The organism is Acinetobacter genomosp. 33YU, assembly GCF_001990725.1.
Classification (GTDB): domain Bacteria; phylum Pseudomonadota; class Gammaproteobacteria; order Pseudomonadales; family Moraxellaceae; genus Acinetobacter; species Acinetobacter seifertii.
In genome coordinates, this window is record NZ_LFZQ01000005.1 from 1 (window position 1) to 57,671 (window position 57,671).

The 57,671-nt window shown below is 38.7% G+C and carries 45 protein-coding genes and 2 pseudogenes (1 of these 47 running past the window's edge); 21 read left to right on the forward strand and 26 right to left on the reverse strand.

Going from position 1 to position 57,671, the window contains the following annotated elements:
• Window positions 1-262: 262 nt before the first annotated feature.
• Window positions 263-4,768 (reverse strand): translocation/assembly module TamB domain-containing protein, encoded by a 4,506-nt coding sequence (locus AC056_RS04680; protein WP_077162872.1) that lies wholly within the window; start codon window positions 4,766-4,768, stop codon window positions 263-265.
• Between the two features lie 26 nt (window positions 4,769-4,794).
• A pseudogene (locus AC056_RS04685) lies at window positions 4,795-7,248 on the reverse strand (autotransporter assembly complex protein TamA); the annotation flags it as partial.
• A gap of 435 nt (window positions 7,249-7,683) precedes the next feature.
• On the opposite strand from AC056_RS04685, the gene AC056_RS04690 reads away from it, so the two are divergent.
• Both AC056_RS04690 and coq7 read left to right on the forward strand, forming a co-directional pair.
• On the forward strand, window positions 7,684-9,006 hold the full coding sequence (locus tag AC056_RS04690) for an MFS transporter (protein ID WP_077162873.1): 1,323 nt from the start codon (window positions 7,684-7,686) through the stop codon (window positions 9,004-9,006).
• A 3-nt stretch (window positions 9,007-9,009) separates the two neighbouring features.
• On the forward strand, window positions 9,010-9,645 hold the full coding sequence (gene coq7, locus AC056_RS04695; RefSeq protein ID WP_077162874.1) for a 2-polyprenyl-3-methyl-6-methoxy-1,4-benzoquinone monooxygenase: 636 nt from the start codon (window positions 9,010-9,012) through the stop codon (window positions 9,643-9,645).
• A 46-nt stretch (window positions 9,646-9,691) separates the two neighbouring features.
• On the opposite strand, the gene AC056_RS04700 is transcribed toward coq7, so the two are convergent.
• The gene (locus AC056_RS04700) at window positions 9,692-10,240 is read right to left on the reverse strand and encodes a DUF2799 domain-containing protein (RefSeq protein ID WP_077162875.1); all 549 of its coding nucleotides are present in this window, start codon (window positions 10,238-10,240) and stop codon (window positions 9,692-9,694) included.
• 408 nt (window positions 10,241-10,648) lie between these two features.
• Here AC056_RS04700 and AC056_RS04705 point away from each other — a divergent pair, with 408 nt between their 5' ends.
• Window positions 10,649-12,073, forward strand: coding sequence for a glutamine synthetase family protein (locus tag AC056_RS04705; protein ID WP_077162876.1), 1,425 nt, complete (start codon window positions 10,649-10,651; stop codon window positions 12,071-12,073).
• A gap of 78 nt (window positions 12,074-12,151) precedes the next feature.
• On the opposite strand, the gene AC056_RS04710 is transcribed toward AC056_RS04705, so the two are convergent.
• The 9 genes from AC056_RS04710 to AC056_RS04750 all read right to left on the reverse strand — a co-directional run bounded on the left by AC056_RS04710 (window position 12,152) and on the right by AC056_RS04750 (window position 23,131).
• Entirely contained in the window at window positions 12,152-12,868 is a 717-nt protein-coding gene (locus tag AC056_RS04710) for a response regulator (protein ID WP_004886519.1), read from the reverse strand.
• Window positions 12,869-12,879: 11 nt separating this feature from the next.
• On the reverse strand, window positions 12,880-15,534 hold the full coding sequence (locus AC056_RS04715) for a sensor histidine kinase (protein WP_077162877.1): 2,655 nt from the start codon (window positions 15,532-15,534) through the stop codon (window positions 12,880-12,882).
• A 38-nt stretch (window positions 15,535-15,572) separates the two neighbouring features.
• Window positions 15,573-16,178, reverse strand: coding sequence for a potassium-transporting ATPase subunit KdpC (gene kdpC, locus AC056_RS04720; RefSeq protein WP_077162878.1), 606 nt, complete (start codon window positions 16,176-16,178; stop codon window positions 15,573-15,575).
• A gap of 13 nt (window positions 16,179-16,191) precedes the next feature.
• The gene (gene kdpB / locus AC056_RS04725) at window positions 16,192-18,231 is read right to left on the reverse strand and encodes a potassium-transporting ATPase subunit KdpB (protein WP_081410796.1); all 2,040 of its coding nucleotides are present in this window, start codon (window positions 18,229-18,231) and stop codon (window positions 16,192-16,194) included.
• An 8-nt stretch (window positions 18,232-18,239) separates the two neighbouring features.
• Window positions 18,240-19,949: a potassium-transporting ATPase subunit KdpA gene (gene kdpA / locus AC056_RS04730; RefSeq protein WP_077162880.1), complete on the reverse strand. Its 1,710-nt coding sequence runs from the start codon at window positions 19,947-19,949 to the stop codon at window positions 18,240-18,242.
• Window positions 19,950-20,207: 258 nt separating this feature from the next.
• Window positions 20,208-20,645 (reverse strand): 2-amino-4-hydroxy-6-hydroxymethyldihydropteridine diphosphokinase, encoded by a 438-nt coding sequence (locus AC056_RS04735; protein ID WP_077162881.1) that lies wholly within the window; start codon window positions 20,643-20,645, stop codon window positions 20,208-20,210.
• Window positions 20,602-20,982: a dihydroneopterin aldolase gene (gene folB, locus AC056_RS04740; RefSeq protein WP_004700874.1), complete on the reverse strand. Its 381-nt coding sequence runs from the start codon at window positions 20,980-20,982 to the stop codon at window positions 20,602-20,604. Before folB ends, AC056_RS04735 begins: the two co-directional genes overlap by 44 nt.
• A gap of 15 nt (window positions 20,983-20,997) precedes the next feature.
• Window positions 20,998-22,296 carry an ABC1 kinase family protein gene (locus tag AC056_RS04745; protein WP_004700873.1) on the reverse strand — a complete coding sequence of 433 codons (1,299 nt, stop codon included), beginning with the start codon at window positions 22,294-22,296 and terminating at the stop codon, window positions 20,998-21,000.
• A 58-nt stretch (window positions 22,297-22,354) separates the two neighbouring features.
• Window positions 22,355-23,131 (reverse strand): HesA/MoeB/ThiF family protein, encoded by a 777-nt coding sequence (locus AC056_RS04750; protein WP_077162882.1) that lies wholly within the window; start codon window positions 23,129-23,131, stop codon window positions 22,355-22,357.
• 172 nt (window positions 23,132-23,303) lie between these two features.
• Here AC056_RS04750 and AC056_RS04755 point away from each other — a divergent pair, with 172 nt between their 5' ends.
• On the forward strand, window positions 23,304-23,882 hold the full coding sequence (locus AC056_RS04755; RefSeq protein ID WP_077162883.1) for a flavin reductase family protein: 579 nt from the start codon (window positions 23,304-23,306) through the stop codon (window positions 23,880-23,882).
• A 45-nt stretch (window positions 23,883-23,927) separates the two neighbouring features.
• On the opposite strand, the pseudogene AC056_RS04760 reads toward AC056_RS04755, so the two are convergent.
• From AC056_RS04760 to AC056_RS04770, 3 genes and pseudogenes are all read right to left on the reverse strand, one after another.
• Window positions 23,928-25,571: pseudogene (locus tag AC056_RS04760) on the reverse strand (AMP-binding protein).
• Window positions 25,572-25,791: 220 nt separating this feature from the next.
• A complete protein-coding gene (locus tag AC056_RS04765) occupies window positions 25,792-26,928 on the reverse strand; it encodes an acyl-CoA dehydrogenase family protein (protein WP_077162884.1) in 1,137 nt (378 codons plus the stop codon).
• A gap of 18 nt (window positions 26,929-26,946) precedes the next feature.
• The gene (locus AC056_RS04770; protein WP_077162885.1) at window positions 26,947-27,717 is read right to left on the reverse strand and encodes a 3-hydroxyacyl-CoA dehydrogenase; all 771 of its coding nucleotides are present in this window, start codon (window positions 27,715-27,717) and stop codon (window positions 26,947-26,949) included.
• Window positions 27,718-27,882: 165 nt separating this feature from the next.
• Between AC056_RS04770 and AC056_RS04775 the strand changes: the two genes are divergently transcribed.
• Complete coding sequence (locus tag AC056_RS04775; protein WP_077162886.1) at window positions 27,883-28,908, forward strand: AraC family transcriptional regulator; 1,026 nt, start codon at window positions 27,883-27,885, stop codon at window positions 28,906-28,908.
• A 16-nt stretch (window positions 28,909-28,924) separates the two neighbouring features.
• On the opposite strand, the gene prmC is transcribed toward AC056_RS04775, so the two are convergent.
• Entirely contained in the window at window positions 28,925-29,737 is an 813-nt protein-coding gene (prmC, locus tag AC056_RS04780; protein ID WP_077162887.1) for a peptide chain release factor N(5)-glutamine methyltransferase, read from the reverse strand.
• Complete coding sequence (prfA, locus tag AC056_RS04785; RefSeq protein WP_004700863.1) at window positions 29,737-30,825, reverse strand: peptide chain release factor 1; 1,089 nt, start codon at window positions 30,823-30,825, stop codon at window positions 29,737-29,739. The genes prmC and prfA overlap by 1 nt, the downstream gene beginning before the upstream one ends.
• Before the next feature lie 398 nt (window positions 30,826-31,223).
• On the opposite strand from prfA, the gene AC056_RS04790 reads away from it, so the two are divergent.
• The 4 genes from AC056_RS04790 (at window position 31,224) to AC056_RS04810 (ending at window position 34,228) form a co-directional block, all read left to right on the forward strand.
• Window positions 31,224-31,634 (forward strand): hypothetical protein, encoded by a 411-nt coding sequence (locus AC056_RS04790; RefSeq protein WP_077162888.1) that lies wholly within the window; start codon window positions 31,224-31,226, stop codon window positions 31,632-31,634.
• Between the two features lie 236 nt (window positions 31,635-31,870).
• Window positions 31,871-32,377, forward strand: coding sequence for a hypothetical protein (locus tag AC056_RS04800; RefSeq protein ID WP_077162889.1), 507 nt, complete (start codon window positions 31,871-31,873; stop codon window positions 32,375-32,377).
• A 134-nt stretch (window positions 32,378-32,511) separates the two neighbouring features.
• A complete protein-coding gene (locus tag AC056_RS04805) occupies window positions 32,512-33,516 on the forward strand; it encodes an LLM class flavin-dependent oxidoreductase (protein ID WP_077162890.1) in 1,005 nt (334 codons plus the stop codon).
• A 148-nt stretch (window positions 33,517-33,664) separates the two neighbouring features.
• On the forward strand, window positions 33,665-34,228 hold the full coding sequence (locus AC056_RS04810; RefSeq protein ID WP_077162891.1) for a flavoprotein: 564 nt from the start codon (window positions 33,665-33,667) through the stop codon (window positions 34,226-34,228).
• 40 nt (window positions 34,229-34,268) lie between these two features.
• Here the strand turns inward: AC056_RS04810 and pgaD are convergent, their stop codons facing one another.
• The 5 genes from pgaD to AC056_RS04835 form a co-directional block, all read right to left on the reverse strand.
• Window positions 34,269-34,733, reverse strand: a complete 465-nt coding sequence (gene pgaD, locus AC056_RS04815; protein ID WP_077162892.1) for a poly-beta-1,6-N-acetyl-D-glucosamine biosynthesis protein PgaD — start codon at window positions 34,731-34,733, stop codon at window positions 34,269-34,271.
• On the reverse strand, window positions 34,730-35,977 hold the full coding sequence (pgaC, locus tag AC056_RS04820) for a poly-beta-1,6-N-acetyl-D-glucosamine synthase (protein ID WP_077162893.1): 1,248 nt from the start codon (window positions 35,975-35,977) through the stop codon (window positions 34,730-34,732). The genes pgaD and pgaC overlap by 4 nt, the downstream gene beginning before the upstream one ends.
• Window positions 35,977-37,806: a poly-beta-1,6-N-acetyl-D-glucosamine N-deacetylase PgaB gene (gene pgaB / locus AC056_RS04825; RefSeq protein WP_077162894.1), complete on the reverse strand. Its 1,830-nt coding sequence runs from the start codon at window positions 37,804-37,806 to the stop codon at window positions 35,977-35,979. Before pgaB ends, pgaC begins: the two co-directional genes overlap by 1 nt.
• Window positions 37,806-40,244, reverse strand: coding sequence for a poly-beta-1,6 N-acetyl-D-glucosamine export porin PgaA (pgaA, locus tag AC056_RS04830; RefSeq protein WP_077162895.1), 2,439 nt, complete (start codon window positions 40,242-40,244; stop codon window positions 37,806-37,808). The genes pgaB and pgaA overlap by 1 nt, the downstream gene beginning before the upstream one ends.
• Before the next feature lie 387 nt (window positions 40,245-40,631).
• Window positions 40,632-41,468, reverse strand: a complete 837-nt coding sequence (locus tag AC056_RS04835) for a pyruvate, water dikinase regulatory protein (protein WP_004700844.1) — start codon at window positions 41,466-41,468, stop codon at window positions 40,632-40,634.
• A gap of 147 nt (window positions 41,469-41,615) precedes the next feature.
• Here AC056_RS04835 and ppsA point away from each other — a divergent pair, with 147 nt between their 5' ends.
• From ppsA to alr, 12 genes are all read left to right on the forward strand, one after another.
• Window positions 41,616-44,003, forward strand: coding sequence for a phosphoenolpyruvate synthase (gene ppsA / locus AC056_RS04840; protein ID WP_171262120.1), 2,388 nt, complete (start codon window positions 41,616-41,618; stop codon window positions 44,001-44,003).
• Between the two features lie 64 nt (window positions 44,004-44,067).
• Window positions 44,068-44,823 (forward strand): RDD family protein, encoded by a 756-nt coding sequence (locus tag AC056_RS04845; RefSeq protein ID WP_019458342.1) that lies wholly within the window; start codon window positions 44,068-44,070, stop codon window positions 44,821-44,823.
• 316 nt (window positions 44,824-45,139) lie between these two features.
• Complete coding sequence (gene cyoA, locus AC056_RS04850; protein ID WP_004700839.1) at window positions 45,140-46,192, forward strand: ubiquinol oxidase subunit II; 1,053 nt, start codon at window positions 45,140-45,142, stop codon at window positions 46,190-46,192.
• Window positions 46,193-46,195: 3 nt separating this feature from the next.
• Window positions 46,196-48,187, forward strand: a complete 1,992-nt coding sequence (gene cyoB / locus AC056_RS04855) for a cytochrome o ubiquinol oxidase subunit I (RefSeq protein ID WP_019458343.1) — start codon at window positions 46,196-46,198, stop codon at window positions 48,185-48,187.
• 4 nt (window positions 48,188-48,191) lie between these two features.
• Entirely contained in the window at window positions 48,192-48,812 is a 621-nt protein-coding gene (gene cyoC / locus AC056_RS04860) for a cytochrome o ubiquinol oxidase subunit III (RefSeq protein ID WP_002049203.1), read from the forward strand.
• Window positions 48,812-49,141, forward strand: coding sequence for a cytochrome o ubiquinol oxidase subunit IV (locus tag AC056_RS04865; protein ID WP_000094534.1), 330 nt, complete (start codon window positions 48,812-48,814; stop codon window positions 49,139-49,141). The genes cyoC and AC056_RS04865 overlap by 1 nt, the downstream gene beginning before the upstream one ends.
• A 10-nt stretch (window positions 49,142-49,151) precedes the next feature.
• Entirely contained in the window at window positions 49,152-50,030 is an 879-nt protein-coding gene (cyoE, locus tag AC056_RS04870) for a heme o synthase (RefSeq protein WP_039251506.1), read from the forward strand.
• A gap of 186 nt (window positions 50,031-50,216) precedes the next feature.
• Entirely contained in the window at window positions 50,217-50,600 is a 384-nt protein-coding gene (gene rpsF / locus AC056_RS04875; protein WP_004700831.1) for a 30S ribosomal protein S6, read from the forward strand.
• 11 nt (window positions 50,601-50,611) lie between these two features.
• Complete coding sequence (rpsR, locus tag AC056_RS04880) at window positions 50,612-50,839, forward strand: 30S ribosomal protein S18 (protein ID WP_000090661.1); 228 nt, start codon at window positions 50,612-50,614, stop codon at window positions 50,837-50,839.
• Window positions 50,840-50,847: 8 nt separating this feature from the next.
• Window positions 50,848-51,294 carry a 50S ribosomal protein L9 gene (rplI, locus tag AC056_RS04885; protein ID WP_004700828.1) on the forward strand — a complete coding sequence of 149 codons (447 nt, stop codon included), beginning with the start codon at window positions 50,848-50,850 and terminating at the stop codon, window positions 51,292-51,294.
• A gap of 201 nt (window positions 51,295-51,495) precedes the next feature.
• A complete protein-coding gene (gene dnaB / locus AC056_RS04890; RefSeq protein ID WP_004700827.1) occupies window positions 51,496-52,941 on the forward strand; it encodes a replicative DNA helicase in 1,446 nt (481 codons plus the stop codon).
• A 32-nt stretch (window positions 52,942-52,973) separates the two neighbouring features.
• Window positions 52,974-54,044: an alanine racemase gene (alr, locus tag AC056_RS04895; RefSeq protein WP_077162897.1), complete on the forward strand. Its 1,071-nt coding sequence runs from the start codon at window positions 52,974-52,976 to the stop codon at window positions 54,042-54,044.
• Window positions 54,045-54,100: 56 nt separating this feature from the next.
• On the opposite strand, the gene AC056_RS04900 is transcribed toward alr, so the two are convergent.
• The 4 genes in view from AC056_RS04900 to AC056_RS04915 are tightly spaced (at most 22 nt apart) and all read right to left on the reverse strand, a layout consistent with a single transcriptional unit that may run on beyond the window.
• Window positions 54,101-54,835 carry a proteasome-type protease gene (locus AC056_RS04900; RefSeq protein WP_077162898.1) on the reverse strand — a complete coding sequence of 245 codons (735 nt, stop codon included), beginning with the start codon at window positions 54,833-54,835 and terminating at the stop codon, window positions 54,101-54,103.
• 16 nt (window positions 54,836-54,851) lie between these two features.
• Complete coding sequence (locus AC056_RS04905) at window positions 54,852-55,631, reverse strand: transglutaminase family protein (protein ID WP_004700822.1); 780 nt, start codon at window positions 55,629-55,631, stop codon at window positions 54,852-54,854.
• A 2-nt stretch (window positions 55,632-55,633) separates the two neighbouring features.
• Window positions 55,634-56,230 carry an alpha-E domain-containing protein gene (locus tag AC056_RS04910; protein WP_077162899.1) on the reverse strand — a complete coding sequence of 199 codons (597 nt, stop codon included), beginning with the start codon at window positions 56,228-56,230 and terminating at the stop codon, window positions 55,634-55,636.
• 22 nt (window positions 56,231-56,252) lie between these two features.
• Window positions 56,253-57,671 carry the 3' portion of a circularly permuted type 2 ATP-grasp protein gene (locus tag AC056_RS04915; protein WP_049066017.1) on the reverse strand. It continues 138 nt past the right edge of the window, so only the last 1,419 of its 1,557 coding nucleotides appear in the window; its start codon lies beyond the right edge, outside the window; the stop codon is at window positions 56,253-56,255.

Genomic DNA, 57,671 nt, shown 5'->3' on the forward strand with positions numbered 1-57,671 from the left:
TGTGTTCAGCGGACGCTTACGAAAATTCACCTTATTTGTAACTATCAATAAGGCTTTATCGATCTAATTTCATTTAATGATTTTGAAAATTAATTTATAAAACAGCAATTTTTCAAGTGAAGTTTCTTTAACCAGAACCGTGTTTAATATGTGATTACTTCAAAGTAAATTAATGATCTATATGAGAATTATTAATTTTTTTAAAATGGTATAACCTTAATAAAATAAGAGCCCACTTAAAGTGAGCTCTTAATTCATACATTTAGAAACGCCAGTTGTAGAATAAGTCGATCGCTCTTTCTAAAGACTGACTTGCTTCTAAATATAAACGGCGATTCATTTGATAACGTAAGGTAAGTTTATTGACTGGCGTAAATACACCAACACCATAACGAATAAATAAGTCAGGTGTGATATATCCAGTTAAGCTTACCTGAGTATCATCCCCTGTACCTTGGGCATCTAATGCAAGTCCACTTAAGCCAAAAGTACGACCAATTTGATTCGTTAAAGCGCGAGTACCACCTAAGCCCATACTAATACCAGCAGCGGCAATAGTATTGTTTACATCAGATTTAAAACCTTCCGAATTACTTAAACCGCTTGAACCTTCATTAATACGACCCGTTACCAATGCATTCAAGGCTTCTTGTTCAGACAAACCAGCATCATTATAAACTTGAATACTTGGTGATGATGCAGTACCTGTAACACGCACACCAACCATACTGCCCTGAACATTTTTATTCGCATCAATATCTAAAGTCGGGTTTGACAGTGGCCCATTGAAACGAGCAATTGCACGATTTAAATCTAAGCTTTGACCATATGCTTCAATTTTCACTTTTTGACTTACACCAATAGCACCCATCGCGCGCATTGCAGTTTCATAACCACGTTGAGTCAAGTTCAAACGACCAACTAAAGGAATATTACTGTTAAAGCCTTGGAAGATTACTTGGTTACCAATATTCACCGAAATATCAGCACGAATATCCCAAGGTTTAGCTGCACGTAAAATTGCAAGTGGGTCTTGGCCCTGACGGACGATACGCACATCTGAAGATGTATTAATGACAGGTGCCGTTGTTTCAGGCATTGAAATACGTGCACGAGGAACATCTACAGACCCTTTCAAACTTAAACGTTTATCGAAAGGATACATATCAAGTGTCAAATTCGGATTTGCAATTGCTGTAATTAATGGTGCTTGGCGTACCAGTAAGTTATCACCTTTTAAGTTCAACTGTAGACGCGGTGAATCTTTCCAGTCGAAACTGCCTTTAAGTAAACCTACCCCTTGTCCACTGTTAAATGCACCATCAATTGTTGCCATATCCTGACGAATAGATGAATACACTTGTACGTTGGTTAAGTTCACTGGCAGGGAAATCATACTGATCGCCCCGTTTTTCAATCGCATTTCACCCGTAAACTGCGGTTGGGTTAAAGTACCATTTACTTTACCAGCTAAAGCTAACGTACCACTCATTGAGCGTACATCTTGAATAAATGGTTTCAAAACTTTTAATTGCACATCATTAAAGGCCACCTCACCACGCATTGGCATAGAGGGTTGGTATGGATTAATAATGACATTTGCATAGCCAGTACCAATATCAGGTGTTTTCACGTCAACGCGTAACAATAGACCATCTGAAATGCTTTTCGCAATTACACTGAGTTCATCATAAGTCAATGTGGTTGGCGGATCCTGAGGATCTTCCGCAGCTAAGCCTAATTCACCTTTTCGAGTCACTAAACGTGCATCAAGTTTAGGATGTCCACCATTTACCCAAGAAGCTTTCGCATAACCATTGAGTTGACCTGTCATTGCCAACCCTTCTGGCATGAAAGCAGCAAAATCACCTAAATCCAGATTTTGAGTAACAAATGAAATATTACCCTGTGCTTTACTTACACGTACAGGTTGATCAAGACATAACTGACTATTTTTACTCTGCCAACAATGTTGCCCAACAAACAATTCAGAACGTGCTGATGAGAAAATAATAGGTGCATTTTGATTTTGTGCTAAACGAATTCTTCGCGAATCAAAACTTCCTTTTTGAATTTGGCCTAACCAATCATTATTTTGGTTAAAACCACCTGCCAACTGAACATAGAATTTAGAAACATTATTGTTTGCCTGCACTTTTAATAAATGCGCTTTCCGTGTTCCTGTTAAATTAACTTCAGCAGACTGAATTAGACGGCTACCACTACGTAAATTATCTAACTTAGCTGTGAGCTGGGTTGGTGTTGTTTCAGATGTTGGTAGTTCACCCTGTATACGCAGTTTTTTAATGCTCACTAAATTAGTATACGCAAAGTTATCAACTGCAATATTCGCGGTAGCTTTTAGGCGAGGTTGAGATTGGACACTCAAATCCCCATAGGCACGTCCACTCAAGCCAGGATACAACTCATAAAGTGCAGGAGCATTGAGCTTAATTTTTAAATTTTGCGCATTACCTGTTGCTTGTAACTGGTTTTGTGCATAAACCAAAAATAGATTATTCGCTTCAAATTGTTGAGGTAAGAATCCCTTTTGGTTCGAATCCATAAGTATAGATAAATTACCTTTACCTCTCACAGGTTTGTTATTCAAAAATCCTGCAAGATTCAACTGTTGAATATCAATACGCTTTAACTTATCAGACCAAACGCCTTGCGTTTTTACATTTCCTGAAATTTCGCCTTTTACACTTGAAGCAAAATATTGAGGTTTAAAACGTACAAGCGAGCTATTGATATCCCAAGCAATACGATCTTTCAAGTTTACTGAGCCAGTCGCATAGATTTTTCCAGCAACACCATCATGTTGTAACTGGTTAATTCGAATAAACTCTGGAGTACCCGCAATAGAAAACTTTAATAATCCATTCGCCTGATTAAGTGCTTTCAAAGATCCATCATAATTAACTGCAAAACCTTTAAACCCACCACCTGCTTTAACATCATTAAATAATAAAGCAGCTGTACTTTTCCCTGCTAGCGCAACCGTTTCTTGGCTTGCTTGAGCCAATTGACCTTTTAAATCGATTTTTTCAAGTTGAATAATTTGTTGATTTGGCTTTGCAAAACCACTTGCTTTGATTGATCCATTGAGTAGGTTAACAGGTGCTGCTGTATGAATACTCTGCGGATTAAAGTCTTTTGCATTTAATAAGGCATTCCAAGCCAGCTGACGTTTTTCAGTAGGCAATAAAACTTTAGCTTGACCTGTAAGGCTACCTTTTTGAGCAGCAAAACTAAAACTAGGAACATTGAGAATATTATCTTTAACATTCAACGTTGCGAGATATTGTCCTGCTGGTAATAGAGTCTGTTCATGCTGATATACTTTGGTTGCGACTTTAATATCTTGCTGACCATCTCGCAAAGTCAGATCAACTTGTCCACTATCACTGCTTAACCAACCTATATATGGCATAGCACGGTCTATTTTTGACCAAGCCACATTCATAAACATTGGTTGAGGTTTTTTATTCTTTTCAGGTGCTTGGTTTAATTTAAGTTTCCAAGATTCATAACGGTCGAAGTCTACATTCGCTAATACTTCAGTGCCTTTTTCTAAAGAACCAGTGGAAGAAACTGCTGCATCTAAACTTGGTGGTAAGAAGTCCTGAACGACTTGAGGAATCGCTTTATCTTTAGGATTAACATGATCTAAACGACCTTTTATGTCCCAAGTAACATGGTCTTTCCAGCTCACTAACCCTTTAAGGTTAATTGCACCTTTCATGACTTGGCCATTAAAGTCAGTAATATTCAACTGATGTACTAAATCAGTATTCATTAAGGCGTTGTATTGGCCTTCAGGTAAGTTCGCACCTTTTAAATCTGTATCAAGTGCTAAGTTAAGCTTTTGAACATTACCCTCAAATTTAATAACACCATTTTTAGCAAATAATTTTTGATCAACTAGTAAAGGCAAGTGATAATTTTTAAGTGACAAAGCCCCTTGCATTGGAACTTCATGACGAACTGGATGTAAAACAACCCAGCCTGTTAAGAGGTCTGGTGTTGTCGTTGCTACGCCAGCTTGTAATGTATCTAAACTTCCTCGGGCTGCAACTTTTATATTTTGAATATTTAAGCTTTTTAAAGAAGGAATTCTTAAATCTGCTGTCGCATTAAGCGGATATTTCCCACTAAAGTCCATGTTTCCTGTTGCGTTATGTACAGAAAGATAACCCATATCCATGCTTGAGTTTTCAAACTTCAGCTTTGTCTCTGACCACAGCGCATCATTTAAGTGGACATCATGAAAATTTACAACAGAACCCGAATTTTTAATTTCTAAATGATCAACATCTGCCTTATCTATACGTAAAACAAATGGCAGTTTTATAGGTTTAAATCCAAATGGTTTATCTGACGGCGGCGCTTTATTAATAATGATTAAGTTGCGTACATCTGCGTTGCTTAAATGGACTTCTTTTTCTAATAGTAAAGAACGCCATCCTAAGCGAACATCAGCTCTATCTAAAGTAACATCGACTTCTGCCAACTGAACAATAATATTTTTAAGGATAATTCCCCTAAGTAAATTACCCCCTTCATACTCATATTTAATGACTTGTTGAGCTTGTAAAACACGGTCTAATAAAAAACGGCTTCCACGGTCAGTCGACATCATAATAATGATGGAAGCAACAAGTAATAAAAGTATGATTAATATTGTCAGCAAGAAGCTACGCAAAATACGTCGCTTCTTAGGAGAGCTTGGTGCCGAAGTGGGCTGCTGTTCTACTTCCGCCATAAAATAAACCTAATAAAATTTTATTTTTAAAGTTGTGGACCAATAAAGAAATGCAAACGAATTGGATGATTTTCATCAGAAATACCCGAAGCTACATCCAAACGAATTGGGCCAATAGGTGACTTCCAACGAATACCAACACCAACGCTATAAGCTGTCGGGTTACTAAAATTCTTATCGTAAGCATTACCAAAATCAGAAAAAATTGCTGCTCGCCAACCTTCTTTGAATTGATAGTTGTATTCCAGAGAGCCTACCGCTAGAGCTTGTCCACCAATTTTATATCCATCTACTTCCGGAGAAAGACTTTTGTAGTCAAACCCACGAATTGTTTGGTCACCACCTGTAAAGAATCTTAAATTGTAGGGAACTCTATCAAACTCATCGGTAAAAATATAACTAAGATCTGATCGGCCCACAAACTGATGGTCATCATTCTCACCTAAAGAATAAATAAATCTCCAACCAGCTGTTGCAATTGCCATATTGGCATCGGAAAGTAAACTGCTACTTCCTAGTTCTAACTTATAACTTTGTTTAAATGCTTTAGTTGGGTTTAAACGTGTATTACTTGAAGTTTTGGAAGTTTCATAACCAAACAATAACGCTTCTTGCTCTGAAGCGGCAGTTTTAAAAGCATCGGGTAACTCAGAAATATCGACATTTCCTTTTTGAGTTAAACGATCCAGACGATAACGAACTCCAATGGTATGTTGCCAATCACCTAACGGTTTTTTAATAACGCGCTCTCCACCAAACACGGCAGATTCGGTTAATAAACTGACATCAGGCCCAATATTATCTCTAGTCTCACGTTCATAACCACCCACAATGTTAAAGTAGTCATTTAATGGGTGTTTATAAGGAATACTATAACGGCCATCTATGGACTGACGAATTTGAGAAAGCTCAAAGTTCGCGTCAAATGAATGACCATATTCGTTCACAATTGAGCGACGATATTGACTACGTAAGCGAGCTCCCGTATCGGTACCATAACCCACACCAGTTTCCAGACTATTTAATCTGTCTGCATTTAGAGTCACAATTACCGGAATTCTTTTTTCTTCACGTGCTTTAGCTTGTAAACGGTCTTGTTCCGATTCTTGCTCTTCATGATCTGCTGCAGTTTTTAAAGCAGCTGGAGCTGCAGCTAATTGTGCATTTTCAGTCCCAGCAAATTGTTTTTCGTCTACAACATTTTGACTAACCTCTTTAGTAGGTGAGGCTAATTGACGTGCTTTAGCAAGTTGTTGTTGCTCTGGAGAAAGCAGTTTTGATTCATCAATCGTGACATTTTGCTGATCGACCAGTGCTTGTAAATCTGGAGGTAACTCAAGCGGCTTTTCAATTGGATCAGGTTTAATTGAATCGACCAAAGTATAGTTAAAATACCGCGAGTTAGTCAGGTTATTAGCTAAAGCATTTACACGCCAAAATGTATAGTCATCGCCCTCTTTCCAAGGCGCCATACTTTCCAAAATATTTAATTTGATAGGTAATGGTTTTGAAGGATCGCTCATACGAAACTCAACCTTACCAAGCTTGTATCGCTCACCCGTTTCATATTTGAGATTAATATCTGCTTTGTTTTCAGGTTGGCTGACTTTTACATCGTGTAACCGCCAGAATGCATCAAAGTATCCATTATTTGATGCAGCATCTACAATTCGGCTTTTAGTTGTTTCATACAGACCATGGTTAAAAATATCACCTACATCTTGGTCTGGAACTAAACGAATAACTTGGAACTGTGGTTGTTTTGCACCTGCTCCACTAAATTCAATATTTTGTTCATTAATTCGAACAGGTTCATTTGGTGTGACTTTTACGCGTACTCGACTTGCACTTAATTTTTCAAAACGAAATTCGGCATTGTAATAACCTACAGCTTGTGCGGCTTGGCTACTTAAACTTCTAAGCTGTGGTAACGCAGAATTAAAATCTTCAAATGATTCTTGGGTAAATGTAGATAACTTACCTTTGATATTTTTAGCAAGATCATCCGGTGCACCACTAACCTCCGCAGTGATACGTGGAATTTGTTCCATCGGAGTCACACGCGGCGGACGAATTTTATTGATAATACGTTTAAAGAAACCTTTCTCTTCAGGTGGTTCTTCTGTAGCGGCTGTAAGTTCTGGTAAAGTTTTTCCCGTTTCATTTGCTTCGACTACAATCTTACTATCCGATTGAATCTCACTCATGAGTTGGTCAATATTTACAGGTGCTTGAGTAATTTCATGTAATTCTGCTTGAGATGCATCATTGACCACCATTTCTGGATGTTTTTGAGTTCCATTTTGGAAGTTTTGCGCTTCAGTTTTTGCCTCTTCTGCAACCCGATAAATTTCATTTGCCATACTCTGATCAACAGGCATAACAGGTAAATCATCAAGGTTATCCAGCGTAATTGGCTTAAACTCTTCAATCTGATTTGGAAATTGTTCTTGTTGTTGCAATATAGCCAAGCTATCTTGTTGCTGCTGTGCTTGAGTTACAAGCGTCGCAACATCCGTAATTGGAACATCATTTTGGTTATTTGTACTCGTTTGTTGTAGTGATAAATCAGCTACCGTCTGTTGGGCTGCTGGTGTTACTGTTTCTGCCGAACTTTCGGCATAACAAGGAGTAACACATAAACTTAACAATAAGCTGCTACAAATAAGTTTAGGTATACTCTGCATTTTTAAGATTAAATGCATAGAGTGAGAAAGAGTTGACTGTTTAAACTTAATTTTAGAAGGCATGGAAAACTCTAAACTTATTTTTTAATAAACGCACCAATATGAGGATAAAACTCACTCGAAACCATTGATTTTTCATTTAATCAAGCGTTAAAAATATCATACATGGTTTTCGATGCAAATTAACACTCGGTCACATTTTTTAATAAAACTCAATGAAGCTTGCACATGATGAAACAAGATGAATCCCTGATGACATCACGTCGGTTTGTACCGATGTTTTTTACACAGTTTTTTGGCGCATTAAATGACAATGTTTTTAAGCAAGCTTTATTGTTAGTCATTACGTATGGTTGGATTCAACAACAATCTGCCCCAGTAAGTACACTCAATAATTTAGCAGCATTATTGTTTATATTGCCATATTTCTTTTTTTCAGCAACTGCTGGACAAATTGCAGACAAATACGAACGATCACAACTTGTACGCGGCATAAAAATCTTAGAAATTATTATTATGCTCATTGGTTCTGCTGGTTTTTTATTGGGGCATTTATGGTTGCTGCTCTTAGCCTTATTTTTAATGGGTACACATTCAACTTTCTTTGGCCCAATTAAATATGCCATTTTGCCTGAAATTTTAAAACCAAACGAACTCATGTCGGGTAATGCCTTATTTCAATCCGGTACATCGATGGCGATCTTGTTCGGCATGATTTTAGGTGGTGCCGTAATCGCATCATCAGAAGGCAATTTACTGTGGATTAGTGTGACTGTAGTCGCTATTGCTTGTATAGGCTATGTGTTTAGTCGCTTCATTCTACCTCAAAAAGTTGCTGCGCCAGATTTAGATATAGACTGGAACTTTATTCGGACAAGCTTCCAAACCATTACATATGCCAAAAGTTTACCGTTAGTGTTCACCATTTTATTAGGTAACTCGTGGTACTGGTTTTATGGAGCAACTTATTTAACGCAAATTCCGCAGCTGACTCAGCAAAATCTTCATGCATCAGAAAATGTAGTTAGCCTGTTACTTACCTTCTTCTCGGTTGGAATTGGTGTTGGTTCATTACTTTGCCGTAAAATTGGTGGTTCGGAAATTAATATTAAAATGGTGCCAATCGGTGCAATTGGCCTTACTGTTTTTGCACTTTACCTTGCAGCCAGTCTAGCTTTTGTACCTGAAAGAACTGGAGCATTACTGACCTTAAAAGATATTTTCACTCAAGGTTGGGTTTACTACCACGTCATGATTGCTGTTACTTTATTGGGTATTAGTGGTGGTTTTTATATTGTTCCTTTATATGCCATGATGCAGGCTTACTCGCCACGCTCACATCGTGCCCGTGTTGTTGCAGCGAATAATATTTTAAATGCTGTATTCATGGTTTCTTCTGCAATTTTCTCAATCTTGATCTTAAGTGTTTTAAAAATTGATATTAAAATACTATTTATTATTACAGCTGTACTTAGTGCAATCTTTAGTATCTGGCTTCTCGCCCGACTAAAACCAATCCTTGCCACAGCACATCTTTCTTTGGAGGACTAATTTATGCGCCACTACACAGGAATTGATCAACTTATTAACTCCTTTGATCAGGCATTACGTAGTCTTGTCCCAGGTGCAACAGCAGCACAGCGCCAAAATCCGGCTGAAACAGCTGAAACAAAACTTGGAGTAGAAGATGCTCGCCATGTTGCGGGCTTAATGCGTGTTAACCATAGTGGTGAAGTATGTGCTCAAGCGCTTTATCATGGACAAGCATTAACGGCGAAATTGCCAAATGTGCGCCGCGAAATGCAACAGGCAGCGATTGAAGAACAAGATCATTTAGCTTGGTGCGAAGAGCGTTTAAAAGAGTTGAATAGCCATACAAGTTTATTAAACCCTATCTGGTACGGGTTGTCATATGGTATGGGTGCTCTTGCAGGTATTGCTGGTGATAAATATAGCTTAGGCTTTGTTGCTGAAACTGAGCGTCAGGTAAGCATGCATTTGCAAGACCATTTAAACCAATTACCTGCTCAAGATGAACGCTCTCGTAAAATTTTAGAGCAAATGAATGAAGATGAATTACATCATCGTCATACAGCGCTCGAAGCAGGTGGTGTTGAATTACCTTATGCGGTAAAAATCAGTATGACCGCTATTTCAAAGTTAATGACAAAAACCAGTTATTACCTTTAAAAAAATAAAGGATTGATCTTGACCAGATCAATCCTTTTCTCAAATATTATTTTAATCCGTGATCATATTTGAAACGTTCAATGTCTCGAATTGAGTTCCAATAGTTACGATTAATACGGTCACGATCAATTTGTAGTTCTCTTAAAAGCTTACGATAACGTTCACGTTCTTCTGGCTTTAATTTTTCGTTATAAGCACTGTCAGAATACTGCTTAAACTTTTCATCATAACGGTCGTATTCATTTTTTGCATTGTAGTAATCTGAGGCAGCTCGATAATAAGGTCTTAAACGATTACGCTGCTCGATTGGGCATACATTAATATTACCGTTCCCCTCTAAAGCGTTATAAAAAATGTTTGATGGCTGGCAATAATACCCTAGACCTTCTTTGTAGCCACGTTCATATGACTTTTGATCTGGAACAATATTAGCTTTTCCACATGCTTTGTAATATTGATCTAAGCGCGGTGAAGAACCTTTTGCTCCATCTTTCTCACCCACTAATGACCAATTTGCAGTCTTACATTCTTCTACGCTCATTGCAGCACAACCTGAAAGGCTGATTGCTAAAATGGCTAAACCGATATTTTTCATATTAAGAGAACTCAAAAATAAAATTTAAAAAAACGCAAAAAATAAAATTCCATTACATACCTATATAAGTCCTACTTTATTCGAGACTTATACATAAATGTTTAACTGGATAAGCATTTTAAGTTTAAATCAGTTTCACCATCTGACCAAATGATAGAGTTCAATTTCTAACTACATTTAACTTTAAAAAGTGAAACCCATAGAAGTTTTATATCTCTCCGACTATTCATATACGCTAATTTTACTTTAAAAATCCATTATCAAAACAAACTCCAATACATTGATTATAAATATAAAAAATTAAATTTTTCATAAAATATTCTTCAACCATCTTTACTCTTTTTTTACGCGATTTCCTTAAAAGGCTCAGGTAGGATTTGAGTTAAATAACCACCAAGGTTTTTTATAATGAGTACGCTTATTTACCCCAATTTAAACTTAAAAGATTCTCACTTTAAGGCATTTAAAATATCAGATGATCTTATTCCACAAACGAAAATCGATACCTTTAACTCAGAACTTTTTTTAAAAGAAGTTGATGAATATTTAAGTTTATATCCTCAGACTCAACACATTGATATTTGTCTACACGATTTAAACGGGCATATTCGTGGTAAACGGATTGATGTTAAGAGTCTAAAAAATCTATCGAATGGATGTTATTTTCCACTTTCTGTTTATGCCATGAGTCTTGATGGTAAAGTGATTGAAGAGACAGGCTTAGGAAAATATATTGGTGAACCAGATAGACTTTGTCTACCCATTTTAGGCAGTTTACAACCTAGTGCTTTATCTCCTGAATTAAATGCTCAGCTTTACCTATCCATGCAAGAAGAAGATGGTACAGACTGCCGTTATGAACCACGCAATATATTAAAAAAAATATTAAATCAGTTACACGATCATAATTATTTTCCTGTCATGGCTGCCGAGCTAGAGTTTTATCTTTTCTCACCTCAGCATCAGGCTGACACATGTATAGAAAACCAATGCTTTGATATAGATGCACCAAATAACTATCAACAAGTCCTAGATGAAGTTGAAAAAGCCGCCCTACTGCAATCTATTGAAATTACCGCGATTGTTGCGGAGTCATCACCTGGACAATATGAACTAAATCTTCAACACAGCCATGACATTTTAAAGCTATGCGATCAAATTAATGCCTTAAAAAGAATTGTAAAGCAAGTTGCAAGAAAGCATGACTTAACCGCTTGTTTCATGGCGAAACCGAACTTGGCAAAAGCTGGTAGTGGCATGCATTTTCATATGAGCATGCTCAATCAATACCATGAAAATATATTTAGCTCAGAAGAAGAAAAAGATGAGCTGGCAGCCAAATTACTCAGTGCGATTAGCGGACTCATTGAGTTAATGCCTGCATCTATGGCGATTTTAGCACCTAATATTAATTCTTATAGACGTTTTAAAATTGGTCATCATGTGCCATTAGAAGCCAATTGGGATACCAATAACCGTAATGTCGCAATCCGAATTCCATGCTCAGATGTGCAAAATCAACGTTTAGAATATCGTGTTGCCGGAGCTGACTGTAACCCCTATCTCGTTACAGCGACTATTTTAACAGGTGTATCTTATGGCTTATCTCATAAGTTACCGCTGCCAAAACCTGCACATCTTTTGAAGTTTCAAGATGAGCACATTTTATTAGCTAACAATCAACCAGAAGCCTTAAAAATATTTAAAGGAAGTCTTATTTTAAAAGGATATTTAGGAGCTGACTTTGTCGAACATTGGTACACGGTTAAGCAGGCTGAATATCAAAATATTTACAGCCAAATGACTGAAGCAGAACAACATTGGGATATTTAAATAAAAAAAGCAAAAAAAACTATAAACCACTTTGCAAACCCTTAGGGAGAAATACCCTAAGGTTTTTTTATATCTAAATTAATGATTTTTCTGTTTAGCTAAAAAGCGTAATCCCACACCAGGTTCAGTAGCAATATAGCGTGGCTGAATCGCGTTATCTCCTAGTTTACTGCGCAACTTGCCTACTAAAATACGTAAATAATGCGTATCTTCCTGATGGGTTGGGCCCCATAGTTCTTTTAAGAGTTGTGGCTGTGTTAAAAGCTGACCTTGATAGCGCATTAATAGCGTTAAAAGTTGAAATTCTTTTCGAGTTAAAGTAATTGGTTGCTGCTCGACCCAAACCAAACGTTGTGTGACATCGACTTTGAGATAACCATCGTCATAAATATGCGCTTCTTGCTGGATTGGTTGATTTCTTAATATGACACGAATGCGCGCCAAAAGCTCTTGCACACTAAAAGGCTTGGTCATGTAATCATTTGCACCAGCATCGAGCAAAGCAACTTTTTCGTATTCATCAGCGCGTACAGATAACACAATAACCGGCACATTTGACCAGCTACGTAACTCTTGAAGCACTTCTTTCCCATCTAAATCGGGTAAGCCCAAATCTAGAATAACCAAATCAGCCCCTTGTGTTGCTAAAGCTTCTAGACCTTTATAACCCGTTTCACAGAGCGTGGTTTTATATTTTTGAGTTCTTAAAGCAATGTCTAAAAATTTACGAATTTGAGGCTCATCATCAATAATCACAATGCGTGTTTCTACAGGTGAGGTTTCGGAACTTATCATGAATTTACAACTTATTCTTTTACTGGGTGAATGGGTAATCTGATTTGAATTAAAGTACCTTTATTTTGGCGCCCTGAAAATGCTTGTATTGTACCCATATGAGCACCAATAATCGCTTTTACGATTGTAAGCCCTAAACCAGTACCAAATTTTCCACGATCTCCTCGTTCCATCGTATAAAACATATCAAAAATACGATGTCTTTCGTCTTCAGGAATTCCCGCACCTCTATCTTCAATTTCAATTTTTACTTCATCTTCTAATGAAAGTTGAGCACGAACCATAACTGATTCATCTGGAGGTGAAAAGTTTGCGGCATTTTCTAAAACATTAAAAATAGCTTGCTCTACCAGCGCTGGGTGAACATACAAACTAATGGGTTTCTCAGGTAACTGAACAACCACTTGAGTATCTGGTTTATAACGCTTTAAACGGCGGGTTGCCGAACCAATTAATTCATCTACTCCAATCCAGTCTCTTTTTAAAGTTAAGCCTTCGTGACCTAAGCGTGTCATATCAAGCAAGTTTTGAATATAACGGTCTAAACGCTCACCTTCTAAATGAATTGTTTCAAGCAGATCTTGCTGGTCTTGTTCTGACATATCAGCTTTAAAATTGGCAAGCGTGTCTGCTGCTCCAATAATAGAAGCAAGTGGTGAACGTAAATCATGCGATACCGAAGATAATAAAGCTGAACGTAAGCGCTCTGTTTCACTGGTGACTTTTGCTTGTTCGAGTTCATTGACCAATTGGGTGCGAAGTGCTGCCTGTGCAATATATTCAATTACACTTTCAGTTAGTTTCTTTTGCTCAAAATTTAGAGAAACTACATCATCCTTAAAGTAAATTCCCACTATACCTAGGCTATTTTTCTGTTCTAAAAGTGGTAAAAACCACCAGTTTGATTGACTAAGAGTATCGGTAAAACGCCCGCACGTTTGTTGATGTTTTAAGCACCATTCTGCGGCTACTTTTTCTTTATCGTTTAGCTCAATATCAGATGAAATGACTCTATCTTGAATAGAAATCCACACTTTAGTTTGAAGCTGGGTTTCTAAAGTCATACGTCCTGTTTGCATGACTTCTTCAAGGTTCACCGCACTAGAAAGCTTACGTGCCAAGTCTTGCATCACTGTGGTGTAGGCATTCGCAGCTTTTAAAGACAAAACCTGCTGACGTAACTGAGAAGCCAACCGCCCAGCAATTAAAGCAGCCGCAAAAAAAGCAACAACAGTCACTACCCCTTGATGTGCTGAAATTTGAAATGTAAAACGTGGTGCTATAAAGAAAAAATTGTAGGCTAAGAAACAAATAAGAGCAGCCACTACAGCAGCGAGCATTCTAGTTTTGGTTGCTACAATTAAAACTGAAATAATGAAAATGACAGAAAAGTCTTCAATACCCAATAGAACTTCGGCAAAGTGAGCTATAAAAATACTGGCACAAGTAACCGCTAAAACAAAAATACTTTCTTTTAATGATAAAAATGATGGCTTTTCAAGTTGAGTTGTCTTTTTAGTGCCCTGTTCTGGATGCAAAATCGTTAAAGCAATCGAATTTTCTTGATTTAATAATTGCTGAGCTAAATTTTTCTTAAATAACTTTAACCACCACGGTGAAATACTTTTACCAATCACCAGATTGGAAACACCTCGATCAAGTGCAGCATCCATTAACACTGATGCAACTTGATGCCCATATAAAACTTCTGTTCGCCCCCCGAGTTGGCGAGCCAACTCAAATGCTCGGTCAATTTCGATATATTCTTTTTTATATGAATTTGCTGAACTCTGCCCAAAGTCCGAACTTTTAGTAACATTCACTACAGTCCATGTTGCTCCATAGCGTTCAGCTAACCGACAACCAGCCCGCACTAAATATTCAGAAGAACCTTGTCCATCTATCGCAATCATCAATTCATTTTGCAACGAGATAGACTTCAAACCCTTAGAGGTGTAACTCTGTTTTAAATCTAAATCGACATGCTCAGCAACACATTGCATTGCTAGTTCACGCAATGCTGTTAAATTTGAAATGCTAAAAAAGCCTTGCAATGCCAGATTCGCTTGCTCCGGCACATAGACTTTTCCTTGATGGAGCCTTTCAATGAGTTCACTGACAGGTAAATCAATTAAACGAATGTCTCGAATACGATCAAATACACGATCTGGCACAGTTTCATTTACTCGAATGCCCGTAATCTGATGTACCACATCGTTTAAGCTTTCTAAATGCTGAATATTCATGGTGGTAAATACATCAATACCAGCATCTAGCAATTCATTGACATCTTGCCACCGTCGTTCATGGCGACTATTTGGTATATTGCGATGAGCCAACTCATCAACTAAAACAATTTCTGGATGTCTGAGTAAAATAGCATCCAAGTCCATTTCTTCTAAAGTATGCCCTTGATATTGCATTTCCTTTCTAGCAATTTGAGGCAACCCTTCCAAAATTTTTAAAGTTTCTATTCTTCCATGGGTTTCAACAATACCCACAACAACATCTGTGCCCTGTTGAAATAGTTCTTTGGCGCGGGCAAGCATGGCATAGGTTTTTCCAACACCAGGTGCCGCACCGAGAAAGACCGTTAGTCGACCGGCTTGATATCTGTTGACATGATTTAATAAGGCTTCAGCCTGATTTTCGCGATTGCTTTGCACTTGATATCATCCGGTAAACTAACAATTTTATTTTCAAGTTAATGTGTAGATTGTAATTGATCTAAAGCGATATTGAGTTCTAATACATTAACACGAGCTTGCCCTAGTACACCAAACTGAACTGGTTCAATATGCTTTTGAAGTAACTCTTCTACAACTTTCGGGTCTAAATGACGCGCTTGAGCCACTCTGGCAACCTGTAACTGAGCTGCCTCAGGGCTAATATGCGGATCGATACCACTACCTGATTTCGTCACTAAATCACTTGGAATAGGGGTATTACCTGTGTGGTCTTGTTGTTTAACCGCAAGAATCTGAGCATCAATTTGTTTTTGAAGCTCTGGATTGGTAAGAGCTAAGTTTGTGGCCCCCATAGACATTGGGTCATAAGCAACCGCTGAAGGACGTGGATGAAAATAAGCCTCTCCAACAAATGGCTGAGCGACTAATTTTGACCCTAGAACTTTATGGTTTATTTCAATCAAACTACCATTTGCTTGATTGTTGAATAACACTTGTCCCGCACCTGTAGCGATCGCACTATAAACAGCACCACAACCGACAAGGGTAAAAATTAGAAGCCCGAAAGATGCTCTTAAGGTCTGACCCAAATTTGCTTCTGAATTTTGTGCATAAGTTTTCATTTCAAACTCCAGATTACAAACCAAATAATTGAACAATCACAACATCAATCGCTTTGATGGCAATGAATGGTAGAACCACACCGCCCACCCCATAAATCAACATATTTCGACGTAGTAACTGAGTTGCAGTTGAAGGTTTAAATTTCACGCCTCGGAGTGCGATTGGAATTAATAGCGGAATAATAATCGCGTTAAAAATTAATGCAGATAAAATTGCGCTGTTTGGACTTGCTAAGTGCATCACATTCAATACTTGCATTTGTGGAATCGCAGCCGCGAACAATGCAGGCAAGATGGCAAAGTATTTAGAGACGTCGTTTGCTAACGAAAAGGTTGTTAACGCACCACGGGTAATTAGCTGCTGTTTCCCAATCTCAACTACAGCAAGCAGTTTGGTCGGATCAGAGTCTAAATCAACCATATTGCCGGCTTCTTTCGCGGCTTGTGTACCCGAGTTCATAGCTAAACCAATATCCGCTTGTGCTAATGCTGGCGCATCGTTGGTTCCGTCACCAACCATTGCAACTAAACGGCCTTGCTGTTGTTCAGTACGAATACAAGCCAATTTATCTTCTGGTTTTGCTTCGGCAATATAGTCATCTACACCAGCTTCCGCAGCAATCGCGGCAGCAGTTAATGGGTTATCACCTGTGACCATGACAGTTTTAATACCCATTTCTCTTAAGCGTGCAAAACGTTCTTTAATGCCATGTTTAATCACATCTGAAAGTTCAATCACACCCAATACATGATGTTGATTTGCGACAACCAATGGTGTTGAACCTTTTTTGGCAACTTGTTCAACACGTGCTTTTAACTCTAGATCTTGAGAATAATCTTCATCTACAAATTTCAAGATTGCATCTAAAGCACCTTTACGAATTTGCTCACCATTCGGTAAATTCACACCAGAAATTCGAGTCGAAGCACTAAAAGAGATAAATTCGGCTTGCTCAGGTTCTTGCTGTTTTAAACCCTGTTCTTTTGCTAACTTAACAATCGATTTCCCTTCTGGTGTTGGGTCGGCAAGTGAACTTACCCAAGCAGCAGCTCTCAACTCAGACTCGGTTACCGAGGTTAAAGGATAAAAAGAAGTCGCTTGACGGTCACCATATGTAATGGTTCCTGTTTTATCCAGTAAAAGTACATCAATGTCACCCGCAACTTCGACAGCCTTACCTGATTTCGCCAAAACATTGGCTTTGAGTGCACGGTTCATCCCCGCAATACCAATCGCAGGTAACAAGCCACCAATGGTTGTTGGAATTAAGCAGACTAACAATGCTACGAGTACAACTGGATCAAGTTCAATATGCAAATAATGAGCAATAAATGGTAGGCTAATCACCACAATTAAAAATGTAAGTGTCATCACCATTAACAAGAAGCCAAGTGCAATCTCATTCGGTGTTTTTTGACGATTTGAGCCTTCAACCAAAGCAATCATACGGTCTAAGAAACTTTGGCCAGATTCTGCAGTCACTTGCACAACAATACGATCTGTAAGAACTTTAGTACCGCCAATAACACCAGAACGGTCTGTTCCAGCTTCACGTAGCACAGGTGCTGACTCACCTGTAACAGCCGATTCATTAATGGTGGCAAAGCCTTCTACAATCTCACCGTCGGCTGGAACAAGCTCACCTGCATGTACTTCAATAAAATCATTTAAATGAAGTTCAGTGGCTGCAATTTGAGTGGTTTGACGGTCTGTCAAAGAATTAAGTTTTCGAGCAGTCAAGTTTTCTCTTGCTGCACGTAATGAAGATGCCTGTCCACGACCTCTAGCCTCTGCAACCGCTTCAGCATAGTTAGCAAATAAAATCGTAATAAACAAAATTGCTGTGACAACCAAACCAAACACCAGTGTGGCATATCCCATTACGGTACTTAGAGCAGTGATTACGGTTCCAAGCCATACAATTGCCATGACTGGGTTTTTAATTGCATGCTGTGGTAGCAATTTTACAAAAGCATTTTTCCAAACTTCAAAACTTGGTACTGCCACAGTCGTTTTATGGCTATTTACATGAGTTTGTGTATTCATTTTCACTCGCCTCCTTAGCCTTTAACCAACAAAAGTTGATCGGCAATTGGCCCAAGGACAAGAACTGGCATAAATTGTAATAAGGTAAGCAACACAACTATCGTAATTAGTGTTAACGCAAAGGTTGGAGTTTCAACCTGAAGACTACCTGTTGTTTCGGGTGCTTTTCTTTTTGCTGCTAAACGTGTCGCAATCATTAATGGCAAAATTAATGTCGGGAAACGTCCTAAAAGAAGAGCAATGCTACAAGTGACATTCCACCATACCGTATTGTCTCCAAGGCCTTCAAAACCTGAACCATTGTTTGCAAAAGCAGAAACATATTCATAGAACACTTGGCTAATACCGTGTGGTCCAGGGTTTGTGATACCTGATAATCCCGGAATGCTGACGCTTAGAGCTGTAAAAGCAAGAATGATAAGAGGCTGAATTAAGATAATAACTGCAAGTAGCTTGATCTCTGCTGCTTCAATTTTGCGTCCAAACAATTCAGGTGTACGACCTGTCATTAAGCCTGCAATAAATACTGCAAGTAACAGATAAATCATAAACTGTTGCAGACCACAGCCCACACCGCCCCAGATAGCATTAATCAACATGTTAATGAGTTCAACCAGCCCAGTAAGTGGCGCAGAAGAATCGTGCATCATATTGACCGAACCATTATTCACTTGTGTGGTCAGTGCAGCCCAAACTGCTGATGATGCAGCTCCAAATCGTTGTTCTTTACCTTCCATTACAGCCATTTGCGATGCTGTCGATGACATGCTTTCAGACCAGACAGCTGATGCACCTGAAATAACTGACATTAAAAGCATGCTACCAAACACAAAGTAGGCAAATTTTTTACGTTGAGTAAAATGTCCCACCATAAAAACGACTGTAATTGGAATGAGTAAAATCGCAAGCATTTCCAAGAAGTTAGATAGCGGCGTTGGATTTTCTAAAGGTACAGAACTATTTGGACCATACCAGCCACCACCGTTACTACCCAATTGCTTAACAGCAACCATGGGTGCAACTGGACCTAATGGAATTTTTTGGGTTTGTACGGTATTTGCTTTATCAATAAGTTGTACTTCCGGCCCACCCTGAAAAGTTGCTGGTACGCCTTGGCTGTTAAGCAACAATGACCAAACAAAACAGAGAGGAAGCAAGAAACGGACTGTAGGTCGTATTACATCTGCCCAATAATTACCAATTAAAATTTGGTCTGGCTGCTCGGCAACATCGGCTGCAATATGGCTTGGGCGCTGATAAAAGAAAGCTCTTAAGGTCGCTACAACTAAAGCCAGCCCCATCATTGGAGTAATGACTTGCAAACCTACAATACCTGTCATTTGCGACAAATAAGACAATTGGGCTTGACCAGAATAATGCTGCTGGTTTGTGTTTGTTAAAAATGAAATAACCGTGTGTAACGCTAAATCCCAACTCATATTTGGTGCATGATTTGGATTTAATGGTAGCCATGCTTGCGTCATAAAAATAGCAAAAACGGCCACAGCTAGAAAAACACAGCTAAAAACAAATGCTAAAGAATATTGTTTCCAGTTCATTTGTTGTTGTGGAGATATACCTAACAAGCGATATACAGGATTTTCAATCCAACGAAATAATCCATCGCCAACCATCGGCTGATTTGCCATTACTTGGGATAGATATTTGCTAAGGCACCATGCTAAAAAAATAGCAATAAATAAAACAAGGATAAGTTCTAACATGGCTATTCTCCTCTATACCCCTTGGCTTGATTTGCCAAAATAGAAATAAGAAGAGATGAAGAAATATCACTTTTTTTGAGTCCGCATAAGGCTATGCCAGACTGATGCAAGATGCGCATTTGAGAATTTATAAGCATCTTTATTGTCCTGAAATAACACTAATTTAGTGGATTTCAGTATGGATAAAGTGCTCGTAAATTCTCTATTGAGGAACTCAAAGACCGCGTAAATTTTGCGTAAATTTTAGTTTGAAAGACCTTAAAATTTAAAATTAACAACTGGGTAAAGCGTACTATCAGCCTTTAGTCTTTCACAATGCCAAAGCTCATATAAAGGTATTTTTACATCGAGCGCCAAAGGTAATTTTTTAGAATTAAATTGCATATGGTCCAGATCACTTCCCCATGCAATCAAATCTACATCTAAAGAAATATGATGCGATGGACGAACACGTCCAGAATCTGACTCAAGTTTCTTTAAAAAAGATTCAACTTGTTCAGATGATAAGGTACTTCTTAATAGACTTGCTGAATTCCAATAATCATCTCCAATACCATCTCGGCATGGAATTTGATAAACAGATGAAAACTGCACTTTCCCCAAAGTTGCTAATTGCGTATAAGCAAAAGTAAAGTGCTGATCTGCGTCTAAATTACTCGCTAGGGCGAGTGCAAAAATTGTTTCTGGTGCGTTCAAGACGAATTCCTACAGCATTAGCTTCTGCAATGATGGCTGGCTTACGGATGGTTATGGTAATTTTTTCAATTGTTGGAAAGGTTTCAAATAAACATTGCAAAACTAGATGAGCTGCGTGCTCGATTAACTCAGGTTTGGCTTGCTGAATGGTTTGAGCCGATAACTCACAAATCTGGGCATAGTTGAGTGTGTCCTCAAGCTTGTCAGACGCTGCAGCTCGGCTCAAATCATTATGGATGGTTAAATCCAACATTAAAGGTTGAATGATTTGTCTTTCCCAGTTGAAACAGCCAATCACTGTCTCAACCTTCAAGCCTTCAATAATAATGGCATCCATAAATTTAAACTGACCTTAGTGCTTTAACAACGAAGCAGGTTCCATATTTTGAACCATTTTCAAACGTTGGTCTGCATAAATATCAGTATATGGTGCGAGTACGCGCATAAAACGATCGAAATAAAGCATTTGCTTAAATAACAAGGCAAAATCTCGTGGGAATTTAATACCGTGACGCTCACCAACCCCTACCATATCCATCATAATGTCGTTTAAATCGGCTGGATTTGAAGACAAAATCTGCTGTGGATCGGCCATTAATACGCCATTAAACAAACGCTCTAAATCTTGAGCTAAAACCTGAACATCAACCTTATTATGGGTCATGCCCATTTTCAGCATATTTTCAGCCATTGCCTGATAATCAGTTTTTTGTAAGGCATCCATAAACGCAATACACGCTGTCCAGACTTCTGGCTTTAACTGACCCACAATACCGAAATCGATAAAACCAATTCGGCCATCTTCAAGCAACATTAGATTTCCAGCATGTAAGTCAGCGTGGAAACTCTTACAGAGCATAAGACTACCAAACCATGTATTCATGGCAGTAATGAGTACTTGTGACGGATCTTTAGCATATTGTTTCACGACACTAAAATCTGTCAAAGACACACCATATAAACGCTGCATGGTCAAAACACGGCGTGTAGAAAACTGATGATAAACTTTAGGGGCTGTCGCAGCGTGGTTTTGAGAAATATTTAAATATTCTATAAAGTCATCTAAGTTTTGGGCTTCTTCAATAAAGTCGACTTCACGCACCATACGGGTTTTAATTTCATCGACAATGTCAGAAAGAGCAGCAAACTTGATTTTAGGTACTGCACGCTCAAGTAGTTTGGCTGCCCAATGCACCACATTCAAGTCAGTGTATAAAATAGTTTCTACACCAGGTTTTTGTACTTTAATAACGACATCTTCACCGGTCGTCAGTTTAGCCGCATGAACCTGAGCAATTGAAGCAGAAGCTAAAGGTTTTTCATCGATATAACTAAAAATCTGGTTTAAATCACGCCCTTCAAATTCAGAGGCAAGCACGCCTTGAATATAACTAAATGGCAGAGTTGGTGTCTGATCTAAACAACCTTGAAATTCTTCTACATATTCACGCGGAAATAGCGATGGTGTACTCGCGATAAACTGACCAAGCTTAATATATGTTGAGCCAAGCGACTCAAAAGTCTCACGCATGAGTTTGGCATTACTTGGCTTATCAGTTGCGTACTTAATACCAGCTTTAGCCGCAACCACTGCAGTTTCACCGATACGCGCAACTGAGCGCAATCCATCAAATAAAATATTTTTTTTCATATTTCTTTAGAACCAGAATATTCGTCTCAAGTGTAGCAAATTTTGCTTTATTTGCTGATTAGCTTGCCTGACAAAGTGGACAATTTATATCTTTATCAAAATTAACAATACGTTGTGTCATATTTAACCCATCCCAAAGTAACAGTTTTTGTTTCAAAGGAGTGCGATTAAGCCCTAAATATAACAAAGTGTGATGTGCTTGTAATGACGCTATCATTACAGGAGTTGTTGCAAGCACTCCTGACTCTGCACAGCGCAGGCCTTCATTGTCATGCTGTTCTTTTGGGAATAAACATTCATAACAAGCTGAATCACCTTCTACCATAAACATTTGCGCCTGAAAGCCAATTGCAGAAGCACTAATTAATGCGACCTGATGTTTCTTACAAGCACTATTCACTAAATAGCGAGTTGTAAAGTTATCACAACCATCCAGCACTACATCTTGGTGTTCAACAAGTCTATCAATGTTATGTTCGTCTAAACGTTCATTAAAGTATTCAACACAGATATAAGGGTTAATTTTCTGTAACCGTTTTGCTAGAACTTCAGCTTTATAGCGACCAATATCTTCATGACCAAATGCAATTTGACGCTGTAAATTACTTATCTCAATGGTATCTGCATCAATGAGTGTAATTTTTCCAACTCCTGCTCGTGCGAGTAGCTCTGCACTGCTACAACCTATGCCACCAGCGCCGACAATCAGTATATTGGCAAGTTTGAGTTTTTCCTGAGCTTCAATATCCCATCCATCAAGTAAAATCTGACGGCTATAGAGATGCATTTCTTCATCACTTAACTCTACAAAATCGATATCTTGAAGCTCGGTCACACGTTAATCCTTTCACTTAGAAGCCAAATGATTTTATGACTAAGTCAATCATTATGAAAGCTATAAAATAGAAACAGTTTTTTATTCGGTTACTGCTCTATTGTTCACATTACTTCTTTCAAACTTTCTGCAACAATAGAACGAATTAGTTTCTTTGTTACTTAGGCTAAATATGTCTCAATCATATATTACACCAGTAGAGTTAGAAAAAGCTTATCGTTTATTAAATCATGGTCCAACTGTGCTGGTTTCTGCACAACATGGTGATGACCGCAATGTGATGGCTGCCGCTTGGACATGTGCCTTAGAGTTCAAACCAGCCAAAGTGTCCGTAGTTGTTGATAAAAGTACTAAAACCCGACAGCTTGTCGAGCAAAGTGGCTATTTCACACTACAAGTTCCTTGCTATGCACAGCTCAATATGACCAAGCAACTTGGTACCATTAGTAAGTTGGATGACCCACAAAAACTTGAACACTGTGGAGTTGAACTATTCTATCAAGAAGACCTGAGTAGCCCACTTGTATCAGGTTGTATCGCATGGCTGGTTTGTAAACTTATTCCTGAACCGCACAATCAGTCAGCTCATGATTTATTTATTGGTTCTGTTGTGGGTGCATGGGCAGATAGCCGTGTTTTTAGAGATGGGCACTGGCACTTTCAAGATGCACCGAAAGAACTTCGTAGCCTGCACTATATTGCTGGTGGAACATTTTATTTAATTGGAGAGGAAGTGAAAGCCGACCTCTAATATAAAAATAAAGGGAAATATTTAAATATTTCCCTTTGTTCAAACTTAGCTTGCGTAGGCTTGCTGCATTTTTGCAATTTCTTGCTGCTTCAATAATCCTCTTTGAATTTTTCCGCTCGTGGTTTTTGGTAGGCTGTCCACAAACTCAATTTCTTTTGGGTATGCATGCCGAGATAAACGGTTACGAACATATTGCTGCAACTTATCTTTTAATGTTTCACATGCTTGATAAGCAGGCTTAAGTACCACAAAAGCTTTTACTATTTCGGTTCGTTCCGGATCTGGCTTACCAATTACGGCTGACTCTAATACCGCCTCACACTCTAACAAAGTACTTTCAACATCGAATGGTCCAACTCGGTAGCCCGATGTTGTAATGACATCGTCAGCACGTCCAACAAAATCAATGCCGCCATGTTCGTTTAAAGTGACCGTGTCACCAGTTAAATAATATTTGCCGACAAAGGCTTTGCGATTATTGCCACCATAGCCTTTAAACCACATTAATGGCGATTGCTCCGAGTCCATTGCCAAAATACCCACACCACCTGTTGGTAATTCTTGATAATTTTGGTCTAACACCGCAAAACGATGCCCAGGAATTGCAAAACCAGCCGAGCCTACTTTTAATGGATGCTCAAGCGCATGGTGGTTCGCAATTACCATGCCGAGTTCAGTTTGGCCATACTGATCAAAAATATTGACCTCTAAATCCTGCTTGAACCAGTTCACAACCTCTGGAGTTAATGGCTCACCTGCACTACTCACTACGCGTAAATGTTGTTTAATTCAAGGGGCAAATTTTTCCTTAAAACCAAAGAACATGCGAAATGCTGTAGGCGAACCAGTTAAATTACTTACTTTATACTTTTTAATTAACTCAATTGCCTGATCTACATTAAATGAGCGCTCATCCATAATAATGCTATGCCCCAAGCTTAAAGGGCCAGTAATACCATAATACAAACCATATGCCCAACCCGGATCTGCCAGATTCCAGAACATATCCTCTTCACGCAAATCGACAGCATGGCTCATATAACCTTTAAATGCCAAAATTGCTTTTAGTGGAACGGGTACAGACTTCGCCAGTCCAGTTGTACCAGAGGTAAACATCATTAAAAAGTCATCTTCAAAGCTACGATTTACTGGCTCACATTGCTCAGAATAGCGCTGTAAAGATTGCCAAAAATCGAAGTCATACTCAGACAAAGGACCAGTCTGATGAACAGTGACAATAACAGGAACATTTAAAGTATTCAGTTTAGGTCGTTGTTCATCATTAGTCACAATCAATTTGGTTTGAGCAGTCGTAATACGGTGATCAATCGATTTTGCTTCAAAGGCAGTAAATAAAGGCTGATAAATAGCGCCTATACGCCACGCTGCCAAAATTGTAATTAATAACTCAGGCGTTCTTGGTAAAAGCCCTGCAATACAATCTCCAGATTGAATTCCTTGTGCTTTAAAGAAGTTAGCAAGTTTTCCAGAAAGTTCCGCAAGTTGTTCGAACGTATAGTGCTCTGCCTGTCCGTTTTTTCCTTCCCAAATGAGCGCTATTTTATTTTTTCCTACATAACGCTCACAGCACTCAACATAAGCATTTATCGCTTGGGGATGCCCAACAAGTTGCCCTTCAATAAGTTTTGCAAGATCAAATTGTTGATAAGCTTCTGCCAAAGTTTTCATGATGCTCACCTTCATTCCGTTTGATGATTGATTCTGTGTAAGGCCACAAAATCTGTCCTGACTGTTATTGTTTTAGCTAAAGCTCGAAGAATATTTCTTCAACTTTCCTATCTATTTCAAACAAAACTAATAGCAAAAATGCATCATTTCAATTGCAAGAAACCGCACATAGTGTGCGGTTTCTTGCAGTTTTAAGTTTAAAAACTCAATATCTCATGATCTAAACTTGAGCCACTTCGCGAGCAATCACCAAACGTTGAATATCTGAAGCACTTTCATAAATCTGGCTTACACGGACATCCCGATAAATTCTCTCAACAGGGAAATCACTGACGTAGCCATAACCGCCATGAATCTGGATTGCATCCGAACATACTCGCTCAGCCATAGTTGATGCAAAGAGTTTCGCCATTGAGGCCTCTTTTAAACAAGGTAGCTCTGCATCTTTTAAAGTCGCAGCATGTAAAACTAGCTGATGTGCTGCTTCAATCTGAGTTGCCATATCGGCTAAGCGAAAACCAACCGCCTGATGCTGAACGAGTTCTACACCAAAGGCCTTACGCTCGTTTGCATATTGCACGGCTGCATCAAAAGCCGCTCTTGCCATACCAACAGACTGAGCAGCAATACCAATACGTCCAGCTGCTAAATTAGATAACGCAATTTTATAACCTTCACCTTCTTGTCCCACCAAATTTTCTAAAGGAATCCGGCAGTCCTCTAACATTATGGTTGCGGTGTCCGAAGCATGTTGACCCATTTTGTCTTCAATACGAGTGACCAAGTAACCTTGTGTATTGGTCGGTACAAGAAAGCACGAAATGCCTTTTTTCCCAGCCTGTTTATCTGTAACCGCAAACACCAAAGCCACTTGAGCATTTTTACCACTGGTAATGAATTGCTTTACGCCATTGAGTACCCAATGGTCGCCATCTCGCTCGGCTTTACATAAAATCGCGCTCGCATCGGAACCAACATGTGGCTCAGTTAAACAAAAGCACCCTAGCCATTCGCCAGAGGCAAATTTTGGCAAATAGGTTTGTTTTTGCTGCTCTGAACCGTATGCCAGTGTAATACCGCAAATCAAAGAGTTTTGTACGCTGACGATTGTCGAAATCGCGCCATCACCTGCAGCAATTTCTTCAATTGCAAGCACCAAAGAGACATAATCCATTCCGGCACCGCCCCATTCATCGGGCACAGTCATTCCCATAGCGCCTAGTGCACCTAAATCTTTTAACTCCTGAGCCGGAAATTCATGGGTCTTATCGCGATGTGCAGCTGTTGGTTTTAACTGATTTTGCGCATAGTTACGCATCATCTCCTGAACCATGCTTTGTTCAGCATTTAGAATCATTTCAACATCCTTATTTTATTATTTTGCTGCCATGCGAATTGCACCATCCAAACGAATGACTTCACCATTTAAATATGAGTTTTCGGCAATGTGGGCAACCAAACGAGCAAACTCTTCTGGTTTTCCTAAACGAGATGGATACGGAACCATTTGCCCCAAAGCATCTTGTACATTTTGCGGCATACCCTTAAGCATCGGAGTTTCCATAATCCCCGGTGCTATGGTCATAATACGAATAGCATGTCTCGCTAACTCACGAGCAATCGGCAAAGTCATCGCCACAATAGCGCCTTTTGATGCAGAATAAGCTGCCTGCCCAATTTGACCATCAAATGCAGCAACAGAAGCAGTGTTCACAATAACACCACGGTCCTCTTCACCTTCTCCAACCGTGTTTTTACTCATTGCATCTGCTGCAAAACGCAGCATGTTAAATGTACCTGTGACGTTAATATTTAAAGTCTTTGCAAATAATCCCAAGTCATGAACACCCTCACGGCCAACTACTTTTGCAGAAGGACCAATACCAGCACAGTTCACCAAACCATGCAAATGACCATGTTTAACCAACACATCTTTAAAGAACTGTTCAGCAGCAACTTCATCGGTTACATCAAGTTTTACAAAGTCAGCTTTTAGCCCTAGCTGTTTTGCTTGCTGTTCACCTGCTTCTACATTCATGTCAACCAACGTGACTGAGGCGCCTTGTTGCACTAAATATTCAGCAGTTGCAGCCCCTAAACCAGAACCACCACCTGTAATCACGAAATGTTTTCCTTGAATTTTCATTATGTAACGTCCTATAGAAATGTTCTTTAACCTTAGTAGTGAGAGTAAAAGTTGTTTTTTTCCGATACAATTTCAAAAAACCTCAAAATGCTTGCAGCTTTTGATCAATCCAAATTTTGAATATGAAATATTTCACTTGAAATACGTAAAAAATGAGTCTTTGAGATGGTTGTCCAATCTTCTTTAAGTAAAGGAACAATTTCGATTGCACTGGTACATGAAGCATTAAGTGCGGCTTATACCAAAGGGCTAAATACTCAAATTATTTTGAATAAAGCTGGCATTCCTGCTGAATTGCTCATGACACCTAAAGCGCGTGTTCCGGTAGCAACGTATGCACAATTATGGATAGAACTTGCCAATGCCATGAATGACGAGTTTTTTGGGATGGATAGCCACCCTATGCGCCGTGGCAGCTATAAATTACTTACAAAACTCGTCAGTACGGCTGAAACTTTAGAAAAGGCTCTCTACGATATTTTGAATTTTTTTAATTTTGTGCTTGATGATATACGTGGAGAGTTAATTCGAGAACAAGAAAAAGCTTATTTGGTCATTCGTGATCGCGAACAACCTAAACGTATGTTTACTTACGCAACCTTTTTAATGTTGGTACATGGGCTTATGTGCTGGTTAATAGATCAGCGAATTGGCTTAAACAGTATTGCTGTACGCTGTTCAAAACCAAACGATATTCAAGATTATCTAGTTCGTTTCTGTGAGGATATACAATTTAATGCCGAGATAAATCAGGTTGAGTTTGATGCCCACTATCTAGATATTAAAATTAAAAAAGATAAAAAAGCGCTTTATGATTTTTTAGAACAAACTCCACAAAATCTTTTAGTTCGCTTTAAAAATGAAAATGCCTTGAGCGTTCTTATTCGTCGTCATTTATTAAAGCTCCACCCAGCCCAATGGCCTGAACTCAAAGATGTCGCGCAGCAACTCAATATTTCAGAAGCTACTGTTCAACGACGCCTCAAACATGAAGGGGTAAGTTATCAGCAAATCAAAAATGAAATTCGCTGTGATATTGCGATTGAACGCTTAAGTAAAAGCAATGATTCAATACAAGACATTAGTGAAGACTTAAATTTCCACGACCCGAGTGCTTTTCACCGTGCTTTTAAAAAATGGACAGGTGTTAGCCCAGGTGCTTATCGAGAAGCTACTCTTAGCTCCGCTTAAATAGTTTCAATTTTACTTATAATGATGCCAAAGTGACTCGATCATTTTGGCCATAATCTTGAATAGTTTTAATTTGGCTAAAACCATGCTCTGTGAAAATGTCTCGAACAGCTTGTCCTTGGTCATATCCATGCTCTAATGCAATCCAGCCTTGTGGTTTTAACCAGTTTTTCCCTTGAGCAATAATAATTTCAATATCAGCCAATCCTTGATGGTCTGCAACCAATGCACGGCGCGGTTCTGTTGCCAAAGCTTGCATGTGTTCATCTTCAGGGTCAATATACGGTGGATTAGAAACAATTAAATCAAACTTTTGTGGTTCGAGTGCTTCAAACCAAGCGCCGCAAGCGAATTTCACACGTTGTAAATCATGGGCTAGTGCATTTTCTTTTGCGACTTCTAAAGTAGGCGCATAAATATCAGTTGCGGTTACTTGCCAATCTGGACGTTCACTCGCTAATGCAAGTGCAATTGCACCTGTCCCCGTTCCCAAATCCACGATATTTGCTTTCTTTGGCAAATTTAGATTTAAAACAGTTTCAACCAAAACCTCGGTATCCGGACGCGGTACTAAAGTATCAGATGTTACTTTTAAATCGAGCGTCCAAAATGGTTGTGAACCTGTTACATAAGCTAAAGGTTCACCATTTTGAATGCGCTCAATACCAGCTACATAATCTTGCTCTTGCTGGGCTGTTAACTCTTGCTCAAGTCTAAACTTTAATTCAAGCGAATTGATTTTTAGAAAATGCTCAAGCAGCCAAGCATTTTCTTGTCGTTCATAACTGTCAGGCTCACCACGAATTGCAAGCGCTTGAGCAATATTCATTAGCCGCCATTTTCCTGTGCAAGCATTGCAAGCTGATCTGCTTGATATTCACGATGTAAGCTATCGAGCAATTCAGTTAAATCACCTTCCATAATCGCGTCTAACTTATATAAAGTTAAGTTAATACGGTGATCAGTCATACGACCTTGCGGGTAGTTATACGTACGAATACGTTCAGAACGGTCACCAGAACCAACTAAATCACGGCGCATTTCAGAAGTCGCTGCATCGGCTGCTGCACGTTTTGCGTTTTCTAAACGTGATACTAACAATGCCATCGCTTTAGCTTTGTTTTTATGCTGTGAGCGTTCTTCTTGACACTCAACCACTGTACCCGTTGGAATGTGAGTAATACGTACTGCCGAATCAGTTTTGTTAATGTGCTGACCACCCGCACCTGACGCACGGTAAGTATCAATACGTAAGTCTGCCGGGTTAATTTCAACGTTAGTATCAACATCAATTTCAGGCAAGATTGCAACCGTACAAGCCGATGTATGCACACGACCTTGTGATTCAGTGGCTGGCACACGTTGTACGCGGTGCGCACCACTTTCAAACTTTAAGCGGCCATAAACGCCATCCCCATCTACACGGCAAATGACTTCTTTAAAGCCACCATGTTCGCCTTCATTTTCAGAAAGGACTTCGATACGCCAACCTTGTGTCTCGGCATATTTGCTGTACATGCGGAACAAATCGCCTGAGAAAATTGCCGCTTCGTCACCACCTGTTCCAGCACGAATTTCTAAATAAGCAGCGTTAGAGTCATTTGGATCTTTTGGAATCATCAAAATATTGAGTTGGCTTTCTAGTTCTTCAAGCAATGCTTTATTCGCCTGAATTTCTTCTTCTGCCATATCTTTAAAGTCAGGGTCCGACTTCATCATTTCAGCAGTTTCAATGTCTTCTTCTGCTTGACGGTATTTGCCCCAAACTTCGGTAATTTCACTTAAATCACTATGTTCACGAGACAGTTTACGGAAACGTTTGTTATCGGAAATCACTTCTGCATCTGCAAGCAATGCGGTAAGTTCTTCATGACGATCACAGAGTTGATCAAGTCGTAAACGGAGTGACGCTTTCATAAGAGGAAATATCTCAAAAGTCCAAAAAACTTATCTAGATAAATATAAGAAGATAAGCCAAATCATAAAAATAGCGCATAGTTTACAGATTATGCTGATTAAATGACATATGTAATCCTTCAATTCATGAACTTTAGAATAGGCTTCTCAACATTCCTAAGTACATTAAATTAGATATTTTCCCTATCAAACGCTCACTACTTATTTTCAAACATTTGTATTGGTCAACTTTTCGGTCAGATTGATGGTTTTACATACGTTTTTAATAGAAAGCATACAAACGAGACACTAAACTCCAATAATCAAATGAGGGTTCTCCACATTTAAAGAGAAGTGTTTTGTTACATTTGCCGTAACGAAAGATATATGGTCCTGCAACTTGGGACATGGAGTAAGTAATGAAATTAAATACTTTATTATGCAGTGCGGTTTTAGCTACTTCTATGATGACTGTAGCACATGCTGATAATACAACTCACGTAGCAGCTGCTTCAGCTTTAGGTAGTGTTGCTGGTACTGCAATTGGTAAAAGCATGGGTGGTACATCTGGCGCAACAATTGGTGCTGCTTTAGGTGGTGCAGCAGTGGCTAGTGATCGTCGTCACCGTACAGAATCTGCAATTGGCGGTGGTTTAGGTGGTGGTGCTGGCTATACTGTTGGTAAAAGCATGGGTGGTACAAACGGTGGATACATCGGTGCTGCTTTAGGTGCGGCAGGTGGTGGTGCTTTAGGTAATAAAATTTCTAAAAACCGTGATTATGATCGATCTTCAAAACACTGGAAGAAAAAACACCGTCATCGCCACTAATCACAGTGAAGACATAGACTTAAAAACACCTTCGGGTGTTTTTTTATAGTCAAAATTTTGCCCGCTCCCGATATATCGTTCATGATTTATTCACATCTTAATATAACCAATACAAAGCAGACACAAAACTATTGTATCGGCATTGCCCTTCTCCATAATTTTCACGAAATTTTTAATTACATTTAGCTCAAGATATTAAAGATTGCTCTTCAGCAAAATGAGCATGGAGTTCCAAAATGAAAATGAATATTTGGTTAGCAAGTGCATTAATCGCAACAACCTCTATGGTGTCAGTTGCACATGCAGATAATGGTACCCGTGTAGCGGCAACTTCTGCTCTAGGTAGTGTAGTAGGTACAGCAATTGGTAAAAGTATCGGTGGTACATCTGGCGCAACAATTGGTGCTGCTTTAGGTGGTGCTGGTGGTGCGGCTGCAGCAAGTGACCGTCGTAACCGTACAGAAGCTGCTATTGGTGGCGCTTTAGGTGGTGGTGCTGGTTATACCGTTGGTAAAAACATGGGTGGTACAAACGGTGGTTACATCGGTGCAGCAGTGGGTGCAGCTGGTGGTTCTGCTTTAGGTCGTAAAGTTGGTCAAGACCGTAACTATGATGACCGTTATGATCGAGATGACCGCCGTTACGATCGTCGCTATGATCGTGAAGACCGTCGTTATTACAATGATCGCGCTTATTATCGTCATGATAATGGCTTACACCGTGGATGGTATAAACATCACTAATTGGTATACAGACATCAAAAAGCACCCTAGCGGTGCTTTTTTATTTGTGAGTGAAATTTATATCGAAAAAAATCGATATACATCACCTCATTTATATCGTATTATTTCGATATAACGTTTTTTGAGAATATCGCATGCGATCACTTCAAGACACCAAATTTTCAATTTTGGAGCTTGCTCCTATACGTGATGATAAAACAATCGAATTTTCATTACGTCATGCATTAGAGCTCGCCCAACATGCAGAAAAATTAGGTTATGACCGTTTTTGGCTTGCAGAACATCATAATATGGATGGAATTGCGAGTTCAGCAACTGCTGTTTTACTTGGCTTTATCGCGGCTCATACCCAGCACATTCGTTTAGGTTCAGGTGGTATCATGCTACCAAACCATGCACCGTTAGTGGTTGCAGAACAATTCGGTACATTAGCAACCTTATATCCAAATCGTATTGAGCTAGGTTTAGGTCGTGCTCCAGGTACAGATCAGGTCACTATGCGTGCCTTACGTCGCGGACATCAGGAAACGGAAGATCAGTTTCCTAGAGACGTTGTTGAAATTTTGCAATATTTTAAAGCGCCTCAACCCGGCCAAAGAATTATTGCCACTCCTGGACAAAATACTCATGTGCCTGTCTGGTTATTGGGTTCAAGCTTATTCAGCGCTCAATTGGCTGCGAAGCTAGGATTACCCTATTCATTTGCATCGCATTTTGCGCCACGCATGCTTGGTCAAGCGATTGAACTTTATCGTGAAAACTTCGAACCTTCTGAATATTTGGACAAGCCTTATGTTTCAATGGGCGTACCTGTTGTAGTTGCCAATACAGATGAAGAAGCTCAGTTCCTAGCAACAAGCGCATATCAACGTGTCTTAGGATTAATTCGTGGTGAAAGCTTAAAACTCAAGCCACCAGTTAATTCAATGCAAGGACTATGGAACACAGCAGAACAACTTTCAGTTGAAAATTTCTATCAGATGGCACAAATCGGTTCTGCTGAAACAGTACGTTCAGGTTTAGAAAAGCTTTTGGCTACATATGAAGTCGATGAGTTTATTTTTACTTGTGACGTCTATGATACAAATAAACGTTTAGACAGCTTTACTCAATTAATGCAATTAAAATCAAGTCATTAATATCTACACAAAGTCTCATGCTTGGCTCAGTTCCAAGCCTGAGATAACCACCCATCTGAAAATACTTTACCCAGCTACCTTGCTTGGTTATTTATATTAAAACGATAAAAAATCATCATAAATGAAAACCAAAAGGACTTTTGGAAAAATGAGTATTCAACTTAAAAATAGTGTTGCAAAATCAGCTACTTTTCAAAATTCAGTTCAGGATTTTGACGCTTTTAATGGTCAAGTTCTTTTATCAAATACAATCAAAGCATATGATTTTTCTAATTTAAATGTAGCGATTATTGGAACGGATCAGGAAACTGTCACACACTTAGATAAAATCTGCCAACAAGCAAAATTTGTAACTGTATTTCAAATCACACCACACTTTATTTTACCCCATAGTCAAATTGGTATACATCGTCTCATTACCCATCCACTTATTGCTAAAAACAGGAGGCTATTTAACAATCGTGTAAAAAGTATCTTAGCTCTACGTTTTTTGGAAACCCAAGTAAATGAAACATGGCTGAAGCGTCTTTTGACTCCTAATACTGCAAAAGCCCATAAAACATTTTTTAAATCTGATAACTATTATGCAGCTCTACAGAGACCAAATTGTAAATTACAGACTTGGCCAATTGTGAAAGTTACTCAAACGGCTATATACAGTATGGATGGCTCTCAGCAAACCATTGATGTCATTATTAGAACAACTTCTTGAAAATAAAAAAAGCATGGTTGAAATACCATGCTTTTTTCATTCAGTTCAAATCATATTTTTGCAAATGCCCATGCTCATCATAATGCAGAATGACACGTTGAGCTTTTTGCAATTCTGATAATGACGCTGTACTTACTGTAAATTTAAAAGCCAATAAATCATCAGAACTATTTGGCGCTTTACTACGTCGATCACCACCATGAAATCTAAGCCAGTTATAACTTGCCCATAAAATTAGAACCAAAGCACTTAAGCAAATTAAAAGAAGTAAATGCAGTAAAGTTTTGACTTCCGAAATATGATCTACCCACACATAGTCATAAATAAGATGTCCTTCAAAAAACCACAAAAATAAAGAAACCAGTGGAAAAAGCAGCCACATTAAACAAAACCAACCTATTGTTTGCAAAGTATAGTTCGCGGTCTTATTTTTTACATATTCAGGCTGATCAATATATTCAGGTATGTCTAAAACTTCTACGTCAGTATTTTCTTCATTTTTCATGAATTATCTCCACGGAAGCCTCGATCGGGACTAACCCAGCGGGCACGTTTTTTTGTGTTAAATATAGTTTTAGGTACCGCAACCACGCTGGTAAATAACGTTAGTAACCAGAAAAACAACGGATACCAAATTACCCAAAAGTAATTTCTAAAAAGACGCCCACGGTCATAACGATGATCGATCCATAAACTGACTAAAAATTGGATGAGACATGTTCCACCCAATATCACGCCATACCACTGTGGCATTAGAGAATTGATCTGCCACTGCTGAGGCAATTCAATAAATAGACCAATCAAGAAAAGTAAGAAAATAAAGATCATCACATATGACCAAACAATACTGACTAAAGCTTCAAGCATGACTGGCCACATACGGCGCAAGCGAACTTTGAACATTTTTGGAATATATTCCAATAAGACTTCTACCCCACCTTGTGCCCAACGCAATCGTTGTTTCCAAAGGCCTTTAAAAGTTTCAGGCATGTAGATATAACAAAGTGCTTGAGGAATATATTGAATATCCCAATGGTCCATTTGAAGCTTCCAAGAGATATCAATATCTTCGGTAATTTTGTCGTCAGACCAAAAACCGACACGAGCTAGGGCTGTTTTTCTAAATGCTACAATTACTCCTGATACTGTAAAAATACGTCCATACGTGCGCTGTGCTCGCTTAATTAATCCAATAATTGAAGAGAACTCCCCAACCTGTAATTTTCCTAAAATACTTGAGCGATTTAAAATTCTTGGGTTACCAGTGACAGCCCCAATACGTGGAAATTTTAGAAATGGCTGCATAAGCCAAAGTACGGCATGAGGATGTAATAAAGCATCTCCATCAATACAAACTAAATATTCGTATTTGCTTACTAACACTCCCGATCTTAAAGCCACTGCCTTACCTTGGTTTTCTGCTAAGTGTACAACTCTCAGACGATTATCTTGTGTTGCTAACTCATCAAGAATCTTTGCTGTTCTGTCACTACTACCATCATTTACAGCAATCACTTCAAAATTTGGATATTTTGTTTGCAAGGCATAACGAATGGTTTGCCGCACTTGAGCTTCTTCATTAAAGCAAGGAATAATAATAGTGCATCCTTCATTTGAAGGCTCAGGTAATTGCTGTTCATGGTATTCCCGTTTAAAGAAAAACCAGAGCCCCCCTACCATCCATGTCCACGCCATAAGTAGCGGGTATAAAAAGGCAAAAGCAAATAGAATATCAAGTAATACTCTCATTACTTTTTCCCCTCATTCGCTAGACCTGCAAAGGGCTGATACATCACCGAACTCGAATTCAAGCTCATTGGGTTATATAAATACTCATGAACATTTTTTGAGTTCTTAGGGCTATAGCCATCAACACCAAATTTCTGAATACCTATACGTTGAATATCAAAAAGACCTTGTTTCACTTCTTGCCAAGCATTTTTCTGGTCATTTTCTGGCAATGTTAATGTCAGCATAATTCTTTGCTTGTATTTCGCATCAAGCGTGTTTAAAAGCTCTAAGGCTTGTTTAAATTGTTTTTGCTTGTCTACCATATTAAATTTTAGGTTCACTAAATCATTCTGGGTTAAGAGTGATTTTAAAAGCGCCGGTAACTGCTCAATATGCTCTAAGTCTGGTGTCAGCAACAAACTAAACTGGGCCTGATTACTCATATTCAAATAAGGTTTTGCAGCTTTTTGAGTCAGTTGACTCAGTTGTGACAATTGCTTCACTTGTTCAACACAGTTGCTTTCATTTATCGTTGTATTTTGCATTGCACAATTTAAAGCAGTTCCGGCATTAAGTTGAATACCACTTAAATTGCTATTAAATCGCGCAATATCTTTAGCTAAATCAGCAACCAAAAACGGTTTATTTTTTTGAGGATAAATAGGTAGTTCTAAAATAACCGACTGACCTGCACGAGTTTGCGCCTGCCATAAACTACGGTTCAAAATATCTTGCTTAACTGGCATTTGAGCTGTTGGGAAATAAGCAACGTCATATTGCCCATCTCCATCTTGGTCATCTAAAGGCTTCAATATCAGCGTATTGTTTTTTAAGCTATAAAGTTTTGATAACAATAACCCTAATTTTTCATCTGACTGACTATTGGTTGAAGCAGCTAATTGCTTTAAATCCATACTTACAAAATGTTTTGGCAGCTTATATAAATCTTTCTCGGCCGAATTCAAAATATTAAGTAACGTCTCAGTCAACTGTTCAGCTGTAGAGTTGTCGACCATAAGACTACGTTTAAAGGTCAGATCATTAATCTGATTTACCCCATCACGTCCAAGACTAAAAGAAAAAGTGAAACCTGCTTGTTGAGCCAGCTTCTCTAACTGCTGATTTACCGCACCATACGGCCATACAATCGCTTTCGGCTCTACACCCAATTCTTTTTTTAAGACATCATGAGATTTTTTTAAATCATTCAAAATACGTTGTTGATATTCCGTGTCGGTTTCATAACGCGCCTGCGATTTTAAATACATATAAGAAGTTGCTGCGGGTTGTTCATTCCCTTGAGGGTTAGCAAGCACACCATGATGCAAATCATCACTATGGCTTGCAAACTCTGCCAAACCAGAGGCCTGCATCTCTCGTACTTGCTTCCAATTGACCAAGTTCCCTTGTCCATAGGCTTCATAGCCAGCTTTTGTATTACCATTTAGCCAACTGGTTGGGAGTGCAAAAACTGCCGGAATCTGATATTGCTTAAGCAGTGGAAATATACGACTGTAGCTACTTAAAGCACCATCATCAAAGGTTAACAAAATAGCATTATGAGGTAGCTCTTTGCCTTGCTTACGAGCCTCTTCAATATCTTTTAATCGTATTGGCTTCCAGTCAGATTGACTGAGCCAGTCAAAAAACTGCGCTAAATTTTTAGTTTGAATTGCATAAATATCCCGATCTCCCTCTTTTAAAACATCATCTCTAACGTCATGAAAAGTTAAAGAAACTGTGCGATTTTTTGGTAAATCTTTTTCTATTTGGGCATATGCAAATTGCAGAGGTAACAATGTCGAGGCCAAAGCACAGCCCAACATTTTCGAAAATAAATTATTCATTAAAAACGCCCTTCAAATCCGAAAATACCATAGGCATGCTGTTCAGCATGTCCATCGTAAGAATGGTATTGCCAGCCAATTCCATAATTGAGTTGCCATGTCCGTGATAGCTGCCATTGATGTTGATACTGCAAAGAATAGGTTGGTTTAGTGGAATAATCGGCTTGTTTATAAAAGCCCACCCCAGCCTCGAAATGCTGTTTAAATGAACGCTCATATTCACGCCAAGTCACCCAGTCATGACTTAAGTTCAACTCTGCGCTGTAATGCGAACTTGGGCTAAAATAAGCAGTTTGATCTTGGCTATTACTGCCGAAAAAACCACGGACAGTGCCATAAGTAATGTGATGCGGCGCTGCAAATAGTCTTTCACGCCAAAAAGTTGAAAATTCTTGTTGTTTATTGCCATCACTAATATCAGTCAAACCGTAACTTGCGCCAATTTGACGAGATTCATCCTTTTGCCACGTCAACACAGCTCGGTAAGATTGACCATCTTCTCCTGCATCAATCGCTTGTAGAGGAATGTCAGCCTGACTGTTATATTGCAATTGATACTGCCAGTGATCATTTAGCCACTGTGACCAATCAAGACGAACACCAGCTTGTCCGCCATCTGTACTTTGCGACAAGATCGCAGATAACGCCTTACGATTGGCTTGCCATTCGGCCCCAACACCATAGCGCTGGTTATGCACGTCGCCAAAATTGTATTCGCCATAACGATCTTGATGCCAAGCGAATAAACGATAATTATCTTTTATCCACGGGCTATTAAGGCGAGTTTCCATCTCACGGTCTTTTAAACCGTTTTGTCCACTTACAGAATCGCTATTATTAGCTTTACTTTGGCCCCAAGTCGTTGAATGTGAAATCGTAGCTCTATTACGATCATCCAACTCTTTGCGGCTTTTAATAACGCCACTATCTTCAGGATAAAACTGCACTAAGTTTTGCGTTGTTTTACGCCATGTCTGGATATCACCTAAAGCCTGAGCATTTTGCATTTCATTAATGCGAGTATCTTTAGCAATCGGGTCTATACCATTTAAACGAGAAATTGTTTTTTTTGCTTCTAAAGGCTTTTCTCTCCAGCGCTCTACGCGGGCAAGGTTATTAATCAAACTCTCATTTGCAGGTGCCTGCTCTACTGTTTTTTCAAAGTGTTTTTCAGCTTGTTCTAAATGATTTGCATAAGCTAAATGCATTCCTTTTAAAACAATATAATCGTCTCGGTCAGGATGGCTCGTTTTATCTACACCCTTTGCCTGACTATATTTATAGGTCGGAATAAGATGATCAACTTTTGCCAAAAGCTGTTCCGCTTCCTTATATTTTTCTTGTTCAATATAAGAATAATACAACCCGCTATAGACGATCATATCCGGATAATTTTTTTCGGTTAAAAGTGTCTTATAAGCAAGTTCAGCTTGCTTCGGTTTTTGCTCAGCCAAATAACTATCAGCAATTGCATGACGTACATATGCAGGTAATTTCTCAAGCGGAATATTTAATTGAGTAAAATTATCTAAAACCGCTTTTGCTCGCCCTCTAAAATCTAATGCATATAAATAATCGTAGTGAAACCTTAAATAGTTAGGACCTTCTGGCTTTATTTGCTGTTGCAGCTTTTGCCCCTGTTCTAGCACGCTATCTAATTCAGTAAAACTTTCTGTATCTGATAAGCCTTGGCGATTTAAATATTTATAGCGGGTAATTGCATTATTGACTTGCTGAGAAAATTCACTGACTTGTAAAGTTTGCTGTAATTGCACAGTTTGCTGATTTTTTTCGCTTGTTTGGAGTAATTGCTGAGCTTTTTTATATGCACCTATAGCAATCAAGTCATAGACATACTCTTGTAAAATGGATGAAGACTTAGCTTGTTGCTGATAAGCATGCTCAATTGTAGCTAAAGCATCTACAGGCAAATTAATTAGACGGTAAGCATATGCAATACGTACCAATTGATCAGCATTTAAATTTTTAATATTGATTTTAGATAACAGAGTCTTAGCATTCACTGTATCTTGCGATTCAGCATATAAAACAGATAATAAAATGCACCCATCAATGGTTTTTTGAATATTAAGCTTATTTGCCCATTCAATCGCTATTTTAAAATGTTTAAAATCTCGAAAATTTTGAATTAAAGGTAGCTTTGCATATTCCGGAAAATTCACATAATTAATATTTACCAATAAATCTTTAAGTTTAGTCAGATCCTTTTTTTCATTAGACATAACAATTAAATAATCAGCCAACAATTTTTGATCATGTGGGTACTGTTTTAACAATTGATCTAGCTGATAAACAGCGTGTTGAGTTTGCCCTGCTCTATAATCTTGAATAGCCTGCTCACGCAAGACATCCACTGGAGCGGCGTACAATTGAATTGGCAAGAGATATACCAATGAAAAAACACATTTTTTTAGCATTTTGATAATCGGATAGTCCCATATCGAGATGGGAAATTATAGTTAAAAATGTGAAATTCATCACAATAATCAAAATGCGCATGATATTTACGACAAATGTAAATTATGAATAAAAAAAGTGTTTGTATTTTAAAAAAACAACTAAAAACAAATATTTATAAAAACATAGATTATTAGTTTATATACATTTCTTTTCAAAAAGCTTATTTTAACTCACAAACTGTAGTGTAAGAGTTTACTCGCTGATAACTAATCAGAAACGATTCATTAACTTGGCGTTTTATATTTAAAACTTTTATTTTTAATATGTATATAAATTTAAAACCATTCAATTTAATTAACTTTAAATTATTTAAATTGAATGGCTAAAATAAGCAGTTGATTTAACTAACCGATACGTCGTTTTAAACCAGTCATTTGTAAAATACGAGTAGAGATTTCTTCAATTGACATTTCAGTGACATTTAAATATTTAATACCTTCTGAAATATAAATACCTTCAATCGCTCTTAATTCCATTTGACACTGACTAAAACTTGCATATCGACTATTTGCTTTGCGTTCGCTTCGAATAGCAACCAACCGTTCTGCATCAATCATTAAACCAAACAGTTTGCTACGATGCTCTCTTAATACTGCTGGTAGACGGTTATCGTCCAAATCTTCTTCTGTCAAAGGATAGTTAGCTACCCGAATACCAAACTGTAGTGAAAGATAAATAGAAGTTGGGGTCTTACCTGAGCGAGACACACCAATTAAAATCAAATCTGCTTTATCGTAATGACGGGTACGCGCCCCATCGTCGTTATCAAGTGCGAAATGCACTGCATCAATACGTGCTTTATAATACTCAGAATCAGTAACTGCATGTGTTTGCCCAACCAGTGTCGTTGGCGGCGTTCCAAGCTCCTGCTCAAGTTTACTGATTAGTCCTTCAAATACATCTAAATTAACCGCTTTTGCAGTATTAATAATTTCACGTACATGCGGATCAACTAAAGTATCAAATACTAATGGTAAGCATCCATCACGGGTTTGACATTTATTAATCTCAACCACAATAGCCATTGCTGCCTCTTCAGTTGTGATATAAGGCATGATGTGAATGTCAAAATCTACATTAGGGAATTGTGCTAATAACGAATGTCCAAGAGTCTCGGCAGTAATTGCAGTTCCATCAGAAATAAAAAAAACACTCCGCTTATACTGTTTACTTTCTGACATTAAAATTCTCCTTAAACATTTGTCTTAGTGCTATATAATCTTTATAGTAAACTGATCTTACATGACTGTCGCTTAGTAAAATTCTCAACTAAGCACTTTATTTTTTTAATTTCATGCCAAGATAGACATTAATACTGCAAAAGTGGAGTGAAAACTTTGGAAGCGCGCGTAATCGGTCTAGAAAAATTAGGGAAACACGATGTCGAACTCGTAGGTGGGAAAAACTCATCTTTGGGTGAAATGATCAGCCATTTATCAAATGCTGGTGTATCGGTACCTGGTGGTTTTGCAACAACTGCTGAGGCCTATCGTGAGTTCTTAGACCAAAGCGGTCTTAACGCTCGAATTCAAGCAGAACTTGCTCAACTTAACGTCGATGATGTAAATGCACTTGCAGAAACAGGCGCTAAAATTCGTCAATGGATTGTAGAGACTCCACTCACTGCAACCTTAGAAGAAGAAATTCGCGCCGCTTTTACAGAACTCTCTAACGGCAACCCTGATATCGCGGTTGCCGTTCGTTCATCTGCAACTGCTGAAGATTTACCAGATGCATCTTTCGCAGGTCAACAAGAAACTTTCTTGAATATTCGTGGGATTGATAACGTACTTATCGCCATTAAAGAAGTATTCGCTTCTTTATATAATGACCGTGCTATTTCTTACCGTGTACACCAAGGCTTCGATCATGATGTTGTCGCATTATCTGCGGGCGTTCAGCGTATGGTTCGTTCTGAAACTGGCGCTGCGGGCGTAATGTTTACACTCGATACTGAGTCTGGTTTCCGTGATGTTGTATTCATTACTGCATCTTATGGCTTAGGTGAAATGGTTGTACAAGGTGCAGTTAACCCTGACGAATTTTACCTATCTAAACCATTATTAAATGCTGGCAAACATGCGGTATTACGCCGTAACTTAGGCTCTAAGCACCAAAAAATGATTTATGGTGAAGAAGGTTCAGCTGGCAAATCAGTTGTTGTTGTTGATGTTGAAAAACAAGAGCGTCAACAATTCGCATTAAATGATCACGAATTACAAGAATTAGCAAAACAAGCGCTTATTATTGAGCAGCACTACGGTGCACCAATGGATATTGAATGGGCAAAAGATGGTGACGATGGTCAAATCTATATTGTCCAAGCTCGTCCTGAAACCGTTAAGAGCCGTCAAAATGTCGGCACAATGGAGCGCTACCTACTTAAACAAAGAGGTACTGTTCTTTGTGAAGGTCGTTCAATTGGTCAACGTATCGGTTCTGGTAAAGTTCGTATTGTTAGCTCAATTAAAGAAATGGACAAAGTACAAGACGGTGACGTACTTGTATCTGACATGACTGATCCAGATTGGGAACCAGTAATGAAACGTGCTGCCGCGATTATCACTAATCGTGGTGGTCGTACGTGTCACGCGGCAATTATTGCTCGTGAACTTGGTGTCCCGGCAATTGTAGGTTGTGGTAACGCAACTGAAGTATTGACTGATGGCCAAGAAGTTACCGTTTCTTGCGCTGAGGGTGACACTGGTTTCATCTACGAAGGTGCATTAGATTTTGAAGTTCAACGCAACTCTGTTGAGTCTATGCCTAAACTTTCATTCAAAATCATGATGAACGTAGGTAACCCTGACCGTGCTTTTGACTTTGCTCAAATTCCAAACGAAGGTATTGGTCTTGCTCGTTTAGAGTTCATTATTAACCGCATGATCGGTGTTCACCCTAAAGCGCTTCTTAATATTGAAAGCTTACCTCGTGAAACTCGTGCTGCTGTAATGACACGTACAGCTGGCTATGCATCACCTGTAGAATTCTATGTTGAAAAACTAGTTGAAGGTATTGCAACACTTGCTGCAGCGTTTGCTGACAAACCAGTAATCGTTCGTATGTCTGACTTTAAGTCAAATGAGTACGCAAACCTTATTGGTGGTAAGTTATACGAACCGGAAGAAGAAAACCCAATGCTTGGCTTCCGTGGTGCAAGCCGTTATGTTTCAGATAACTTCCGTGACTGTTTTGAACTCGAATGCCGTGCACTTAAAAAAGTTCGTGATGAAATGGGTCTAACCAATATCCAAATCATGATTCCATTCGTGCGTACAGTATCTGAAGCAAAACGTGTAATTGAGCTACTTGCTCAAAATGGCTTGAAACGTGGTGAGAACGGCTTAAAAGTAATCATGATGTGTGAATTACCAACTAACGCATTGTTAGCTGAACAATTCCTTGAACACTTTGATGGTTTCTCTATCGGTTCTAACGACTTGACTCAATTAACACTTGGTCTAGACCGTGACTCAGGTATTGTTTCTCACTTATTTGACGAACGTGATGCTGCTGTTAAAGCACTTCTTTCTATGGCAATTCATGCTTGTCGTAAAGCGGGCAAATATGTGGGTATCTGTGGTCAAGGACCATCTGATCACCCTGACCTTGCAAAATGGTTAATGGAACAAGGTATTGAGTCAGTGTCTCTTAACCCTGACTCAGTTTTAGATACATGGTTCTTCCTTGCTGAAGAAAAAATCAAGCAAATCTAATTTGTTATAGAAAAAGACCCATCCGTGGGTCTTTTTTCATCTTTAGAATAGAGAATTTTTACTTATGCAAATTTACTTGGCACGTAATAATCAACAAGCTGGGCCTTATACTTTAGAACAACTAAATCAGATGTTGGCAAGCCAACAGGTTTTACTCACTGATTTAGCTTGGCATGAAGGCATGACAGAGTGGAAAGCTTTAGGAGAATTAACCCAAGGTAAACTTGTATATCAACCTACGGGTTATTCTGCTTTTTCAGCAAATACAAATACGACTCATAATGAGACAATTCAGCACATCCGTGTAGAAACTAAAGCACATGAACTTGCTTCAATTTCATCTCGTGCTCTTGCAAAAATTATTGACTTATTACTTTGGTTACCTATTGCAGCCATTCCTTCTTTCTTCTTTAACGAAGCTCAATATAAACAACTTTTTGAGTTACAAAAACAGATGCAATCTGCAGAAGTTGCCTCAACTAAAGCAGCGGAACTTCAACAACAGCTTTTTACGCTTATTCCGATTGAAGCATGGCATACTATGTTAGTTTATGTCGTCATCATGCTCGCTATCCAAGCTTTTCTTTTAACCAAATTTGGTCAAAGTATAGGTAAGAAAATTGTCGGAATTAAGATTGTAGATGCTGAAACTAATGGTAAAGTTAATTTAACGCGTGTCTTCTTACTCAGAAGTATCGTTTTCATTATATTGAACTTACTGTTTATGCCTATTAGCACAATTATTGACTATGCTTTTGCATTAGGCCAAAAACGACAGGCTCTACATGACAAAATTGCAAGAACAAAAGTGATCAAATGAGTGTGAATGACTCATTCATTTAAAGTCTAAAAAAAAGGAGGAACCCCACCTCCTTTTTTCTATAGAGAATTGATATTTAAATAAAAGCTCTATCAAGATTCGATACCCTACAAAAAAAATCGGGTTTTAAAACAATTATTTCAAGCTGCTTTATGTGTAGCTTAGTTTGTCGATATGAGGCATAATGCCCTACAACGTAGCGGTGTCGCATCATTGAGAAGTCTAAATTTTTAAGACTAGCATTCTCAATCATGCGACACTTTAATCGCTATCCCATATTTAATTAGGGAATGGGACTCTTCACCGAGGTTGTAAAATGAGACAAACGATTTTAGCTGTATTGTCTTTATCAACGCTTGCCGCACTTTTGACTGGGTGTGGTGGTGATATGGTACTTCTAAACTCTAAAGGTCCAGTTGGTCAAGGTCAAAGTGACCTTATGATGACTGCGATCTATTTAATGTTACTTGTGGTGATTCCTTCAATCATCATGGCATTATGGTTTGGTTGGAAATATCGTGCGTCAAATAAAGATGCAGACTATAAACCTACATGGGCACACTCAACTGCAATTGAAGTTGTAGTATGGGGTATCCCTGTCATTATTATTGGTATTTTAGCTTGGTTAACTTGGTGGGGTTCCCACAAGTATGACCCATACCGTCCTTTAGAATCAGATAAAGCACCTTTAACTATTCAAGTTATTGCTGAACAGTTCAAGTGGATCTTTATTTATCCTGAACAAAACATTGCGACTGTTAACGAAGTACGTTTCCCAGAAAAAACTCCGTTAAGCTTCAAAATCACTTCTAACTTCACAATGAACTCATTCTTCATTCCACAGTTAGGCGGTCAGATTTACGCAATGGCAGGTATGCAAACTCACCTTCATTTGTTAGCAAATGAAACTGGTGTATATCGTGGTTTCTCTTCTAACTACTCAGGCTATGGTTTCTCTCAAATGCGTTTCAAAGCGCATAGCGTTACAGAGCAACAATTCAATGAATGGGTAGCAGCTGTTAAAGCTGGTAAGGGTTCAACTATTAATCCAGAAGCAGTTCAAAAAGCTACGCTTGACCAAGCTGAATTGGCAACCTTACGTGATGGCGACCGTTCTAAGCACCAAATCGAGCATTTAGTAAATCGTGCTAAAGCTGCTGGTGATCAAGAAGCACTTGCTAAAGCAGAAGCGATGAAACCGTTCCCGACTAAGCCGCACCCTGTGACTTATTACTCTTCAGTTGAACCAAAACTGTTTGAAACAGTTATCAACCATTATATGAGTAACTATCATGGTGTTGACCACTCTGCTGAACATGCAACAGCTGACACTCATGCTGCAGCTGAACACGCTGCTCAAGGGGAATAAGACATGGATATGATTTTTGGTAAACTGGGTTGGGACTCTATCCCGACAGAGCCAATCGTACTTGTCACCATGGTCCTTATGGCAATTGGTGCAATTGCAGTGCTTGGCGGTATCACCTATTTCAAAAAATGGGGATATTTGTGGAATGAGTGGTTTATTACTGTAGACCATAAAAAAATTGGTATCATGTATATCATCGTATCTGTTGTCATGCTTCTGCGTGGTTTCGCCGATGCAATCATGATGCGTTTACAACTTTTCCTCGCTAAAGGCGGCGGCGAAGGTTACTTACATCCTGACCATTACGACCAGATCTTCACCGCACACGGTGTAATCATGATCTTCTTCGTAGCAATGGGTCTCGTTGTAGGTATGATGAACATCTCTGTACCACTACAGATTGGTGCTCGTGACGTTGCTTTCCCATTATTAAACTCTTTAAGCTTCTGGTTATTCGCTGGTGCTGCTGGTTTAATGATGCTTTCACTTGTATTAGGTGAATTTGCTGCGACTGGTTGGATGGCTTACCCTCCTTTATCTGGCATCCAATATTCTCCTGGTGTAGGTGTTGACTACTATATCTGGGCACTTCAGGTTTCTGGTCTAGGTACGCTTTTATCTGGTGTTAACTTCTTCGTTACCATCATTAAAATGCGTGCACCTGGCATGAAATTGATGGACATGCCTATTTTTACGTGGACTTCACTTTGTACGGCTGTATTAATCATTGCATCATTCCCTGTATTAACAGGTACACTTGCAATGCTTACTCTAGACCGTTACTTCGGCTTCCATTTCTTCACAAATGAGCTTGGCGGTAGCCCAATGCTTTATGTGAACTTGATCTGGACATGGGGTCACCCTGAAGTATATATCTTGGTATTACCAGCATTTGGTCTATACTCAGAAATCGTTGCAACCTTCTCTCGTAAAGCGTTGTTCGGTTACAAGTCTATGGTGTATGCAACTATCGCGATTACTGTTCTTGCGTTCGTTGTATGGCTTCACCACTTCTTCACCATGGGTGCTGGTGCGAACGTTAACGCGTTCTTCGGTATCATGACCATGGTTATTGCGATTCCTACTGGTGTGAAAATCTTCTCTTGGTTATTCACTATGTATAAAGGTCGCATCACCTTTACTACTCCAATGTTATGGACGCTTGGCTTCCTTGTAACATTCGGTATCGGTGGTTTAACTGGTGTACTTATGGCTGTTCCACCTGCTGACTTCTTAGTACACAACTCATTATTCTTGATCGCTCACTTCCATAACGTAATTATCGGTGGTGTGGTGTTTGGTATGTTTGCCGGCATCATTTACTACTGGCCGAAAATGTTTGGTTGGAAGCTCAATGAAGCATGGGGTAAAGCTGCGTTCTGGTTCTGGTTCTTTGGTTTCTATTTTGCATTCATGCCACTTTATATCCTTGGTTTCATGGGTATGACTCGTCGTTTGAATACATATGACAACCCAGAGTGGGACCCATACCTTGCGATTGCATTATTTGGTGCTGTTCTTGTTGCTATTGGTATTGCATGTTTCTTAATGCAAATCATTGTTGGTTTCTTACAACGCAAAGACAACATGGACCTTACAGGCGATCCATGGGATGCTCGTACGCTTGAGTGGGCAACCTCTTCTCCAGCTCCATTCTATAACTTTGCGCATGAACCAGATGCAAGCGGTGTTGACCGTTTCTGGACTGACAAAGAAAATGGTGTAGCATACGCACGTAACACTAAATATGAAGACATCCACATGCCGACTGATCGTGCTGCTGGTTTTGTCATTGCAATGTTCATTACACTTCTTGGCTTTGCACTTATTTGGCATGTTTGGTGGCTCGTTGTTGTTTCATTCGTTTCTGCTGTTGTTAGCTTGATCGTAAGCTCATTCACTAAGAATGTTGATTACTATGTTCCAGCTGCTGAAGTTGAGCGTATTGAAAACGAACGCTATGCTTTACTTGAAAAACACTTGAAGAAGGACTAAGGAAATGGCTGAAGTACTTCATCACGACAACCATGGCCACGATGGTCATCATGAACATGATGATACAGATTTAACGGTCTTTGGTTTCTGGACATACTTGATGAGTGACTTGATTCTTTTCGGATCACTCTTCATTGCGTTCGCTGTATTAAGCAGTCATGTTCCAGCAGGGACTCCAAGTGCATATGACCTGTTCCATAATTCATTAGGCTATGTGTTAACTGAAACATTTGCCTTATTGATTTCATCGGTAACATTTGGTTTTGCTGTACTTGCATCTTATAAAAAGAATGTAAATCAAGTGATCACTTGGTTATTTATTACATTCCTTTTTGGTGCAACCTTCATCGGTATGGAGCTCTATGAATTCCATCACCTTGTTGAAGAAGGTCACGGTCCAACTCATAGTGCATTCTTGTCGTCTTTCTTTACCTTGGTTGGTACGCACGGTATCCACGTAACTTCTGGTTTAGTGTGGATGTTAGTATTGATGTATCAAATCAAGACTAAAGGTTTGACTTTACCGAATACACGTCGTCTTGCTTGTTTAAGCTTGTTCTGGCACTTCCTTGACATCGTTTGGATCTGTGTATTCAGCGTCGTTTACTTACTGGGAGTTCTCTAATGAGTAGTCATGAGCATAATGCTGCTGGTGCGTCACACGGTAACTTTAAGCAATACACTGTAGGTTTTATTCTATCTGTTATTCTTACCATCATCCCATTCGGGATGGTGATGGCAGGTGGTTTTAGCCGCGGTCTTTTAGTTACAGTAATTGCTATTACTGCTGTTGCTCAGGTTCTTGTACAACTTGTGTACTTCTTACACATGAATACATCATCTGAACAACGTTGGAATATGATTGCATTTATCTACACAATTCTATGTATCGCTGTACTTTTAATTGGTTCTGTGTGGATTATGAATTATCTTCACTACAATATGATGATCTAAACTGATTGTCATGTTGAGAAAGTATCTATTCCTGACTAAACCAGGAATTCTCTTCGGTAATTTCATTACCACCTTGGGCGGCTTCTTCTTAGCCGCCCAAGGCTCTATAGACATCTTATTATTATTACTCACCCTTATTGGAACAACGTTAGTTGTTGCTTCTGGCTGTGTTGTTAATAATGTTATAGATCAAGATATTGATATAAAGATGCAGCGCACACAAAACCGTGCACTTGTTAAAAAAACCATCTCTCCTACTGTTGCACTTGTATATGCATTTGTACTTGGATTAATTGGTTTTAGCATTTTATGGTTTGGTGTAAACGGTTACGCATTTTTATTTGCAGTCATTGGTTTTGTTGTCTATGTCGGTTTTTATAGCTTGTGGACTAAACGTACCTCAATCCATCAAACCGTTATTGGTAGTATCTCCGGAGCGAGCCCTCCTGTTATTGGTTATACAGCAGTAACTCATCAATTTGATGTGGCAGCCCTGCTTTTGTTTTTAGCATATGGTTTATGGCAAATGCCCCACTCTTGGGCAATTGCAATTTATCGTTTTGATGATTACAAAAATGCAGGAATTCCAATTTTGCCTGTAGCGCGTTCAATTTATCGCACGAAAATTGAATGTGTAATATATATCCTGTTATTTGCAGCTGTTTTGAATGGGTTATATTGTTTTGGCTATACCAATATATTCTTTTTAATTACCTTTAATGCGTTGACCGCATATTGGTTCTACTTATCAATTATTGGATTTAAAGCCGAAAACGACCAACTTTGGGCCAAGCGCTTTTTTCTTTACTCAGTAATCTTAATTACTTTGTTAAGTTTAAGTTTTAGCTTTACCTATCAATCCCCCGCTCCAAATCTTCCTCTCTTTTAATTAAGGGAGGATTTCCTCCTCTAAAACAAGTTTTCATATTTCTTATCAAAAGATTTGTTTTTAGTCTAATTTTTACCTATAATTCAGCCTTCGCATTTTATGCGACGTAGCTATTTATATTATATTTTAGCTATGACTCCTTGCTTCTAATTTTTTAGGGGCTGTTTAAACCGTAAGGAGCTGACAATGCGTCATTACGAAATCGTACTTTTGGTACACCCAGACCAAAGCGATCAAGTTGTAGGTATGGTTGAACGCTATATCTCTCAGATCAAAGAAGCTGAAGGTCAAATTCACCGTTTAGAAGATTGGGGCCGTCGCCAATTGGCTTACCCAATTAACAAAATTCACAAAGCGCACTACATTCTTATGAATGTTGAATGTGGTCAAGCTACGCTTGATGAGTTAGAAGAATTATTCCGTTATAACGACGCAATCATTCGTAACCTTATCATCCGTCGTGAACACGCAATCACTGAAGAGTCATTGCTTGCTAAGAGTGCTGAAGAAAAGCGTGCGCGTAAAGCTCAACGTGAAGAAGCACAGCAAGTTGCTCAAGAAGCTGAATAAGGAGAACATCAATGGCACGTTTTTACCGTCGTCGCAAGTTCTGCCGCTTTACAGCTGAGAATGTTGCGTACATCGACTACAAAGATATCGACACTTTAAAACAGTACATCACTGAAAACGGCAAGATTGTTCCTAGCCGTATCACTGGTACTAAAGCTCGTTATCAACGTCAATTAGCACTTGCTATCAAACAAGCTCGCTATTTGTCTTTGATTCCGTACACTGACAACCATAAGTGAGGTGATCTGTGGACGTTATCTTATTACAACGCATTAAGAACCTTGGTAAATTAGGCGATAAAGTATCAGTTAAAGCTGGTTACGGCCGTAACTTCCTTATCCCTCAAGGTAAAGCAGTTGCAGCTACTGAAGCTAACACTGCTGCTTTTGAAGCTCGTCGTGCTGAACTTGAGAAGCAAGAAGCTGAAATTTTAGCTGCTGCTCAAGCACGTGCTGAACAATTGAACGAAGTTAACATCGTTATCACTGCTAAAGCTGGTGACGAAGGTAAACTCTTCGGTTCTATCGGTACTCGTGACATCGCTGACGCATTAACGAATGCTGGTCTTACAGTTGACCGTGCAGAAGTTCGTTTACCTAATGGTGCGCTTCGTCACACTGGTGAATTCAACATCGCAATCCAATTGCATCATGATGTTGTTGCAGAAGTTCTCGTTACTATCGTATCTGAGTAATTTCTCATCAAAAAAAGAGCATGCTCACGCATGCTCTTTTTTTATCTCTTAAATTTATGCAATAAAATTAGATATATTAATTCCTGATCAGTTCTTCAGTTTAATTGGTTTTTTAATTAGGTAGTTTATTTATTTTTGTTTTAAGATAGTTCTCGGCTTAAAACCCTTTTTTGTGTACACATTTTATCATCAGGTCTAATTATGTCTCAGGCGAATGCCACTTCTTTAACGCTTTCATCTCCAACAGAAAATAAGACGAGTGAATCAGGCCAACTTAAAGAGTTTCGCACTCCCCCACACAATTTAGCCATCGAGCAAGCTGTGCTTGCTGCGCTGATGACTGTTGCTGAATCTTTTGAGCAAGTCAGCGATCTACTCAAAGAAAATGATTTTTATGCCACTCGCCATAAATATATTTATCGCGCGATTGAAAAATTGGCACAGGAAAATTCACCGTACGATGCGGTCTTAGTGAATGACTGGCTTTTAAAACAAAATTTACTTAGTGCAATCGGTGGTGAAGAATATTTGATGCAGCTTATGGCTGACTCGCCTTCGAGTTTCTATAACCTTGAAACTTATGCGACCAAAATTAAAGAATTTTCCACCCTACGTAGCATGATTAAAGTCAGTACTGAAATTTTACAGAATGCTTATGACACAAAAGGTCGAGGTGTGAGTGAAATTTTAGATTTGGCTGAAACCAGTATTTTCTCTTTAGCAGAACAGCATAATAACAATAAGAAAGATTCTGGCCCTAAAGCGATTAGCTCTGTAACTGCTGACGTGATTAGCAAACTTGACGAGCTCTCAAAACTCGATGGCAATATTACAGGCTTAACCACAGGCTTCTTAGAACTTGATAATAAAACTTCTGGTATGCAACCTGGAGATTTAATTATTGTCGCTGCACGTCCATCTATGGGTAAAACTACCTTTGCAATGAACTTGGTTGAAAGTGTTTTACAATATAACCAACTCCCCGCTCTGGTATTTTCTATGGAGATGCCAGCAGACTCAATTGCAATGCGTCTAATTTCGGCAATGGGTAAAGTTCATCAAGGGCATTTGCGTTCAGGTAACTTAGATGCCGATGAATGGACTAAAGTTACAGGCACTATTCTGCAACTTCAACAAATGCATTTGTATATTGATGACTCATCAGCCCTACCCCCAACTGAACTCCGTGCTCGTGCTCGGCGCGTTGCCAAAATGCATGATGGCAAAATCGGCTGCATCATGGTCGACTATTTACAGCTTATGAAAGTTCCAGGTATGGGTGATAACCGTGTAGGCGAGATCTCGGAAATTTCACGTAGCTTAAAAGCATTAGCGAAAGAGATGCAATGTCCTGTTATCGCACTTTCTCAGCTTAACCGAAGTCTGGAAAACCGACCAAATAAGCGCCCAGTAATGTCTGACTTACGTGAATCGGGTGCGATTGAGCAGGATGCCGACTTAATCATGTTTATTTATCGTGATGAAGTCTACAACAAAGAATCTAAAGAAGCAGGCACCGCAGAAATTATTATTGGTAAACAACGTAACGGACCTATTGGTACGGTGCGTCTTGCCTTTGAAGGTCAATACACTCGTTTTAGTAATCTCTCTCCTGAGTATTACAGCCAATATGATGATGAAGAATAAACTCTATCTCTAGCCCAAAGGAGTAAATGAGGGTGCGTCAAGCAACAGTTTATATTGATCGCCAAGCGCTTCAATATAATTTAAACCGTGTCAAACAACTCGCAACAAATTCAAAAATCGTAAGTATGGTCAAAGCCAATGCTTACGGACATGGAGTCAAAGACTGTTTAGCAGCCTTAAATGCCTCAGATGCCTTTGGTGTCGCCTGCTTACAAGAAGGCTTAGAAATTCGACAACTCGGATTTAAGCAACCTGTAACTTTAATTGAAGGGGTGTTTTCTGAAGATGAAATGCCTATTGCGATTAAAGAAAAATTTGAATGTATAATTCACCATCAACAACAGTTTGAGTGGTTAATTAAATATAAACAAGCCTATATCGCCCAAGGTCTAAAAGTATGGGTTAAGCTGAATAGCGGTATGAACCGCTTAGGTTTTAAAAATCCTGAAATTATTGAAGTTATTAAAACTTTAAAATCTGAAGGATTTACTTGTGTACTTACGATGCATTTTGCCAATGCAGATGTAGACCACCCACTTAACGAGCAGCAAAAACAACAATTTTTGCACGTAAAACAAGCTTGTGATCCAGTTTTAGCCTCTTGTTGTAATTCAGCTGCTATTTTTAAATGGCCAGAACTAAATTTCGACTACGTACGTCCTGGTATCATGCTCTACGGTGCTTCACCTTTTGCAGATAAAACCGTATATGAACTTGATTTAAAACCAGTCATGTCTTTCACAGCAGAAGTTATCGCGTTAAATCATATTCAAGCTGGTGAACATGTTGGTTATGGTTCTACTTTTTGCGCTCAAAAGTGTATGGATATCGCAATAGTTTCTATTGGTTATGGTGATGGTTATCCACGAGCTTACATTAAGCAAAATTTTGTCGCTGTTGATGGCAAACTTTGCCCAGTTGTAGGGCGAGTTAGTATGGATATGATTGTAATTGATGTTACAAATACCCAAGTAAAACTCGGTACTCAAGTTGAACTTTGGGGTAAACATCGTTTAGTTGATGATGTTGCTGATGCAAATGGCACAATTGGTTATGAATTACTTTGTCGCTTAAGTACTCGACCAGTCCGCCAAAGCACTTAATAATTTTATCAATAAAAAATCCAAGCTCTGCTTGGATTTTTTATTTAAAGTCATTTTTAACGCCAATAATCATCGGTAGGTTTTGGCATTTCTTGCAGTCCACGGCGTAAAGTATCCGACCACTGATGACTTATTTGTGAAAAATAAGGATCATCTTCACTAATTCGCTTCCCCATAGGGATTGCAAAACTATCTTTAGTATAGACTAGCGCATCTAAAGGTAAACCTACCGAAACATTAGAACGCAACGTCGAGTCAAACGAGATTAAGCTACAGCGTAGCGCATCATCCAACGGCATAGCATAATATAAAGCACGATCTAAAATAGGCTTACCGTATTTACTTTCACCAATTTGAAAGTAAGGCGTATCTGTCGTTGCACAAATAAAATTACCTTGTGGATAAACATTATAAAGCTGCATATCGCCGCCTTTAATTTGCCCACCCACTAAAATACTACAGGCGTAATTCATTTGTTCTTGAGTATCCGAGCTAATATCCTCTAAAACATTTTTTAAAGTTTTACCAACTAGATCAGCCACTTCAAACATTGTGTTAATGCTATATAGATTAGGCTCTTGTTGCAAAGTAAGGGCATTTTGCAAATGCCCGATAACCGCTTGTGTTGTTGCTAAATTACCTGCTGTTTGCAAAGCAATAAATCGCTCACCCGTCACACCAAAAGTATGAAGTTTACGAAACACAGAAATATGATCGACCCCTGCATTAGTTCGAGTATCACTTATAAACACCAAACCCTGCTCTAATCTCAGTGCACAACAATAGGTCATTTCGCTCTCTTCACATTCAACAGGCCAACACTTGAACCACAGACATCATATTTTCGACTCCACCTTTTTCTCTCACACCTCTAATCGGCGCAACATCAAGATAGTCTCGACCAACCGCAAGATAAATATGATGCATTGGTGTAAACAATTGATTGCTTACATCAAAACAATACCACTGATTATCTAAAAATACCTCCGCCCAAGCGTGACTGGCAAGGTGCGGGGAATTTTGATCAAATAAATAACCAGAAACATAACGTGCTGGTAATTGTAACGCACGACACATAGCAATTAAAACATGTGCATGATCTTGGCATACCCCCTGTCCTGCATGAAAACCTTCTGTAGCAATCGTATGAACAGAGGTACTATCTGGTTGATAAGGCATCTTTTGCAAAATATTTTCACTGAGTAAAGCAATATGTTTTCGATCTTTTACCGTTACAATTCTCCGAGCAAAATCCAACATTTCGGAATCATATTTTGTGGCTTCCGTATTTTGAAGAAATAGGCTCATAGGTATAGATACATCTACTCCACCTATTTCTGTATTAAGAAGCTCGACAATCCCTTGCGCCATAAAAGTTAAATGCTGATACTCATAGCGCTGAGTAGCCGTTAACCAAATATTATTAAAGATATCCCTTTTGAGAGTTTTATCTCCAGGTACACTGATTGCCCAATTCAAGACATGCTGATGTAATGATGTTTGAGGCATCATTTTAATATACTGAATACTGTTTTTAGCAGTTTCAGTATAGTGATAATGCGTTTGATGATTGATCATCAGTTTCATAATTATGCCTCGAACATATATTCCAACTGCTGTGTGAAATTATAGTAACCCTCCCAATTTGGATGATCTTTCAACAATGTCCACACTTCATTTAATTTATCCCACCCTAAGTCATTAAGTCGTTTGAGTAATTTTTCCAAATCTTGTAAAAGCACTGTAATGTCTTGTTGAAAACGTAGTTGTATATCGAATTGTTCAATCTTTTGGCCCAATTGCAGAAAAAGGGCAATATCCTCATGTTCAGCACTAAGTATTTGATTACATTTATCCAAAGCTTGATTTAATGAATCAGGGTTAGCTTGAATAGACTTAATCGCATGATTCAATTCCGCATACGCACTAGAAGATAATATTCCTCTTAATTCATGGATATTATCTTTGGCAATAGCGAACTGGTTCAGTAATGAATATGTTTGTTGAGTATCTAACATATAGCAATTCAGTAATTCCGCTTGCTCAATAACCAACCCAAATGCTGATGCAAATTGACTTGCTTTTTCATCATTTGTAAATGGCAAGTGTGATACAGCAAATTTAATCCGCATTAAATAACGGCCCAACCAATAAATGTGGTGTGCACTCGAATTGAGTAAAACCATAAATTTCCTCTTTAACCAACGATTAGGAATGTAATGTCTCAACAACCCATGTATCTTTAATACCTCCTCCTTGTGAGGAATTTACGACTAAAGATCCTGCCTGCATGGCTACTCGTGTTAAGCCTCCGGGTACAATTTCAGTACGATATGGAGAACTCAATACAAACGGTCGTAGGTCAATGTGACGTTCAGCCACCCCTGATGTTGTTAAAGTCGGTGCAACAGATAAAGCTAATGTTGGTTGCGCAATATATTCATGCGGTGTAGCAATCAGTTTTTTTCTAAATTCATCAATTTCACATGAGCTTGCTTTAGGTCCAATTAACATGCCATAACCACCAGAACCTTGAGCCTCTTTAATTACTAATTGGTCAATATGAGTGAGTACATAATCCAAATGTTCTTTTTCTCGACATTGATAAGTAGGTACATTCTTTAAAATTGGTGTTTCTCCCAAATAATATTGAATCATCTGATCAACATATGGATAAATTGATTTATCGTCAGCAACCCCTGTACCTGGTGCGTTGGCAATCACTACATTTTTCTGTAAATAAGCAGACATAAGCCCCGCCACCCCAAGAGCACTATCAGGTCGAAATGCAAGTGGATCTAAGAAATCGTCATCTAAACGTCGATAAATCACATCAACTTTTTGGCGCCCGCGAATGGTTTTAACAAAAACTTGATCATTTTCTACAAATAAATCTCGGTTAGTAACCAGTGGCACATCCATTTCACGCGCTAAAAAAGCATGCTCATAATAAGCACTGTTAAAACGCCCAGGAGTTAAGACCACAATAAAGGGTTGATCAACTTCTGAATTTTCTTGAAGTATTTCTTTTAACAAACTTGGATAATGTTCAATTCCTTGTAAATTATTGGCAGCACAAAGCTCAGGCATAAGTTGTTGACTAATATTTCTACTTTCAATCATATATGACACCCCTGAAGGTGTTCGTAGGTTATCTTCTAATACAAAGAACTCCCCATCGCCATCACGAATAATATCTATTCCACTAATTTGAGAATAAATTTTACCTTTTAGTGAATGCTTGAGCATATGTGGCTGAAAGGCTTCATGACAAACAATCTGGTTCTCTGGAATTAATTTCTCCTTCAAAATATGTTGTCCATGATAAATATCATCTAAAAAGTAATTTAAAGCTTTAACTCGCTGCGCACAGCCTGCTGCAATTTTTTCCCATTGTTTTTTTTCAATAACTCTTGGAATTAAATCAAAAGGAATCGTCCGTTCCGCACCCTCTTTATCACCGTATACATTAAAAGTAATCCCTTGATAGAGAAAATGTTGTTTGGCCTGAGCATTTAATTGCTTAAGTTCATCTAAGGTACGAATACTCAACCATTGCTCAATTTTTTTAGAAGCTGCTCCATTAAACGTTACATCATCTAACATCTCATTGAAAAACTGCGATTT

What these genes read in the sequence shown, in the direction of transcription:
- AC056_RS04700 (WP_077162875.1), bottom strand. Translation starts at nt 10,240, where the DNA reads ATGAAAAATATCGGTTTAGCCATTTTAGCAATCAGCCTTTCAGGTTGT.
- prmC (WP_077162887.1), bottom strand. Translation starts at nt 29,737, where the DNA reads ATGAATATTGCTCAAGCGCTTGCAATTCGTGGTGAGCCTGACAGTTAT.
- prfA (WP_004700863.1), bottom strand. Translation starts at nt 30,825, where the DNA reads ATGAAAGCGTCACTCCGTTTACGACTTGATCAACTCTGTGATCGTCAT.
- pgaC (WP_077162893.1), bottom strand. Translation starts at nt 35,977, where the DNA reads ATGAGAGTATTACTTGATATTCTATTTGCTTTTGCCTTTTTATACCCG.
- AC056_RS04805 (WP_077162890.1), top strand. Translation starts at nt 32,512, where the DNA reads ATGCGATCACTTCAAGACACCAAATTTTCAATTTTGGAGCTTGCTCCT.
- AC056_RS04680 (WP_077162872.1), bottom strand. Translation starts at nt 4,768, where the DNA reads ATGGCGGAAGTAGAACAGCAGCCCACTTCGGCACCAAGCTCTCCTAAG.
- kdpC (WP_077162878.1), bottom strand. Translation starts at nt 16,178, where the DNA reads ATGAAAACTTATGCACAAAATTCAGAAGCAAATTTGGGTCAGACCTTA.
- kdpA (WP_077162880.1), bottom strand. Translation starts at nt 19,949, where the DNA reads ATGTTAGAACTTATCCTTGTTTTATTTATTGCTATTTTTTTAGCATGG.
- AC056_RS04845 (WP_019458342.1), top strand. Translation starts at nt 44,068, where the DNA reads ATGCAAATTTACTTGGCACGTAATAATCAACAAGCTGGGCCTTATACT.
- AC056_RS04900 (WP_077162898.1), bottom strand. Translation starts at nt 54,835, where the DNA reads ATGACCTATTGTTGTGCACTGAGATTAGAGCAGGGTTTGGTGTTTATA.
- pgaB (WP_077162894.1), bottom strand. Translation starts at nt 37,806, where the DNA reads ATGAATAATTTATTTTCGAAAATGTTGGGCTGTGCTTTGGCCTCGACA.
- dnaB (WP_004700827.1), top strand. Translation starts at nt 51,496, where the DNA reads ATGTCTCAGGCGAATGCCACTTCTTTAACGCTTTCATCTCCAACAGAA.
- AC056_RS04790 (WP_077162888.1), top strand. Translation starts at nt 31,224, where the DNA reads ATGAAATTAAATACTTTATTATGCAGTGCGGTTTTAGCTACTTCTATG.
- AC056_RS04775 (WP_077162886.1), top strand. Translation starts at nt 27,883, where the DNA reads ATGGTTGTCCAATCTTCTTTAAGTAAAGGAACAATTTCGATTGCACTG.
- AC056_RS04835 (WP_004700844.1), bottom strand. Translation starts at nt 41,468, where the DNA reads ATGTCAGAAAGTAAACAGTATAAGCGGAGTGTTTTTTTTATTTCTGAT.
- cyoC (WP_002049203.1), top strand. Translation starts at nt 48,192, where the DNA reads ATGGCTGAAGTACTTCATCACGACAACCATGGCCACGATGGTCATCAT.
- folB (WP_004700874.1), bottom strand. Translation starts at nt 20,982, where the DNA reads ATGGATGCCATTATTATTGAAGGCTTGAAGGTTGAGACAGTGATTGGC.
- cyoB (WP_019458343.1), top strand. Translation starts at nt 46,196, where the DNA reads ATGGATATGATTTTTGGTAAACTGGGTTGGGACTCTATCCCGACAGAG.
- cyoA (WP_004700839.1), top strand. Translation starts at nt 45,140, where the DNA reads ATGAGACAAACGATTTTAGCTGTATTGTCTTTATCAACGCTTGCCGCA.
- pgaA (WP_077162895.1), bottom strand. Translation starts at nt 40,244, where the DNA reads ATGCTAAAAAAATGTGTTTTTTCATTGGTATATCTCTTGCCAATTCAA.
- AC056_RS04910 (WP_077162899.1), bottom strand. Translation starts at nt 56,230, where the DNA reads ATGGTTTTACTCAATTCGAGTGCACACCACATTTATTGGTTGGGCCGT.
- AC056_RS04755 (WP_077162883.1), top strand. Translation starts at nt 23,304, where the DNA reads ATGTCTCAATCATATATTACACCAGTAGAGTTAGAAAAAGCTTATCGT.
- AC056_RS04765 (WP_077162884.1), bottom strand. Translation starts at nt 26,928, where the DNA reads ATGATTCTAAATGCTGAACAAAGCATGGTTCAGGAGATGATGCGTAAC.
- AC056_RS04810 (WP_077162891.1), top strand. Translation starts at nt 33,665, where the DNA reads ATGAGTATTCAACTTAAAAATAGTGTTGCAAAATCAGCTACTTTTCAA.
- AC056_RS04800 (WP_077162889.1), top strand. Translation starts at nt 31,871, where the DNA reads ATGAAAATGAATATTTGGTTAGCAAGTGCATTAATCGCAACAACCTCT.
- AC056_RS04745 (WP_004700873.1), bottom strand. Translation starts at nt 22,296, where the DNA reads ATGAAAAAAAATATTTTATTTGATGGATTGCGCTCAGTTGCGCGTATC.
- rpsR (WP_000090661.1), top strand. Translation starts at nt 50,612, where the DNA reads ATGGCACGTTTTTACCGTCGTCGCAAGTTCTGCCGCTTTACAGCTGAG.
- AC056_RS04690 (WP_077162873.1), top strand. Translation starts at nt 7,684, where the DNA reads ATGATGAAACAAGATGAATCCCTGATGACATCACGTCGGTTTGTACCG.
- rpsF (WP_004700831.1), top strand. Translation starts at nt 50,217, where the DNA reads ATGCGTCATTACGAAATCGTACTTTTGGTACACCCAGACCAAAGCGAT.
- coq7 (WP_077162874.1), top strand. Translation starts at nt 9,010, where the DNA reads ATGCGCCACTACACAGGAATTGATCAACTTATTAACTCCTTTGATCAG.
- pgaD (WP_077162892.1), bottom strand. Translation starts at nt 34,733, where the DNA reads ATGAAAAATGAAGAAAATACTGACGTAGAAGTTTTAGACATACCTGAA.
- AC056_RS04905 (WP_004700822.1), bottom strand. Translation starts at nt 55,631, where the DNA reads ATGAAACTGATGATCAATCATCAAACGCATTATCACTATACTGAAACT.
- cyoE (WP_039251506.1), top strand. Translation starts at nt 49,152, where the DNA reads ATGTTGAGAAAGTATCTATTCCTGACTAAACCAGGAATTCTCTTCGGT.
- AC056_RS04710 (WP_004886519.1), bottom strand. Translation starts at nt 12,868, where the DNA reads ATGATAAGTTCCGAAACCTCACCTGTAGAAACACGCATTGTGATTATT.
- AC056_RS04865 (WP_000094534.1), top strand. Translation starts at nt 48,812, where the DNA reads ATGAGTAGTCATGAGCATAATGCTGCTGGTGCGTCACACGGTAACTTT.
- AC056_RS04770 (WP_077162885.1), bottom strand. Translation starts at nt 27,717, where the DNA reads ATGAAAATTCAAGGAAAACATTTCGTGATTACAGGTGGTGGTTCTGGT.
- AC056_RS04705 (WP_077162876.1), top strand. Translation starts at nt 10,649, where the DNA reads ATGAGTACGCTTATTTACCCCAATTTAAACTTAAAAGATTCTCACTTT.